General features: G+C 74.9%; 47 protein-coding genes and 3 pseudogenes (2 of these 50 only partly in view). 33 read left to right on the forward strand and 17 right to left on the reverse strand.

The window, feature by feature from the left end; translation table 11 throughout:
* A protein-coding gene (locus ACZ6EM_RS22810; protein WP_465773107.1) for an immunity 49 family protein crosses the window boundary here: on the reverse strand, positions 1–553 show its 5' portion. Its footprint begins 353 nt before the window's first position; 553 of the gene's 906 nt are visible here — the first part of the coding sequence; its start codon is at positions 551–553; its stop codon lies off the left edge, out of view.
* Between the two features lie 109 nt (positions 554–662).
* Positions 663–1,073 (reverse strand): erythromycin esterase family protein, encoded by a 411-nt coding sequence (locus tag ACZ6EM_RS22815; RefSeq protein WP_401050806.1) that lies wholly within the window; start codon positions 1,071–1,073, stop codon positions 663–665.
* A 110-nt stretch (positions 1,074–1,183) separates the two neighbouring features.
* Here ACZ6EM_RS22815 and ACZ6EM_RS22820 point away from each other — a divergent pair, with 110 nt between their 5' ends.
* From ACZ6EM_RS22820 to ACZ6EM_RS22835, 4 genes are all read left to right on the forward strand, one after another.
* Positions 1,184–2,419 carry a glycosyltransferase gene (locus tag ACZ6EM_RS22820; RefSeq protein ID WP_465773108.1) on the forward strand — a complete coding sequence of 412 codons (1,236 nt, stop codon included), beginning with the start codon at positions 1,184–1,186 and terminating at the stop codon, positions 2,417–2,419.
* A gap of 263 nt (positions 2,420–2,682) precedes the next feature.
* Entirely contained in the window at positions 2,683–3,423 is a 741-nt protein-coding gene (locus ACZ6EM_RS22825) for a DUF6461 domain-containing protein (RefSeq protein ID WP_452179209.1), read from the forward strand.
* Positions 3,424–4,044: 621 nt separating this feature from the next.
* Positions 4,045–5,634 carry an alpha/beta hydrolase gene (locus ACZ6EM_RS22830; protein ID WP_401054579.1) on the forward strand — a complete coding sequence of 530 codons (1,590 nt, stop codon included), beginning with the start codon at positions 4,045–4,047 and terminating at the stop codon, positions 5,632–5,634.
* A gap of 87 nt (positions 5,635–5,721) precedes the next feature.
* Positions 5,722–6,417, forward strand: coding sequence for a mycothiol-dependent nitroreductase Rv2466c family protein (locus ACZ6EM_RS22835; protein WP_465773109.1), 696 nt, complete (start codon positions 5,722–5,724; stop codon positions 6,415–6,417).
* Between the two features lie 108 nt (positions 6,418–6,525).
* Here ACZ6EM_RS22835 and ACZ6EM_RS22840 read toward each other — a convergent pair whose 3' ends face one another.
* Entirely contained in the window at positions 6,526–7,119 is a 594-nt protein-coding gene (locus tag ACZ6EM_RS22840) for a DUF1707 SHOCT-like domain-containing protein (RefSeq protein ID WP_401054575.1), read from the reverse strand.
* Positions 7,120–7,624: 505 nt separating this feature from the next.
* On the opposite strand from ACZ6EM_RS22840, the gene ftsH reads away from it, so the two are divergent.
* From ftsH to ACZ6EM_RS22860, 4 genes are all read left to right on the forward strand, one after another.
* Entirely contained in the window at positions 7,625–9,829 is a 2,205-nt protein-coding gene (ftsH, locus tag ACZ6EM_RS22845) for an ATP-dependent zinc metalloprotease FtsH (protein ID WP_465773110.1), read from the forward strand.
* Positions 9,830–9,894: 65 nt separating this feature from the next.
* Positions 9,895–10,734, forward strand: a complete 840-nt coding sequence (gene nadE, locus ACZ6EM_RS22850) for an ammonia-dependent NAD(+) synthetase (RefSeq protein WP_380540573.1) — start codon at positions 9,895–9,897, stop codon at positions 10,732–10,734.
* The gene (locus tag ACZ6EM_RS22855) at positions 10,731–11,711 is read left to right on the forward strand and encodes an ADP-ribosylglycohydrolase family protein (RefSeq protein ID WP_452179213.1); all 981 of its coding nucleotides are present in this window, start codon (positions 10,731–10,733) and stop codon (positions 11,709–11,711) included. Before nadE ends, ACZ6EM_RS22855 begins: the two co-directional genes overlap by 4 nt.
* A 253-nt stretch (positions 11,712–11,964) precedes the next feature.
* Positions 11,965–12,732, forward strand: a complete 768-nt coding sequence (locus ACZ6EM_RS22860; RefSeq protein ID WP_465773111.1) for an SDR family NAD(P)-dependent oxidoreductase — start codon at positions 11,965–11,967, stop codon at positions 12,730–12,732.
* Positions 12,733–12,756: 24 nt separating this feature from the next.
* Here ACZ6EM_RS22860 and ACZ6EM_RS22865 read toward each other — a convergent pair whose 3' ends face one another.
* Entirely contained in the window at positions 12,757–13,461 is a 705-nt protein-coding gene (locus ACZ6EM_RS22865) for a hypothetical protein (protein WP_452179222.1), read from the reverse strand.
* Positions 13,462–13,816: 355 nt separating this feature from the next.
* Between ACZ6EM_RS22865 and ACZ6EM_RS22870 the strand changes: the two genes are divergently transcribed.
* Positions 13,817–14,947, forward strand: a complete 1,131-nt coding sequence (locus ACZ6EM_RS22870; protein WP_465773112.1) for a YncE family protein — start codon at positions 13,817–13,819, stop codon at positions 14,945–14,947.
* Between the two features lie 127 nt (positions 14,948–15,074).
* Here the strand turns inward: ACZ6EM_RS22870 and ACZ6EM_RS22875 are convergent, their stop codons facing one another.
* Positions 15,075–15,512 (reverse strand): DUF5997 family protein, encoded by a 438-nt coding sequence (locus ACZ6EM_RS22875; RefSeq protein WP_401055053.1) that lies wholly within the window; start codon positions 15,510–15,512, stop codon positions 15,075–15,077.
* A gap of 58 nt (positions 15,513–15,570) precedes the next feature.
* On the opposite strand from ACZ6EM_RS22875, the gene ACZ6EM_RS22880 reads away from it, so the two are divergent.
* Together ACZ6EM_RS22880 and ACZ6EM_RS22885 are read left to right on the forward strand one after the other, a co-directional pair.
* The gene (locus tag ACZ6EM_RS22880) at positions 15,571–16,398 is read left to right on the forward strand and encodes a LysR family substrate-binding domain-containing protein (RefSeq protein WP_465773113.1); all 828 of its coding nucleotides are present in this window, start codon (positions 15,571–15,573) and stop codon (positions 16,396–16,398) included.
* Positions 16,399–16,452: 54 nt separating this feature from the next.
* Positions 16,453–17,034, forward strand: coding sequence for a DUF421 domain-containing protein (locus tag ACZ6EM_RS22885; protein ID WP_465773114.1), 582 nt, complete (start codon positions 16,453–16,455; stop codon positions 17,032–17,034).
* A 104-nt stretch (positions 17,035–17,138) separates the two neighbouring features.
* Here the strand turns inward: ACZ6EM_RS22885 and ACZ6EM_RS22890 are convergent, their stop codons facing one another.
* A complete protein-coding gene (locus tag ACZ6EM_RS22890; RefSeq protein WP_380540550.1) occupies positions 17,139–17,864 on the reverse strand; it encodes a rhomboid-like protein in 726 nt (241 codons plus the stop codon).
* A 140-nt stretch (positions 17,865–18,004) separates the two neighbouring features.
* Positions 18,005–19,354 carry a cytochrome P450 gene (locus ACZ6EM_RS22895; RefSeq protein WP_465773115.1) on the reverse strand — a complete coding sequence of 450 codons (1,350 nt, stop codon included), beginning with the start codon at positions 19,352–19,354 and terminating at the stop codon, positions 18,005–18,007.
* A gap of 308 nt (positions 19,355–19,662) precedes the next feature.
* Between ACZ6EM_RS22895 and ACZ6EM_RS22900 the strand changes: the two genes are divergently transcribed.
* On the forward strand, positions 19,663–21,066 hold the full coding sequence (locus ACZ6EM_RS22900) for an amidase (RefSeq protein ID WP_401046927.1): 1,404 nt from the start codon (positions 19,663–19,665) through the stop codon (positions 21,064–21,066).
* Positions 21,067–21,157: 91 nt separating this feature from the next.
* On the opposite strand, the gene ACZ6EM_RS22905 is transcribed toward ACZ6EM_RS22900, so the two are convergent.
* Entirely contained in the window at positions 21,158–23,113 is a 1,956-nt protein-coding gene (locus ACZ6EM_RS22905; RefSeq protein ID WP_465773116.1) for an FUSC family protein, read from the reverse strand.
* 432 nt (positions 23,114–23,545) lie between these two features.
* Between ACZ6EM_RS22905 and ACZ6EM_RS22910 the strand changes: the two genes are divergently transcribed.
* From ACZ6EM_RS22910 to ACZ6EM_RS22930, 5 genes are all read left to right on the forward strand, one after another.
* On the forward strand, positions 23,546–24,640 hold the full coding sequence (locus tag ACZ6EM_RS22910) for a phytanoyl-CoA dioxygenase family protein (protein WP_465773117.1): 1,095 nt from the start codon (positions 23,546–23,548) through the stop codon (positions 24,638–24,640).
* Positions 24,622–25,935, forward strand: a complete 1,314-nt coding sequence (locus tag ACZ6EM_RS22915; RefSeq protein WP_465773118.1) for a DUF6271 family protein — start codon at positions 24,622–24,624, stop codon at positions 25,933–25,935. Before ACZ6EM_RS22910 ends, ACZ6EM_RS22915 begins: the two co-directional genes overlap by 19 nt.
* A 180-nt stretch (positions 25,936–26,115) precedes the next feature.
* The gene (locus ACZ6EM_RS22920; protein ID WP_387688293.1) at positions 26,116–27,285 is read left to right on the forward strand and encodes a type III PLP-dependent enzyme; all 1,170 of its coding nucleotides are present in this window, start codon (positions 26,116–26,118) and stop codon (positions 27,283–27,285) included.
* Positions 27,282–27,854, forward strand: coding sequence for a GNAT family N-acetyltransferase (locus ACZ6EM_RS22925; protein ID WP_401046939.1), 573 nt, complete (start codon positions 27,282–27,284; stop codon positions 27,852–27,854). Before ACZ6EM_RS22920 ends, ACZ6EM_RS22925 begins: the two co-directional genes overlap by 4 nt.
* A gap of 5 nt (positions 27,855–27,859) precedes the next feature.
* On the forward strand, positions 27,860–29,065 hold the full coding sequence (locus ACZ6EM_RS22930; RefSeq protein ID WP_465773119.1) for an MFS transporter: 1,206 nt from the start codon (positions 27,860–27,862) through the stop codon (positions 29,063–29,065).
* 76 nt (positions 29,066–29,141) lie between these two features.
* Here the strand turns inward: ACZ6EM_RS22930 and ACZ6EM_RS22935 are convergent, their stop codons facing one another.
* Both ACZ6EM_RS22935 and ACZ6EM_RS22940 read right to left on the reverse strand, forming a co-directional pair.
* Entirely contained in the window at positions 29,142–29,534 is a 393-nt protein-coding gene (locus ACZ6EM_RS22935) for a MerR family transcriptional regulator (protein ID WP_401056141.1), read from the reverse strand.
* 16 nt (positions 29,535–29,550) lie between these two features.
* Positions 29,551–30,570 carry a zinc-binding dehydrogenase gene (locus ACZ6EM_RS22940; RefSeq protein ID WP_452180369.1) on the reverse strand — a complete coding sequence of 340 codons (1,020 nt, stop codon included), beginning with the start codon at positions 30,568–30,570 and terminating at the stop codon, positions 29,551–29,553.
* Between the two features lie 253 nt (positions 30,571–30,823).
* On the opposite strand from ACZ6EM_RS22940, the gene ACZ6EM_RS22945 reads away from it, so the two are divergent.
* On the forward strand, positions 30,824–31,564 hold the full coding sequence (locus ACZ6EM_RS22945) for a PIG-L deacetylase family protein (protein WP_401053614.1): 741 nt from the start codon (positions 30,824–30,826) through the stop codon (positions 31,562–31,564).
* Positions 31,565–31,848: 284 nt separating this feature from the next.
* Here the strand turns inward: ACZ6EM_RS22945 and ACZ6EM_RS22950 are convergent.
* The 3 genes and pseudogenes from ACZ6EM_RS22950 to ACZ6EM_RS22960 form a co-directional block, all read right to left on the reverse strand.
* Positions 31,849–32,286 (reverse strand): annotated as a pseudogene (locus tag ACZ6EM_RS22950) (DedA family protein); the annotation flags it as partial.
* A 44-nt stretch (positions 32,287–32,330) separates the two neighbouring features.
* Positions 32,331–32,525, reverse strand: a complete 195-nt coding sequence (locus tag ACZ6EM_RS22955) for a DUF1918 domain-containing protein (protein ID WP_359898515.1) — start codon at positions 32,523–32,525, stop codon at positions 32,331–32,333.
* Positions 32,526–32,652: 127 nt separating this feature from the next.
* Positions 32,653–33,315, reverse strand: a complete 663-nt coding sequence (locus ACZ6EM_RS22960; protein WP_359898516.1) for a TetR/AcrR family transcriptional regulator — start codon at positions 33,313–33,315, stop codon at positions 32,653–32,655.
* A gap of 375 nt (positions 33,316–33,690) precedes the next feature.
* Here ACZ6EM_RS22960 and ACZ6EM_RS22965 point away from each other — a divergent pair, with 375 nt between their 5' ends.
* From ACZ6EM_RS22965 to ACZ6EM_RS22995, 7 genes are read left to right on the forward strand one after another with little or no spacing between them, the layout of a single operon-like run.
* Complete coding sequence (locus tag ACZ6EM_RS22965; RefSeq protein ID WP_380540512.1) at positions 33,691–34,518, forward strand: phytanoyl-CoA dioxygenase family protein; 828 nt, start codon at positions 33,691–33,693, stop codon at positions 34,516–34,518.
* Positions 34,519–34,529: 11 nt separating this feature from the next.
* Complete coding sequence (locus tag ACZ6EM_RS22970) at positions 34,530–35,099, forward strand: DUF6309 family protein (protein ID WP_452180371.1); 570 nt, start codon at positions 34,530–34,532, stop codon at positions 35,097–35,099.
* Positions 35,096–39,595 carry an AMP-binding protein gene (locus tag ACZ6EM_RS22975; protein WP_452180372.1) on the forward strand — a complete coding sequence of 1,500 codons (4,500 nt, stop codon included), beginning with the start codon at positions 35,096–35,098 and terminating at the stop codon, positions 39,593–39,595. The genes ACZ6EM_RS22970 and ACZ6EM_RS22975 overlap by 4 nt, the downstream gene beginning before the upstream one ends.
* Before the next feature lie 11 nt (positions 39,596–39,606).
* Positions 39,607–40,881 carry an aspartate aminotransferase family protein gene (locus tag ACZ6EM_RS22980; protein ID WP_401048947.1) on the forward strand — a complete coding sequence of 425 codons (1,275 nt, stop codon included), beginning with the start codon at positions 39,607–39,609 and terminating at the stop codon, positions 40,879–40,881.
* A 12-nt stretch (positions 40,882–40,893) separates the two neighbouring features.
* Positions 40,894–41,757, forward strand: coding sequence for a TauD/TfdA family dioxygenase (locus ACZ6EM_RS22985; protein ID WP_380540503.1), 864 nt, complete (start codon positions 40,894–40,896; stop codon positions 41,755–41,757).
* On the forward strand, positions 41,754–42,539 hold the full coding sequence (locus ACZ6EM_RS22990) for an SDR family oxidoreductase (RefSeq protein ID WP_401048945.1): 786 nt from the start codon (positions 41,754–41,756) through the stop codon (positions 42,537–42,539). Before ACZ6EM_RS22985 ends, ACZ6EM_RS22990 begins: the two co-directional genes overlap by 4 nt.
* A 3-nt stretch (positions 42,540–42,542) precedes the next feature.
* Positions 42,543–43,316, forward strand: a complete 774-nt coding sequence (locus ACZ6EM_RS22995; RefSeq protein ID WP_465773120.1) for a class I SAM-dependent methyltransferase — start codon at positions 42,543–42,545, stop codon at positions 43,314–43,316.
* An 88-nt stretch (positions 43,317–43,404) separates the two neighbouring features.
* Here ACZ6EM_RS22995 and ACZ6EM_RS23000 read toward each other — a convergent pair whose 3' ends face one another.
* Positions 43,405–44,091, reverse strand: coding sequence for a Tat pathway signal sequence domain protein (locus tag ACZ6EM_RS23000; RefSeq protein WP_380630408.1), 687 nt, complete (start codon positions 44,089–44,091; stop codon positions 43,405–43,407).
* A 271-nt stretch (positions 44,092–44,362) separates the two neighbouring features.
* On the opposite strand from ACZ6EM_RS23000, the gene ACZ6EM_RS23005 reads away from it, so the two are divergent.
* Both ACZ6EM_RS23005 and ACZ6EM_RS23010 read left to right on the forward strand, forming a co-directional pair.
* On the forward strand, positions 44,363–45,166 hold the full coding sequence (locus tag ACZ6EM_RS23005; RefSeq protein WP_359898524.1) for a class I SAM-dependent methyltransferase: 804 nt from the start codon (positions 44,363–44,365) through the stop codon (positions 45,164–45,166).
* Positions 45,167–45,439: 273 nt separating this feature from the next.
* Positions 45,440–46,312: an NAD-dependent protein deacetylase gene (locus ACZ6EM_RS23010; protein ID WP_465773121.1), complete on the forward strand. Its 873-nt coding sequence runs from the start codon at positions 45,440–45,442 to the stop codon at positions 46,310–46,312.
* 124 nt (positions 46,313–46,436) lie between these two features.
* Here ACZ6EM_RS23010 and ACZ6EM_RS23015 read toward each other — a convergent pair whose 3' ends face one another.
* Both ACZ6EM_RS23015 and ACZ6EM_RS23020 read right to left on the reverse strand, forming a co-directional pair.
* A complete protein-coding gene (locus ACZ6EM_RS23015) occupies positions 46,437–47,093 on the reverse strand; it encodes a hypothetical protein (RefSeq protein WP_465773122.1) in 657 nt (218 codons plus the stop codon).
* Positions 47,094–47,396: 303 nt separating this feature from the next.
* Positions 47,397–47,921, reverse strand: a pseudogene (locus ACZ6EM_RS23020) (redoxin domain-containing protein); the annotation flags it as partial.
* Between the two features lie 112 nt (positions 47,922–48,033).
* Between ACZ6EM_RS23020 and ACZ6EM_RS23025 the strand changes: the two are divergent.
* The 3 genes and pseudogenes from ACZ6EM_RS23025 to ACZ6EM_RS23035 form a co-directional block, all read left to right on the forward strand.
* Positions 48,034–49,311 (forward strand): MFS transporter, encoded by a 1,278-nt coding sequence (locus ACZ6EM_RS23025; protein ID WP_401050862.1) that lies wholly within the window; start codon positions 48,034–48,036, stop codon positions 49,309–49,311.
* 149 nt (positions 49,312–49,460) lie between these two features.
* Positions 49,461–49,913, forward strand: a complete 453-nt coding sequence (locus ACZ6EM_RS23030) for a very short patch repair endonuclease (protein ID WP_452180375.1) — start codon at positions 49,461–49,463, stop codon at positions 49,911–49,913.
* 7 nt (positions 49,914–49,920) lie between these two features.
* Positions 49,921–50,040: pseudogene (locus tag ACZ6EM_RS23035) on the forward strand (thioredoxin domain-containing protein); the annotation flags it as partial.
* A gap of 79 nt (positions 50,041–50,119) precedes the next feature.
* Here the strand turns inward: ACZ6EM_RS23035 and ACZ6EM_RS23040 are convergent.
* Positions 50,120–53,092, reverse strand: a complete 2,973-nt coding sequence (locus tag ACZ6EM_RS23040; RefSeq protein WP_465773123.1) for a helix-turn-helix transcriptional regulator — start codon at positions 53,090–53,092, stop codon at positions 50,120–50,122.
* 299 nt (positions 53,093–53,391) lie between these two features.
* On the opposite strand from ACZ6EM_RS23040, the gene ACZ6EM_RS23045 reads away from it, so the two are divergent.
* The 3 genes from ACZ6EM_RS23045 to ccrA form a co-directional block, all read left to right on the forward strand.
* Complete coding sequence (locus tag ACZ6EM_RS23045; protein WP_452180405.1) at positions 53,392–54,543, forward strand: transposase domain-containing protein; 1,152 nt, start codon at positions 53,392–53,394, stop codon at positions 54,541–54,543.
* Between the two features lie 710 nt (positions 54,544–55,253).
* Complete coding sequence (locus tag ACZ6EM_RS23050; RefSeq protein WP_452180406.1) at positions 55,254–55,991, forward strand: thioesterase II family protein; 738 nt, start codon at positions 55,254–55,256, stop codon at positions 55,989–55,991.
* Between the two features lie 164 nt (positions 55,992–56,155).
* Positions 56,156–56,376, forward strand: the 5' end (the start) of a protein-coding gene (gene ccrA / locus ACZ6EM_RS23055; RefSeq protein WP_359898534.1) for a crotonyl-CoA carboxylase/reductase. The gene runs 1,033 nt beyond the window's last position; the window shows 221 of its 1,254 coding nt (coding positions 1–221); the start codon lies at positions 56,156–56,158; its stop codon lies off the right edge, out of view.

The raw sequence follows: 56,376 nt of genomic DNA on the forward strand, positions 1-56,376 counted from the left end.
TCTCCACGACGAAGAGGTACGAGCCGAGGGCCGTCATCCCGGCCAGGTCCGCGGGCTCGGAGACGGACGTCAGGTCCGAGTGGGGCAGGCCGTCGCGGACCGCGGGCGCGTAGTCCTCGACGAGCAGCGGGCCGAGCATGCGGTCGCGGTGCGGCAGCAGACCGCCGATCAGGCACATCGCGAAGGCCTCCACCCAGGTCGCGGCCGTGGGCGCGAAGTCCACGACCGCACCGAAGCGGACGTCCTCGCTGTCCAGCGTCCTGCCGATGTACGGGAAGGGGACGTCGAAGTCGCCCCGGGGGAAGCAGCCGAGCTGGAGCACGCCGAGGGCGCACTCGGCCGCCGTCCACACGGCCGCGCGGGCGTCGGCTCCGGTGAGGCCCCCGTCCTCCAGGGAGAGGGCGGCGACGTGGTCGAGCAGCTCCTCGCCCATCGCGCGGACCGACCCGATGGTCACCTCGTCCTCAAGGTCGTACCAATGGCCGAGCGCCCGGCCGCGGACATCCCCCAGGGCGTCGCGGATCCGCTGCTGGACCACGGTGTGACGCGTCACTTCCCGCACGTGCTGGTGCCTCCCCGTCGGTGGTGCGGTCCGTCGTCCCGCGTACCCGTGCTGACGGAGAGGCACGCTAGCAGCGACCACTGACGCCAGGAGCCGGCGCTCAGAGGAGGCGGGCCGCGCCGGTCTCGTGGAGGTGGACCAGGGCGTCGTAGGCCGGGCCGATCGCCAGGCGCGGCAGCGGGTCGCTGCGGAACTCCGTCCCGGCGTCGTAGGTCGGGCGGGCGGTGTCCAGCCAGGAGCGGGTGGCCGGCGGGGCGGAGCGCAGGTCGACGTCGTAGTCGCGGGGGCGCACCCGGTCGAGGACGTACTCGTTCATTCCGGCGGTGGCCGGGGGAACGGTGACCTTCTTCCAGTCGGGGGCGAACGGGGAGTCCTTGGTGAGGAACGAGCCGCGGCCGAAGGTGAGACCGATGGCGACGTAGCCCGTGCCGAGGGCGTCGCGCAGGTACTCGCCCTGGGTCCTGGGGTAGAGCTCGGGGTCGCTGCTCCGGTAACGGCAGGGAGAGTGGATCCCCCTGCCACTATCAAGCTACAGCGTGACCCGGGGCTTGCGGCAAGGCCCCCGTTGTGGCGCAGAATCCCGACCGTAAGGCCATGACCTGCGGAAACGGGAGTCGTGAAATGCGCGTGTTGATGACGACATGGGGATCGCGCGGGGATGTCGAGCCGCTGGCGGGGCTGGCGGCGGCGCTGCGGGGGCTCGGCGCGGAGGTGCGGGTGTGCGCGCCGCCGGACGAGGAGTTCGCGGCCCTGCTGGCGAGGGTCGGGGTGCCGCTGGTGCCGCTCGGCCCGTCGGTGCGCTCGATCGTCGCCGGTCCTGAGCTGCCGACGGCGGAGGACGCGTTCCGGCTGGCCCGCGAGCTGGTCGCCGCGAGGTTCGAGACGCTGACCGCGGCGGCCGAGGGCTGCGACGTGCTGCTGGCGACCGGCCTGATGCCGGCGGGGGCGCGGGACGTCGCGGAGAAGCTCGGCCTCCACTACGTGCTGGCCTGCTTCCACATCTTCGGACTGCCCTCGCGGCACTTCCGTCCCGGCCGGCGGCCGGGCACGCCGTCCCCGCAGGACGAGACCGACTACCGGAAGCTCTGGGAGCAGGACGCCCAGCGGGTCAACGGGCTGTACCGGGAGGCGCTCAACGACCACCGGGCGGCCATCGGTCTGCCGCCGGTGCAGAACGTCCGCGACCACGTCTTCACCGAGCGGCCGTGGCTGGCGGCGGATCCGACCCTGTGCCCGTCGGAGGGCATGACGGAACTCGACGTGGTGCCGACCGGGGCGTGGATCTTCCCCGACGACCGCCCGCTCCCGGCCGACCTGGAGGCGTTCCTGGACGCCGGTGAACCACCCGTGTACGTCGGCTTCGGCAGCATGGCCGCGCATGCCCCGGAGGGCATCGCGCGGGTGGCCGTCGAAGCGAGCCGTGCGCACGGCCGCCGGGTGCTGCTCGCCCGGGGTTGGGCCAGGCTCACCCCGATCGACGACCGCGAGGACTGTCACGTCGTCGGCGAGGTGAACCAGCAGGCCCTGTTCCGCAGGGTGGCCGCCGTCGTCCACCACGGCGGCGCCGGCACCACGACGACCGCGGCCGTGGCGGGCGTGCCGCAGGTGGTCGTCCCCCGGATCGCCGACCAGCCGTACTGGGCCGCCCGGGTCGCCGAGTTGGGCATCGGCGCGGCCCACCTCGACCGGACGCCGACCGTAGACTCGCTCTCCGCCGCGCTCGGTACGGCCCTGGTGCCCGGGACCCGGGCGCGGGCGGGGGCCGTGGCCGGCGGCATCCGTACCGACGGGGCAACGGTGGCCGCGAGGCTGCTGTTCGAAGCCGTGGGCCGGAAGGTGCCCGCCGGGTCCGGGTGAGTGTCCGGGGAGCCGGGCCGCGCAGGTGCCGGGTGAACGGCGGTGCGGGCCGGGTGAACGGTGGCGCCCGGTGAACGGCGGTGCGGGCCGGGTGGGTTCGATTCCGGATCGGCCTCCTTCCGATCGAACAGGGGTGGTTGTCGGCCCGCGCACGGCCGGTTCCGGCATTGATCCGGCGACCGGCGGCCGGGTGTCGGCAGGGTCGGTTAGGGTGCCCACTTGCGCGCCCGGTCACCGCAGGCCATGCGCGAGGGGAGGGCGGCATGACCGACGGCACGCACGGGGGAGTGGGACAGGACGGGGACGGCATCCAATGGCTCGCCGAGATCGGCCGGCCGGCCACGGGTCGACCGTCAACGGGACGCCGGTCAACCGGCCGACCGTCAACGGCCGGACCCGACCCGGACGGTGAGGTCGGCGGCGTCGTCTTCGCCCGGGGGATCACGCCCCAGGAGCTCGCCCGCCGGATGGGCGCCGACCCGGCCACCGCGACCGAGCCGATCAGCGACACCGAGATCCGGGACCTGGACATCGAGGTCTACCGCCCCGGTGACGACGGCGACGGTGTGATCCGGGTCGGCGAGTGCGCCGGCTGGTCGTTCGCGATCGAGTACGGCGACTCCACGGGCGGCGAACTGCTCATCGAGATAGCGCGCGACGGCGTCGAGGTGGTGCACTTCCGCCCGATGCCGGAGCAGCGGCCGGCCCTGCTCGACTACGCCCGGGACGGCGCCGTGCTGTGCGGCTTCGGCCTGGGCGAGGAACGCTGGCGCTGGGGCCAGGAGCCGGACCTGCTGGTGCCGGACCTGGTCGCCGCCGGAGTCCTGGAGGCCGACGGCGTGACCCCTCGCGACCCCGGGCGCGAGCCCGAAGGGGCCGCCCTCCGCCGCGCCCTCGGTGCCGTCGAGCGGCGCTTCGGGCTGAGCCTGCCCCGGGCCGCCCTCGGCGGGCTGCGCCTGCCGGCGTACGCGGTGCGGGGAACCCCGGGCATGGCGCTGCGCTGAGGGGCTGCTGCGCCGGCGACCCGCGGCACCGATGGCCCGCGAAGCGTTGACGCAGGCGCGGAGGAGGGCCCGGCAGACGAAGGGCAGGGCGAACGGCGGACGCGGGAGCGGCGGGAACGGCAGCGACAGGAACGGCAGACGCGGGAGGGACAGGAACGAGAGCGGCAGGCGCGGAAGCGACGGGAACAGGGTGGTCACGGCAGGGTTCCTTTCCGGGCCCCACCGGCGGGGCCCCGATGGCCGTCATCCTTGCGCGCCGGCTGCTCGTCGCACATGTGCCGATCGGGAGGTTCCCGAGGCGCAATTCCTGCCCTGGCCCTGCCGATCGGCAGGGCCAGGGCAGGACGGGGGCCGGGGGAGACGCGCCCCCACCGTCGTCGCGAGCCTCCGCAGCCGGGCCGTGGGCCCCGTCCTTCACCCGGTGGGCCGGTGGAATCCGGTTCGGCGCACGCCCCCGTCCAGGGGGTTCCACCAGGCATCCGCGGGATCCGGCCCCTAGGGTCTGTGGTGCGTCGACGAACCGAGCGCCGGGCGTACGCCGTCCCGCCGAGCGCCGGGGCGTCCGGCCGGCCCGAGGCCGCGTGCCGGGTGCCCGGCCGACCCGAGAGGTGGACCCACCCCATGCACACCGTCGTCCGCGGCGCCGGAGCGTTCGGCCTGGCCGCCCTGCTGCTCACCGCCGCCACCGGCTGCCAGGGCGACGGCTCCTCCGCCGCCGAGCCCGCGCCCACCTCCGCGGCCGGCGGCGCGGGGACGGGGACCGGCGCCGCCACCGGAGCGGCCGCCCAACAGCTGGACTGGCACGCCTGCTCCGCCCCCATCAGCGCCCAGGGCAGCGGCACCGCGCCCGCCGCCGAGGACTGGCAGTGCGCCACCCTCAAGGCCCCGCTGGACCACGGCACACCGGACGGTACGACGATCGACCTCGCACTGATCCGCAGCCGGGCCAAGGATGAGGAGCACCGGATCGGCTCGCTGCTGTTCAACTTCGGTGGCCCCGGCGCCTCCGGCGTGGCCACCCTGCCCGCCCTCGCCGCGAGCTACAGCTCCCTCAACTCCCGCTACGACCTGGTGAGTTTCGACCCGCGCGGAGTCGGCGCCAGCGCCGGGGTGACATGCCTGGACGACCGGGCGATGGACGCCGCCACCGCCGCCGACAGCACCCCCGAGACCCCCGAAGCGGTGAAGGCCCTGGACGCCGACAACGCGGGCTTCGCCGCCGCCTGCGAGCACAACTCCGGCGCGGTGCTGCCGTACGTGGACACCGAGAGCGCGGCGCGCGACCTGGACCTGATGCGGCAGGTTCTGGGCGACCAGAAGCTCTCCTACTTCGGCTTCAGCTACGGCACCCAGCTCGGCGGCGTCTACGCGCACCTGTTCCCGCAGCAGGTCGGACGGATGGTGCTGGACTCGGTGGTCGACCCGACCAAGGACCCGCAGCAGTCCGCGCTCGGCCAGGCCCAGGGCTTCCAGCTCGCCCTCGGCGACTTCATGAAGGCCTGCGCCGCCCAGGCCGGGACCGCCTGCCCGACCGGTGCGGGCGGCGACGACGGCACCGCGAAGGTCGAGGCACTGGTGCAGAAGCTGGCGCAGTCGCCGCTGCCCACCAAACAGGGGCGGCAGCTCACCGAGAGCCTGGCCGTCACCGGCATCGTGGGCGCCCTGTACAGCCAGGAGACCTGGCCCGCGCTGGCCGCCGGGCTCACCGAGGCGATGGAGCTGGGGACCGGCGACACGCTGCTCCAGCTCGCGGACGGGCTGAACGGGCGCGACGCGCAGGGGCACTACAACAACCTGAACGCCGCGAACCGGGCGATCAACTGCGTGGACGCCCGGCAGCGCTACTCCGACCAGGACGTGCAGCAGCAGCTGCCGCAGTTCCGCGCCGCCTCCCCGGTGTTCGGGTCCTTCACCGCCTGGGGCCTGACCGCCTGCACCGGCTGGCCCGTCCCGGGCAGGGCCGCCCACCCGGAGGTCTCCGCGCCGGGCGCCGCCCCGGTCCTGGTGGTCGGCACCACCGGCGACCCGGCGACCCCGGTGGAGGGCGCCCGCACGATGGCGCAGCAGCTCGGCGCGGGCGTCGGCGTCACCGTCACCCTGCAGGGCGAGGGGCACGGCGGCTACAACACCGGCAACCCGTGCCTGAAGCAGACCGTGGACGCCTACCTCCTGGACGGCACGGTGCCGGCGGACGGGACGACGTGCGGCTGAGCGGCCGGGCGGTGGGAAAGTGGCCCACTGCGGCAGCTGTCGATTGGCTCTGGAGAGTGGGCCACTCGGTCCACTAGCCTCTCCGGTGTGACGAACGATGTGACGAACGATATGACGACCGGCGCGCCCGCCCAGCACCTCGACCAGCACCTCGACAACGGCCACCGGGCCGACAGCGACACCGTCAAGGTCGACTTCTACTTCGACCCCGTCTGCCCCTTCGCCTGGATAACCTCCCGGTGGATCCTGGAGGTCGATCGGCAGCGCGAACTCGACCTGAACTTCCGGGTGATGAGCCTGTCCGTCCTCAACGAGGGCCGCACCGACCTGCCCGAGCGCTACCAGCGCCTGATGACCACCGGCTGGGGCCCCGTGCGGGTCTGCATCGCCGCCGCCGAACAGCACGGCCCGCAGGTGCTGCGCGAGCTGTACACCGAGCTCGGCACCCGACTGCACGACCAGGACCGCGAGGCCGACGACGCCGTCATCCGCGAGGCGCTCGTGGCAGCGGGGCTGCCGGAGGAGCTGGCCGAGGCGGCGAACAGCACCGCGTACGACGAGGCCCTGCGCAAGAGCCACCACGAGGGCATGGACCCGGTCGGCGAGGAGGTCGGCACGCCGACCATCCACGTGGACGGCGTCGCCTTCTTCGGCCCGGTGCTGAGCGCCATCCCGCGCGGCGAGGACGCCGTACGGGTCTTCGAGGGCGTGCGGCTGCTGGCCGGGTACCCGAAGTTCTTCGAGCTCAAGCGGACCCGGACGGGCGGACTCGACTTCTCCTGAGCCACCCCGGCGGAGGCCGCGCCGTGCCCGCACCGAGCCCGCGCCGAGCCCGCGCCGTGCCCGCACCGAGCCCCACGGAGGACTGCCGCGGGCCCGGCCTCCGGCCCGTCAGCCCCGGCGGCGCTGCTTGATCCTGATCGGCCCCGACCGGGGGTGGCCGATCACGGTCAGCACCGGGGCGCCCGGCTCCGCCTGCTCGGCGGCCTTGTTGACGATGTTTCCGGTGTTGGTGCTCGACGGGTCGATGCGTACGCCCCAGCCGCGCGGGACGATCAGCCGGATGTGGCCCATGCCGGTCGACGCCTCGACCGTGATCTCCTGGTGGGGGCACACGGCCTCGGTGAAGTCGACCGTGAGCAGCGAGATCTTGGTCTCCGCGACGATCCGGCGGGGCACGGACCAGCGGCCGCTCTGCACCATGTTGTTCATCCGGGGCCGGAGCGTGAGGACCTCCTCCGCCGCGGACGCGTCCCGGGCCTCCACCCGGCCGCCGAGGTCGGCCACCAGGATGTCGAGTTCGCCGTACGTCCGCGCGGCGTAGGTGCGGTCGAGCCGCTCCTCCAATTCCCCGAGGTCGATGCGGCCGTCACCGGCGGCGACCCGCAACTGCTCGGCCACCGCCTCCCGGTCGCTGTCCCCGGCCCGGGGTTCCACGGCGGCCTCGGGCGTCTTGTGCAGGGCTGGCAGTTCCTCGTTGACCATGCGGCTACTCTAGGTCACGAATCGTCCTGGTGGGCGGCTCGATCGCCAACTCCGCACGGCCCGAGGATCCTTGAGCGCGCCCGGAGGAGCGGCCGAAGAAGCGGCCGGCGGGGGACGGCCGGAGGGGGCGGCCGAGGACGCGGGTCGAAGGGCCGTCGAGGACGCGGCCGCCTCGGCCGGAGCGGCCGGGCGAAGGCTTCGCCGGGTGCGGTGGAAGCGCCCGGCAGGCTTCCGCGAACCCGTTCGCGACGGCCCGCCCCCACGTGCCGGACCGGCCTTCGGCGTGCCCGAGTCCGCCTTCCGTGCCCGATGCCGTGCCCGACGCCGAGCCCGACGCCCGAGCCCGACGCCCGAGCCCGATCCGGCGCTGCGGGCCGTGGCGCCGAGCGGGTCGTTCTCCCCCGAGTGGACCGTTGCCACCCCCTTCGGGCTCCCGTCCGGGCCCGGACCGTCCGACCATGGAGGGGCGGAGGCTGTTCGGCCCCCCGAGAGGCGGTGAGCGTGGATGATCGTACGAATCCGGCTGCGCGCTGTCCGTCACTCCGCGACTCCACCTGGTCCCGGTTCCAGCCCCGGCCCGGACCCCGGCGCCGACCGCGGCTCCGACCCGGGCCCCGGTTCCGACCAGGGCCCCGGCGCCGACCGGGGCTCCGACCCGGGCCCGCGCCCGAGGCAGAGCTGGGGCCAGCCGCGAGGCCCGAGCCCCGGCCAGGGCCGGAACCAAGGACCCGGTCAGGGGCCCGGCCAGGGCCGCAACCAGGGCCCCGGCGGTCCGGCCAAAGCTCCGCCTCCGCCGTCGTGGCGCCGCTGGCTGCTGCCCGTCGCGGTGCTGGTCACGCTGCTCCTGCTGGTGCTCTTCTCCAGTTCCGGCAAGCCCGGCACGCGCTACGGCTACTCCGACTTCGTGAGCCGGGTGGACTCCGGCCAGGTGCAGACCGTGAACGTCAGTGACACCGGCGGGGTGAGCGGCACGCTCAAGGACGGCACCCACTTCACCAGCCAGATCCCCACCGCCCTGGACACCTCCCAGCTCAGCGGCGCGCTCGCCGACCACCACGTGACGGTCACCGGCAGCCGGAGCAGCAGTGGCTCGATCTGGTCGACCCTGCTGCTGTTCCTGCCGCTGCTGATCTTCGGTGCGCTCTTCCTCTGGTCCGGCCGGATGGCCGCCCGCTCGCTGGGCGGCGGTCTGAGCGCCATCGGGCGGTCCCGGGCCAAGATCATCGAGGCCGAGCGGCCGGACACCGGGTTCGCCGACGTGGCCGGGTACGAGGGGGTGAAGCAGGAGGTCAGCGAGGTGGTCGACTTCCTGCGCAGCCCGGAGCGGTACGCCGCCGCCGGGGCCAAGGGACCACGTGGGGTGATCATGGTCGGGCCGCCGGGCACCGGCAAGACCCTGCTCGCCCGGGCGGTCGCCGGCGAGGCCTCGGTGCCCTTCCTCTCGGTGACCGGCTCCGGCTTCGTGGAGATGTTCGTCGGCGTCGGCGCCTCCCGGGTCCGCGACCTCTTCGACGAGGCCCGCAAACGCGCACCGTCGATCATCTTCATCGACGAGATCGACGCCGTCGGCGGCCGGCGCGCGGGCGGCACCCGGTTCGGCGGCAACGACGAGCGCGAGCAGACCCTGAACCAGCTGCTCGCCGAGATGGACGGCTTCGACCAGAGCACCGGCATCGTCGTCATCGCCGCCACCAACCGCCCGGACGCCCTCGACCCGGCCCTGCTGCGCCCCGGCCGCTTCGACCGGCAGGTCACCGTCCCGCTGCCCAACCAGGCCGAGCGGGCCGCCATCCTCGCCGTGCACTCCCGCGGCAAGACCCTGTCCCCGGACGTCGACCTCGGACGGCTCGCCCGCGGCACCCCCGGCTTCTCCGGCGCCGACCTCGCCAACCTGGTCAACGAGGCCGCCATCAACGCCGTGCGCGCCGACCGGGCCACCCTCACCGCCGACGACCTCGACACCGCCCGCGACCGGGTGCTGCTCGGCCGCCGGGAGTCCTCCAACGCGCTGCTGCCCGAGGAGCGGCACGCCGTCGCGGTGCACGAGTCCGGGCACGCGCTGATGGCCGCGCTGTGCGAGCGCGCCGACCCGGTCGCCAAGGTGACCATCCTCCCGGCCGGCGTCGCCCTCGGCGCCACCGAGCAGCTGCCCGAGGCCGAGCGGCACCTGTACAGCGAGGGCTACCTGACCGACCTGCTCACCGTCCAGCTCGGCGGCCGCGCGGCGGAACTGGTGGTCTTCGGCGAAGGCTCCACGGGCGCCGCCAACGACCTCGCCAACGCCACCTCGGTCGCCACCCGGATGGTCCGGGAATTCGGCCTCTCCCCGGAGCTCGGGCCGGTCGGCTACTCCAGCGGCACCCCGCACTACCTCGGCGACAACCCCGAGGACCTGCTGCGCCGCCCGTACTCCGAGCAGACCCAGCGCGCCGTGGACGAGGCGGTGGCCGGCCTGCTGCGCCAGGCCGAGCGGCGGGCCCTCGGCCTGCTCACCGAGCACCGGCACCACCTGGACGAGCTGGCGGCGCTGCTGGTGGCCCAGGAGACGGTGGACGGCGCGGTGGTGCTCGACATCCTGACGCACCCGGCGCCGGGCCCCGAGCGGCCGGTCTCGCTGCGGAAGCCGGACGGGCCGGCGGACGTGGACGGGCCCACGAACGCGGACGGCCCGGGGGAGCCCGCCGGCCCGGGGGGAACCCCCCGCCCGTGACGGCCGCATCGTCGGTGGTCGTATCCTCGTGACCGCGCCACCCACCACCGTCCCGAGGAGTCGGAATGACCGAGCCCCTGCCCGCCGACGTCCAGCGGGAGATCGCCCGTGCCCTCGGGGTCGCGCCCGTGCCGGACCCCGCGACGGAGGCCGAGCGCCGGGTGGAGTTCCTGGCCGACCAGGTGCGGACCAGCGGCGCGCGGAGCCTGGTGCTGGGCATCAGCGGCGGTGTCGACTCCACCACCGCCGGACGGCTCTGCCAGCTCGCCGTCGAGCGGCTGCGGGCCGAGGGCCGCCAGGTGACCTTCACCGCGATGCGGCTGCCGTACGGTGTCCAGGCGGACGAGGCGGACGCCCAGCTCGCGCTCGGCTTCATCCGCGCCGACGAGGTGCTGACCGTCGACGTCAAGCCCGCCACCGACGGCGCGCTCGCCGCTCTGAAGGCCGCCGGCCTGACCTACACCGACCACGGCCACGAGGACTTCGTCGGCGGCAACGTCAAGGCCCGCCAGCGGATGGTGGTCCAGTACGCGGCGGCGGGCGCCAAGGGCGGGCTGGTCGTCGGCACCGACCACGCGGCCGAGGCCGCCGTCGGCTTCTTCACCAAGTTCGGCGACGGCGCGGCCGACGTGATGCCGCTGTCCGGCCTGACCAAGCGGCAGGTGCGGGCGATCGCCGAGGCGCTGGGCGCACCGGCCGAGCTGGTCAAGAAGGTCCCGACCGCGGACCTGGAGAACCTCGCCCCCGGCCGCCCCGACGAGGACGCCCTCGGGGTCGGCTACGACGAACTGGACGACTTCCTGGAGGGCCTGCCGGTCAGCGAGGACGTCTTCCGCACCGTCCTGGGCCACTACCGCCGCACCGAGCACAAGCGCAACCTGCCGGTCGTCCCGCCCGTGGCATGACCGGCCCCGACGGGCGCGCCGCCGGGGCCGTCCTCGGAGCCGCCGTCGGCGACGCCCTCGGCGCCCCCTACGAGTTCGGCCCGGCCGGCGCCTTCTCCGCCCGCTTCCCGGACACCCCCGGTGACCTGGTGGCGGGCGGCGGCTGGGGGCTCGGCGCGGCCACCGACGACACCCAGATGGCCGTCCTGGTCGCCGAGTCCCTGATCGAGCGGGGAAGCCTGGACCTCCCGGACGTCTTCGACCGGTTCCGCCGCTGGGCCGCCGCCGACCCCTCGGACATCGGCATCCAGACGGAAGCCGTCCTGACCAGCGGCCTGCCCTGGGACCTCGCCGCCGCCGTCCACTTCAACACCACGCTGCGCGCCGCCGGCAACGGTGCCCTGATGCGCGCCTCGACCTCCGCCGTCGCGTTCGCCCACGCCGGACGGCGGGCCACCATGGACGCGGCCCGGCGCATCGCGGCGCTGACCCACGGGGACGGGGCCGCCTGGGAGGGCTCGGCGATCTTCCACGAGCTCGTCCGGCTCGCGCTGCACGGCGCCGACCCGCTGGCCGAGCTCCCCGCCGTCCTCGCCCACGTCGACCCCGGCCACCGGGAGCGCTACGCCACCGTCCTCGCCCCCGACTGGCACCCGGAGCGCGCCACCGAGGCCAACGGCGCGGTATGGCCCTGCCTCGGCTCGGCGGTCTGGGCGCTGCGCACCACCGAGGGCTTCGAGCAGGCGCTGCGCGCCGCGATCGACCTCGGCGGGGACACCGACACCGTGGCCGCCGTCACCGGCGGCCTGGCCGGTGCCAGGTACGGCCTGGCGGCGATCCCGGAGCGCTGGACCGGGCCGCTGCACGTCGAGCTGCCCGGGTTCGGCGGGCGGGTGCTCCGCGCGCCCGAACTGCTCGACCTGGCACGGAGGTTGACGGCCTGGGAGGCCGGTGGCGCGGATCGGGGCAACGGGGGTTCCCGCCGGCACGACCAGTAACGCGGTGCCCAGGGGCGGCGGCATCGGCAGGGCGGGCGTTCGAGGGGTTGAGGGGCCTTCGGGAACGGACCTCAGGGGAGGAGCGAGCCGATCGGGGCCCCGGCGCCAGGGGATGAGCGACGAGCGTCCCCGGCCACGGTGCCGGGGTGCGGCGTGGGGGCCAAGGGGCGGGGCTGCCACGATGGGGGCGTGCGGCCCGATCCGGGGTCGGCGCGACCGGCGTGCGGCCGGTTGACGAGCGGGGGACGAAGTGATGACGGTGGATCGGCTCGCAGTGGTGTCCGGTGGCGGTACCGGGATAGGCCGGGCGATCGCGGCGCGGTTGGCCGGGGGCGGGCACCGGGTGGTGATCCTGGGCCGCAGGCCGGCCGTGCTGGAGCAGGCCCGGGAGGAGATCGAGCGGACCGCCGGTCCGGGGCGGGTCGTGCCGGTCGCGGCCGATCTGACCGACCCGGCGGCGGTCGAGGCGGCGGCGGCCCGGATCACCGGACTCGGGCCGGTGGACGTGCTGGTGAACAACGCGGGCGCGATCGTCACCCCGCCGGCCGACGGCAGTCTGGGCGCGCTGGCCGCTTCCTGGCGGCGGGACCTGGACGGCAACCTGCTCACCGCCGTGCTGCTGACCACCGCGCTCCAGGACGGGCTGCGCCGTCCCGGCGGCCGGCTGGTGGTGGTCAGTTCGGCCGCGGCCCAGCGCGGTGGCGCGGGCCCGCACTCGGCGGGCTCGTACGCCGCCGCCAAGGCCGCGCTGCACGGCTGGGCGTTCGGTCTGGCCCGGCAGTTGGGGCCGGACGGGATCACGGTGAACGTGCTCGCGCCCGGTTACATCGAGGACACCGAGATCTTCGGGGCCGGCTGGAGCGAGGAGTTCCACGCCCGGAAGGTCGCGGACACCCTGGTCGGTCGGGCGGGCACCCCGGCCGATGTGGCCGAGGCGGTCGCCTACCTCGCCTCCCCGGCCGCCGGGTACCTGACCGGTCAGGTGATCGGACTCAACGGCGGTGCGGTGCTGGGACGTTGAGTCCGAGCCTCGGGGAGCGGCCGGTCAGTCCCCGTCGGCGTCGGGCTCGGAGGCCGGGCTGGATGCGGCGCGGAGGGCGAGCTTGGCCTCGGCGGTCGTCCAGTCGGTGGCGATCGCCTGCTGGGCGGCGGCCAGGGTGACCTGGCCCTTGCAGATCGCGGTGTGGAGGTGGGTCTCCACCGAGTCCTTGGGGTTGTTCGGGCCCTTGCCGGGGACGTGGCCGGGGGAGGGCGGCTGGACCCACAGGTTGCGCGGGTCGTTGGGGTCGCCGCCGAGTTGGAGGCTGATCAGGTGGTCGTACTCGGCGTCGCCCATCGGGCCGTCGTAGCCGTAGGACTTGGCGTTCTCGGCCTTCTCCTTGCCCGTGATGTTCGACGGCGGGCGGATGGTCGAGGTGTAGCCGCCCTGCTTGCAGATGGTGTCCTTGAGGTTGCCCTGGTTCACCGCCGGGCTGATCGCGCCCGGGGTGCAGGAGGCGTCGGGCAGCGGCTGCTTGTCCGCGGTGTAGCGGTAGTGGCAGCTGCCCGGCGCGGGCTGCGGCTGGACGTCGTAACTCGCCTTCGGGCCGGGGCCGGTGACGATCGCGGCGGCCAGGGGCGGGGCGGCCGCCGCGGCATCACCCGCAGCGGCCGGGGCGGAGGCGGAGGCGGACCTGGCCCCCTTGGCGGCGTGGTCGCCGCCGGGCGAGCAGCCTGCGGCTGCGGCGGCGAGCAGGACGGCCGCGGCCATGGCCGGGGCGCGGCGGGCGGGAGCCGGCACGGGGTTCCTCCCTCGGGGGTGGGCGTGGGCGGCGGCCGCCGGACGGGCCGGTGCCGCGCCAGCGGACCCTACCGTGTCCGCGGGGCCGTTGGGGTGACGCCACGTGCGGCGCGGGAAGCCTTCGCAGGGCGTGCGGAACCGTTTCCGCGGCGGAGGTGGATCCGGCCGCCGCCGATGGCCGGTTCCGGTTCTGTCGATGCCGTGAAGGGGCTGTGTCCGGACGGAGCCGGGCAGAGTGCGACCGAACCGCTTCGCCGTCCGCGGGCCGTGTCGTAGCCTGACGCGGACGCGGCAGGGCCGCGATCCGACCGGCGGGAGGGGAAGCATGAACAGGCTTGTGCGCAAAGCACGTTGGCTTGGAGCGGTGGCGGCGGCAGGGGCGCTGCTGCTGACCGGGACGGAGACCGCGGCCGCGGCGCCCGAGGGCCCGCCGGTCAGCGCGGCCCGGGCCGTCCCGACGGCGGACACCCTGGCGTTCGGCGGCACGGCCGAGTCGTTCGCCGTCGTCCCGGACGGCAGCCGCGTCTACGCGGTGGTCGGCCACGCCGTCGACCCCGGCCACTCGGCCCGGGTCGTCCGCAGCATCGACACCCGTACCGGGGCGAGCACCGACCTGCTCACCGTCACCGGCTTCGACAGCGTCGGCCGTCCGACCGTCAGCCCGGACGGCAGCCGGGTCTACGTGACCGTCGACTGGGACCTGCTGACCTTCGACGCCGCGACCGGACAGCAGCTCGCCCGGGTCGCCACGCCCGACCAGCCCCGCCCCGGGGCCATGACCAAGGGCGCGCTGAACGGGGTGACCGTCAGCCCGGACGGAACCCGGGTGTACCTGTCCCAGTACGGCCCCTGGGGCGTGCGCCTGGGCAGCCGGGCCGGCCGCGTCCTCGCCTACGACCCCGCCACCCGGACCTTCACCGGCGGCGTGACCCTCACCGGCTACACCGTCGGCCGGGTGGTGCTCGGCCCCGACGCCACCGACGCCTGGGTCGGCACCGCGGACAACCTCTACCACCTGGACGTCGAGGGCGCCGCCCCGGAGGTCATCGATCCGGTGGCGGACTTCGGCTCCGCCGAGGAGATCGTGCTCGCCGCCGACGGCCGCACCGTCTACGCGAGCGGCTACCGCGACTACGGCACCGTCACCGCCGACATCCTGGACCCGGAGACGAACACCTTCCGGTCCGCCTTCGGCCTCGGGGCCTTCGCCGACGGCCCCCAGCTGCTCGGGACGAGCCCGGACTCCGGCCGGGTCCACGTGTTCACCGGCGCGAGGACCCCGCAGGCCGCACTGCTGTCGTACGACCCCGCGACCGGCGCGGCCGTTCCCGGCGAGACCGTCACCGGCTTCGGCCTGGACTCCGTCGTCCAGGTCCAGCTCGGCGCGGACGGCCGCACCCTCTACCTGGCCGGGCTCAAGGGCGGGGACTCCGTCCTGCGGACCGTCCGCTTCTAGGGACCCGCCGAGCGGCGCCCGACGAGAACGGGCCCGACGAGAACGGGCCCGACGAGAACGGGCCCGACGAGAACGGGCCCGGCAGCCGGCGCCGGAGCGCCGCCGTGCCGGGCCCGGGGAGGGCGGGTCAGCGGGCCTGGGCGGCCTTCGCCTCCTTGGCGGCGGCCGCGGCGGCCGCGGCGGCCTCCTTCTCGTGCTTCTCCTTGATCCGGGCGGTCTCCTTGCGGAGGTCCACCTGGTTGGCGCGCTCGTGCTGGAGCCAGAGCGGGTTCTCGGCCCGGAGGGCCTCGATCTGCTCGGTGGTCAGCGCCTCGGTCACGCCGCCCCGGGCCAGGCCGGAGATCGAGATGCCGAGCCGGGCGGCGACCACCGGGCGGGGGTGCGGGCCGTTCTTGCGCAGGTCCTGGAGCCACTGCGGCGGCTCGGCCTGCAGCGCGTTCAGCTCCTCGCGGGAGACCACGCCCTCCTGGAAGTCGGTCGGCGCGGCGTCGAGGTAGATCCCCAGCTTCTTGGCCGCCGTGGCCGGCTTCATGGTCTGGCTGGTCTTCTGCTTGAGCGATGTCATGGTGACAAGGGTAAGGGAGTGCGCGGGCGCTCCCGGTCACGGTCGGTAGCCTTGCCCTGTGACAGACATGCAGGTGAACCCGACCTTCCGGCTCGTGTACGTCCCGGGCGTGACCCCCGGCAAATGGGTCCGGGTCTGGGAGGAGCGGCTCCCGGACGTGCCGCTGGACCTCCTCGCGGTCGCGTCCGGCGAAGCCGAGCGGACCCTCCGCGAGGGCGGCGCGGACGCCGGGCTGGTCCGGCTGCCGGTCGACAAGGACGTGCTGAGCGCGATCCCGCTCTACACCGAGACCACCGTCGTGGTCTTCCCCAAGGACCACTGGCTCGCCGCCGCCGAGGAGGCCTCGGTGGCGGACCTGGCCGATGAGGTGGTCTTCCACCCGCTCGACGACACCCTGGGCCTCACCGCCGACACCCTGCCGGGGCGCCCCGCCGTAGCCCGTCCGGACAGCACCGCGGACGCGGTCGAGCTGGTCGCGGCGAACGTCGGCGTGCTCCTGGTGCCGCAGTCCCTGGCCCGGCTGCACCACCGCCGGGACCTCACCTTCCGGCCGGTGGCGGACGTGCCGCAGTCCCAGGTGGCGCTGTCCTGGCCGCAGGAGCGGACGACGGACCTGGTGGAGGAGTTCATCGGGATCGTCCGCGGCCGCACGGTCAACAGCTCGCGCGGCCGCGGGGCCGGGCAGGCGGCTCCGGAGGCGCAGCCGAAGAAGGCGGCGGCGGGCCGGGGCAAGCCGCAGCCGCAGCGGGCCGGCGGGCAGAAGAGCGGTGCGCAGAAGGCGGGCGGCCAGAAGTCCGGCGGGCAGCGGGCCGGGGCGCCGAAGGCCGGGGGAGCCAAGGCCGGCGGGCGGGGCGCGGCGGCCCGGCGCGGCAGGCCCAAGCGGTGACCGTGGCGTAGCGTCTGCCCCGTTCGCAGCGGTCGAGGCGGGAGGAGCGGGGCAGTGTGGCACGACCTGATGGCCGTCCAGATTCCGGTCGTGGAGAAGGTCCTCCGCACGATCGCCGTCTACGTGCTGATCCTGGTGCTGTTCCGGCTCGCCGGGAAGCGCGGGCTGGCGGGGCTGAACACCTTCGACATCGTGGTGGTCTTCCTGCTCTCCAACGTGGTGCAGAACGCCATCATCGGCAATGACAACAGCCTGCTCGGCGGCGCGATCGGGGCGGTGACCCTGATCGCGGTGAACGCCGCCGTCACCCGCTGGCTCGCGCGCGACCCGAGGGCCGCCCGGATCCTGGAGGGCCGGCCCACCACCGTGGTGAAGGACGGCAAGCTGGTCGCCGGCGCGCTGCACAGCCTGGCGCTGCGCCCGTCCGAGCTGGAGCACGCCATCCGGATCCAGAACGGCGACAAGGTCGGCGACGTCGCCCGGGCCCGGCTGGAGCCGGACGGACAGCTGCTGGTCTCCCTCAAGGCGGGCGAGCAGAGCGCCACCCGGAGCGACGTCGAGGACCTGCGGCGCCGGCTGGAGGAGATCGAGCGGCTGCTCACCGCCATCGCCGCCGACCGGCGCCCGCCCGGCTGACCGCCGCCCGGGCCTCCGGCCCCCGCCCCGACAGGCCCCGGAACCGACAGGCCCTGGAACCGACAGGCCCTGGAACCGGGAGGCCCTGGAGAGCCGGGGGCCGGTCACGGGTGGACGTCGGCCGGCCGCTCGGCCCCGGCACGCCGGCGGCGCGAGGCGCCGAGGGCCACGGCGGCGGCCAGGGCGAAGCCGAGGGCGGCGGCGAGGAGGTGCCCGACGGTGGTGAAGCCCGGGAGGGGGCCGGGCCAGTCGCCGCCGGAGAGCGGCCAGGCGACGACGAAGGCGGCCCAGGGCAGCCGGGCCCAACGGGGCACGGCGAGGGTGGCGAGGGCGAGGACGGTCTGGGCGCCGTAGCTGATGCCGTAGTCCGAGGCCCCGCGGACGCTCTCCGGGTACCAGCCGTGGCGCAGGGCGAGCAGGATCACCGCGGCGGTGATCAGGGTGGCGCCGATGTGCCCGCCGAGGAACACGGCGGCGGCGCGCAGGCCGCCGAAGCGGCGCTCGGTCCAGGCGAGGCAGCAGCAGACGCCGAGGCCCAGGGTGATCAGGGTGCTGCCGAAGCCGGTGGAGAGGATCTCGGTGAGGGTGCCGTCGAAGAGCAGCGCGCTGCCGAGCAGGGCACCGACCGGGTGGTCGTGCAGGTTGTCGAGGTTGGTGCTGATGTGGTCGCGCAGCGCGTCCGCGCGGTCCGCGGCGAGCAGGTTCTCGACCCAGACGTGCCCGAGCAGGAGCAGGACGACGTAGCCGAAGGTCAGTGGCGAGCGGCGCGGGTACGTCCGGGCGGCGCGCAGCAGCCCGGTCAGGAGCCCCGAGGGGGTTCGAGCGTTCATGGTCTGGTGGCGTCCCGGTCGAGCGGAGTGGTTCCGGCCGGCGCCCGTGCGGCCGGCCACGCCGGGACAGTACCGAAGCCGGGTCGGGATCCGGTCGGCGGACCCGGCGCGGACGGCGTCGGAGCCCGGTCGCCGTCCGGTCAGCGGACCCGGCGGGTGAGTGTCGCGGTGAAGGGCCGGGGCGTGAGGGAGGAGCCGCGGGTGGGGCGGACGGGCCGGCCGGGGGTGGGGGCGATGGTCCAGCGGGCGGCGATGGTGGCGATGGCGAGGACGGCCTCGGTGGTGCCGAAGACGTCGCCGATGCAGCGACGGGCGCCGAGGCCGAAGGGCGCGTAGGTGCCGGGTGCGGGGCGGGCGGTGGTGAGCCAGCGGTCGGGGTCGAAGCGGTCGGGGCGGGGGAAGAGGTCGGCCCGGCGGTGCAGCAGGTAGGGGCTGTAGAGCAGGGTGGCGCCGGCCGGGACGCGGTGGCCGCCGAGCTCGGTGTCGGCGGTGGCGGTGCGGCTGAGGATCCAGGGCGGCGGGTAGAGCCGCAGGGTCTCGCTGACGATCCGGGCGGTGAGCGGCAGGGCGGGCAGGTCCTCGTGGCGGGCGGGCCGGCCGTCCAGGACGGTGTCGAGTTCGGCGTGCAGCCGCATCCGGACGGCCGGGTTGGCGGCGAGCAGCGTCCAGGCCCAGGAGAGGGTGGCGGCGGTGGTCTCCGTGCCGGCCAGCAGGAAGGTGACCACCTGCTCGTGGACCTCGGCGTCGGTCAGGCCCCGGCCGTCCTCGTCCGTGGCGTCGAGCAGCGTGGAGAGCAGGTCGTGCCGGTCGGTGCCGGTGGCGCGGTGGTCGGCGATCAGCCGCCGGGTGATCTCCCGCAGGTCCTGCCGGGCGCGGCGGAAGCGGCGGTTGCCGGGGGTGGGGAGGCGGTCGGCGCCGGGCAGCGGCAGCATCACCCGACGGCCGACGCCGCGGGTGACGGCGTCCATGGACCGGCGCACCGGCAGGGTGCCGGCCCGCTCGTGCGCGGCGAACAGGCAGCGGGCGGTGACGGCGGTGGAGAGGCGGTGCATCGCGGTGGGGACGTCGATCACGTCGCCGTCGCGCCAGCGGGCGGTGGCGCCGCCGATCTCCTCGGCCATCAGCGCGGCGTAGCCGGGCAGCCGGTCGCGGTGGAACGCGGGCTGCAGCATGCGGCGCTGGCGCCGGTGGGCGGCGGCGGGGCAGGTCGCGAGGCCGTTGCCGAGGACCTCCCGGGCCTTGTCGAGGAGGGGCCCGCCCTTGTCGAAGGTGCGGTCGTCGGCGAGCAGCCGGCGGACCAGCTCGGGGTGGCAGACCACGTACGCGTGGAGCGGGCCGAGCCGCAGCCGGACGAGGTCGCCGTGGGCGGGCAGGCCGGCGACGAACTCGTGCGGGTGGTGGAGGAGGGCGGGGGCGTGGCCGAGCAGCGGGAGGCCGCCGGGGGCGGTGGCCGCGGTGAACCGGGTGGTCGGGAAGAAGGGGGTCGGCACGGGCGTCACCTTGGTTGGGGCGGGAGGACCGGGACGAATCGCGAACGTGATCTTTCCCGGCGGCGTGCGGCGAAACGATCGTGGACGGGCGGACGGGGTGAACGCGGGGGCGCGAGCCGAACGGTCGTGCGCCCTCGAAGATTTGAGGGAGCGTTTACCCGTCGGTGTCGACCCCGGTCGGGCGACGGCCGCCGGTCGTGCCTACACTCGAAGCCCTGCGAGATTACCGGTCAGTAGAGCCGGGCAGGTACGACCAACCGGTGCGATCGCCGGACGGTGGAACGTCCGGCAGGGAGTGGGGAGTTCGGATGACCGACGAGCGGGTCCACGCGTTCGCCGACGACGCCCTGGGCGCCCACGACGCGGTGGCGCTCGCCGCGCTGGTCCGGGCCGGCGCGGTCAACCCGAGGGAACTGGTCGGCGCGGCCGCCGACCGGGCCGCGCGGGTGGACGGCACGCTGCTGCCCGTCGCCCATGCTTCGTACGACAAACCGCGGATCAGCCGGGAGGGGATCGGCGGTCCGCTCTGGGGCGTACCGACCTACCTCAAGGACAACGTGGACCTGCGCGGCCTGCCGACCGCGATGGGCAGCGAGGCCTACCGCGCCCGCCCGGCCCGCCGCAACGCGCGCTTCACCGACCAGTTCCTCTCCACCGGCCTGGCCGTCCTCGGCAAGACCAGACTGCCCGAGTTCGGCCTCAACGCCTCCACCGAGTTCGCCACCGCCCAGCCGGTGCGCAACCCCTGGAAGCCCTCGCACTCGCCCGGCGCGTCCTCGGGCGGCGCGGCGGCCCTGGTGGCCGCCGGCGTGGTGCCGATCGCGCACGCCAACGACGGCGGCGGCTCGATCCGCATCCCAGCGGCCTGCTGCGGGCTGGTCGGGCTCAAGCCCACCCGGGGCCGACTGGTCACCAACGCCCAGAGCGGCAAACTGCCGATCGACCTGGTCACCGACGGCGTGCTGACCCGCTCGGTGCGCGACACCGCCGCCTTCTTCGCCGCCGCCGAGCGGCACCGCGGCAACCCCGGGCTGCCCCCGCTCGGCCTGGTCGAGGGGCCGGGCGATCGGCGGCTGCGGATCGGCCTGGTGGTGGACTCGCCGATCGCCAAGACCGACGGGCCGACCCGGCAGGTGGTCGAGGAGACCGCCGCCCGGCTGGAGGCGATGGGCCACCTGGTCGAGCCGACCGCACTGCCCTTCGGCGAGGAGTTCTCCCGCGACTTCGTCAGCTACTGGGGCTACATCGCCTGGGCCATCGCCGCCACCGGCCGGCTGCTGATCGACCCGAGCTTCCGGGCCGGGAAGCTGGACGGCCTGACCACCGGACTGCGCCGCCGGTTCCAGGCGGAGTTCCCGCAGACCCCCGGCGTGCTGCGGCGGCTGCGCCGGGCCGAGGGCGTGTACGCGCGGATCTTCCGCGACCACGACGTGATCCTCTCCCCGGTGCTCGCCCACACCGCCCCGCCGATCGGGTACCTGAGCCCGAACGTGGACTTCGACGAGCTGATGGACCGGCTGATGCGCTACGTCGCCTTCACCCCGGTCAACAACGTGACCGGCGGCCCGGGCATCGCGCTGCCGGCGGGCTCCGAGCCGGGCGGGCTCCCGGTCGGGGTGCACCTGTCGGCGGCGCACGGGCAGGAGCGGCTGCTGCTGGAGCTGGCCTTCGCGCTGGAGGCGGACCGGCCCTGGCGCCGGATCCAGGACTGAACCCGGCGGGGCGGGGCGCACCCGGCGGACCCGGGACCGAACCCGCGGGTCGGGGACCGAACGCCGAGGGTCCGGGACCGGCCGCGCGCGCTCAGGGCGCGGGGGTTCGGGGCATCGGCGCGACCACCGACCGGGCGGCGCGCACCTCGTGGTGGAGCCGGGCCAGCGCGCAGTCCGGTGCCAGCGCGTCCGGCTCCGCCCCCGGCGGCGGCCCGCCGGTGCGCAGCGCCTCGGCGAGGCCGGTCAGCTCCCGGGTGACGGTGGCGACCTCGGCGGCGGTCGGCACCGGAGCGCCGTGCTCGATCCGCACCCGGGTGGCGGTGGTGGTGTCCACGATCCGCTCGACCGCGATCACCACCGGCCAATAGGCCTCCGCCCGGGCGCCGACCGGCGGCGGCTCGGTGAGCGCCCGCTGGAACTCGCTGCGCACGGTGGACAGGTCCCGGTAGAGGCGGCGCCGGTAGCGGGCGCGGGCCGGTTCGTCCCGTCCGGGCGCGGTGGCGAGGGCCAGCGACACGTACGAGGCGGTGTCCTGGACGGCGTCGGCGAGCCGGTCGCCGATCCGGGTGTGCCAGGAGTCCGGCCACAGCAGGTAGCCGACCAGCAGCGCGATGCCGCAGCCGATCAGCGAGTCGTAGAGCCGGGGCGGCACCAGGTGGAAGCCCTGGTGGTTGAGCAGGTCGGAGAGCAGCAGGATCACCGGGGTGATGGCCGCGGTCTGGAAGGCGTACCCCTTGGCGGACAGGGCCGGGATCAGGGCCGCCAGTGCCGCCATCACCGGGACGTCCCACCAGCCGTGCGGCACCTCGGCCAGGACCGGGACGGCGATCAGCAGCCCGGCGGCGGTGCCGAGCGCGCGCAGCACCGCGCGGGAGAACACCGAGCCGAAGTCGGGCTTCATCACGAAGGTCACGGTCAGCGTCACCCAGTACGAGCGGGGCACCGCGATCACCGAGACCAGCACCTGTGCCAGCCCGATGCACAGTGCCAGCCGCAGCCCGTACCGCCAGGACGCGCCGGACAGCAGCAGTGCCCTGGTCGCCCGCCGGGCCCTGACCTCGATCCCGGCGGGGCGGCCCAGCCGGTCGCCGGTGGCGTACGGGTCGGGTGCGGCCTCGTGCACGACGACGGCGGCGTGCCCGATCGCCTGGACCAGCGCGCGGGTGGACGGGCCGGCCGGGACCGGCAGGCCGAGCGGCGGGGGCGGGCCGGTGCGGTTCTGCTCGACGGCGTCGGCCAGCGCGCGCACGGCGGCCGGGTAGCCGGCGGCCAGCGGGCCGAACTCGGGCGGGCGCAGCTGGGCCGCGGAGGCCGCCTCGACCACCGGGATCACCGCGTTGAGCTGGGCGAGCAGCCGCACCAGGGTGGGTGAGCGGCCGTGCCGGCGGGCCCGGCGGGCGAGCAGCAGGTCGTAGGACTGGTTGAGCGACCGGGTGAGTTCGCGGCGGCGTCCGTCGTACTCCGGAGTGCCGGCGGCCTCCAACAGGTCGGCGACCGCCCGGTAGGTGCCGGCCACCACCGCCCGTTCGGGGACGCCCACGCGCAGTGGCCAGGCGAGCAGGGTCAGGGCGAGCACCACCAGGCCGCCGAGCAGCAGCAGGGCGGGCGGCAGCCACCAGGGGGAGGGCAGTGGCAGCCCGGCCCCGACGACCGCGTTGAGCAGCAGGAGCAGTCCGGAGACGGAGGCGACGGCGCCGATCGAGGAGATCATGCCGGAGACCAGCGCGACGACGGTCACCGTCGCGACGGCCGTCCAGCCGGCGCCGAAGACCAGGGTGCCGAGCAGCATCCCCAGGGCGCCGAACAGCTGGGGCGCGGCGATGTTGTAGACCCGCATCCGGTACGCGTCGGCGGTGTCCCCGATGACTCCGGACAGCGCGCCCATCGACACCAGCGCTCCGTAGGCGGGCCGTCCGGTGGCGGTGCCCACCGCGAGCGGGGCGGCGAGGGCGACGGACGCGCGGGCGACCGCGGCCCAGGGGACGGGCGCGGCCCGGGGCCGCAGACCCTCGGTCAGCCACGGGGGAGCCGTCAGCGCGGGTGCCATGAGCCCAACGTACGGCCGGCCCGACCGGTTCACCGTGCGCGCGAATATGTCAATTCCAGAAACATACCCGCTCTTATGTCAGTCTCCGAAACATAAAGCGAACCCCGAGAGGCGTCGTGAGCTGCGTTGATTTCCCAATCGGTAACCCGCAGGAAAGGGTTGACACCATTAGTTGGTCTAGTCCAACGTATGGGGAGCGCGGTTCGGCAAAGGCTGATGCGGGGTGAGGTGCCTTGCCGGGCGGGAGAGTTGGCCCCCTGACGTGGCGCTGTTCCGCGCCCGTGGGCCGAGGCGAGAAGGACCGTATACGGACGGCCCTCCGGGTCGGACTCGAATTCCTGTTGCGGCCGGTGGCCGGCCGTCGACTCGCCGTGCCCGCATCGAGCCCGCGAGGAAGCGCTGCGTCGACTACGAACCATGGAGTGACTGCCCATGCCGAGCCCTGCCGAACACCCCGACGGACCCGACGGGGAATACCTGTACCGGGCCGCCTCGCAGCGCCCCTACTTCAGTGCCGACACCGAGAGCTACCTCGCCCCGACCGCGCTGCGCGAGATCCGCAAGAAGCACCCGCTGCGGGTGCTCTCGGAGGAGGACCACGCGTTCTGGCGGACCTACGGCTACGTGGTGGTGAAGCAGGCGATCCCGGCCGGGGCCGCGCGCCGACTGCTCGACTTCGCCTGGGAGTTCCAGGGCCTGTCGCCGGACCGCCCCGAGGACTGGTACCGCGAGCGCGAGTACCGCGACGAACTCGACCGGCACCTGCACGTCTACGGCTTCGTCGAGGCCTACCACCACCAGCTCATCTGGGACAGCCGCCAGTCGCAGCGCGTCTACGACGCCTTCGTGGACGTGTGGGACTGCGAGGAGCTCTGGGTCACCCTCGACCGGCTCAACCTCAACCCGCCGAACGTCCGCAACCGCGACCGCGCGCTGATCGAGCCCACCGACCGCGGCTTCGACATCGAGCTGCACTGGGACGTCGACACCACCCGGGACATGCTGCCGCAGCGCGTCCAGGGCATCATCGCGCTCAACGACACCGCCCCCGACCACGGCGGCTTCCAGTGCGACCCGGAGCTGTTCCGCCGCTTCGACGAGTGGCGGGCCGCCCAGCCGGCCGACCGCGACCCGATCCGCCCGGACGTCGACCGCGCCGAGTTCCCGGTCGTACGGCCCGAGTTGGAGGCCGGTGACCTGCTGATCTGGAACGGCCTGCTCGCCCACGGGGTGGCGCCCAACACCTCCGCGGGCGGTGTGCGCGCGGTGCAGTACCTGTCGATGATGCCCGCGCTGGAGGAGTCCGAGAAGCTGCGCCGCTCCCGGGTGGAGTCCTGGCGCACGCTCGGCACGCCGGACTGGAACCGCACGCTGGTCGGCGACGCCGACCGGCCCGAGGCGCAGCGCTACGGAACCGCCGAACTCAACGAGCTGGGGGAGAAGTTGCTCGGCCTGCGGTCATGGAGCGGCAAGCCGTTCGACGAATGCGGGGACACGGGGGAGCGGGAATGCGCGACGTCTGCCTGACTCTGCCCACCAACCGCGCGTGCGCGGACACCGTCACCGCGATCGGCGCCGAAGCCGCCCACGCCGTACGGCGGTTCGGCGTCCGGGTGCACCTGCTGGTGCTGGACTCCGCCGAGCCCGCGGACCGTGCCCGGCACGCCGGGGCCCTCGCCGGCCTGCCGGCCGTCGACGGCGTGGTCGTCCACCACCTGGACGAGGACGCCCAGCGGGCCTTCCTGCGCGAGGTGATCGACCGCTCCGGCGCGGCCGACCCGGACCGGCTGCTGCGCCTGATGCTGCCCGACGCCGTCTCCTACGGCGCCTGCACCAACCGGGCGTTCCTGCTGGCCGCCGCCCTCGGCTGCGCGTCGGTGCACCGCCGGGACTCCGACAGCCGCTACCAACTGCTCGACGGCGAACCGGTGTTCCCGATCGAACACGAGCTGGCCACGCTCGGGCTGAAGGCCGCCGACGCGGCCGCCATCGTCACCGAGAACACCCTCGACGCGGCGCACGCGGACAAGCCGGTCGCACTGGTCGGCGCCTCCTTCGTCGGTGAACTCTCCGTCGACGTCGGCGAGATCCGTGAACTCGACCCCGAGGTCCACCACGACGTGGTCGCGCTCTGGGCACCCACCGGCGCGAGCGAGGAGGAGAAGCGCGAACTCGTCGCCGAGTCCTTCACCGGAGGCGGCACCGAGCCCTTCACCGCCGACCGCGCGGTGCTCGACCTGCCCGACATCTGGCACATCGACATGTGCAACATCGGCCTCCACCACGAGGTGTACGAACGGGTGCCGCTGCCGCCCGCCACCGACACCATCGGCAGCGACTACTTCCTGCACCACCTGGTGCGCGACGCGACCCTGCCGGGCGTCACCCACAACCGCCACATCGTCAACTACCACACCCCGGAACGGCGCACCGGCCCCGGCTTCACCGCCTACCAGCTGCGCTACGCCAAGTTCCTGCTCTCCATGCTCTACCTCTACCCGGTCTACTCCGAGATGGAGGCGGCCGGCGGTGCCCTGCTGGACGAACAGCACCGCGTCCGCCCCGAACCGATCGCCGAATCCGCCCGTCGCAGCGCCGCGACGGACCGCGCGGAGAATCACCGCAGGCTCGCCGAACTCGACCGCTGCTACCGACGCCTCGGCGGAAAGTACGCCGAGTTCGCGGACCACCTGGCGCCCCTGCGGGCACGCCTGCTCGACGAGGCGCAGACGGACATCGAGGACTTCGCAGCGCTGATCGACGCGTGGGGCCCGCTGGTGCGGGCGAGCAGGGCCACCCCCGTCGACCGGCGGCCACGCTAGCCGGACGGGGAACTCCACGTGATACGCCAGACCACCAGCCATGCCACCGGCCACGCCACCAGCCTTGCCACCGGCCGCGCCGGCGGCCACAGCGCCGCCCACCCGCCCGCCCACCGCGCCCCGGCCGTCTCCGCGGTGCACACCGAGACGCGCCGCGCCGACGAGCACGACCGCACCGCGCTGCGCGCCGCACTCGCCGCCGCCACCGACGACCGGATCATCTACGACCTCGACGGCATCGGCCGCCAGTACGCCGCGCTCTGCGCCGAACTGCCCGGCGTGGCCGTCCGCTTCGCGATGAAGGCCTGCCCGGTGGACGAGGTGCTGGACCACCTCGCCGCCCTCGGCTCGGGCTTCGACGCGGCGAGCCCGCAGGAGATCGCCCAGGCGCTGCGCACCGGCGTGCCGCCCGAACTGATCCACTACGGCAACACCGTCAAGTCCGACCGCAACATCGCCGAGGCCCACCGGCTGGGCGTGCGGGACTTCGCCACCGACAGCCTGGAGGACGTCGCGGCGATCGCCGAACACGCCCCCGGCGCACGGGTGTTCTGCCGCATCGCGACCACCGGCGAGGGCGCGCTGTGGGGCCTGAGCCACAAGTTCGGCTGCTCGCCCGAGGACGCCGTGCGGGTGCTCGACGCCGCCCGCACCGCCGGGCTCGTGCCGTCCGGACTGTCGGTGCACGTCGGCTCCCAGCAGATGACCGCCGAGGCCTGGAGCGCCGCCGTCGAGTCGCTGGCCGCCGTACTGGAGGCGCTCAACTGGCGCGGCATCACCCCGACCCGGATCAACCTCGGCGGCGGCCTGCCCGCCCTCGGCGTCCTCGACCGCGGCGGACGCCCGCTCGACCCGCCGCTGGACAAGATGTTCGCGGTGATCCGCGAGGGCATGGAGCGGCTGAGCGCCGTCAACGCCGCGCCGCTGGAGTTCCTGCTGGAGCCCGGGCGGCACCTGGTCGCCGACCACGGCGCGATCCGCGCCCACGTCTCCCGGCTCACCTCCCGCCACCGCCCCGACGGCACCCGGGAGGACTGGCTCTACCTCAGCTGCGGCAAGTTCAACGGCCTGTACGAGATGGACCAGCTCCAGTACCGGCTGGAGTTCCCCACCCACCCGGGCGGGCAGTTCGTCAACGCCGTGGTGGCCGGCCCGACCTGCGACAGCGACGACGCGTACGCCCAGGAGGGCGGCCTGGTGCGCGTCCCGCGCGCGATCGGCTCCGGCGAACCGGTCTGGATCCACTCCTGCGGCGCGTACGCCACCGCCTACGCCACCCAGGGGTTCAACGGCTTCGCGCCGCTGCCGTACAGCTGCATCGGCGGGCGCCGCGACGGAGGAGAGAGATGAGCGAGTACCACATCCGGCTGCTCCGGGAGGAGGACTGGGACGAGGTGGTCGCGCTGGAAGAACGCGCCTACGCCGCCAGCGGCCTGTCCGAGGGCCGCGAGGCGCTGCGCTCCCGGCACCGGGCCTCGCCGGACACCTGCTTCGTGCTGGAGCACCCGGGCGGCCTCGGCGGCTACCTGCTCGCCCTGCCGTACCCGCTGTTCCGCTGCCCGGACCTCGGCCGCGGCGAGGACGGGGCCGATGCGGGCGAGCGGCCGACCAACATGCACGCCCACGACCTGGTGATCTCCGAGGACCTGCGCGGCCGGGGCCTGTCCCTGCGGCTGCTGCGGCACCTGGAGCACACCGCCCGGACGGCCGGCTACCGGAGCGCCTCGCTGGTCGCCGTCCGCGGTTCGCACGTGCTGTGGACTCCGCTGGGCTACCGCGCCCGGCCCGAGATCGACCTGCCCGAGAGCTACGGCACCCGGGCGGTCTACATGGCGATGCCGCTGGACGCCGTCCCGGTCCGGCCGCTGCCGCACTCCACCGCGATCCGCGGGCCGTACTCCAGAGCCGAAGTGGGCTGATACCGATGTCCCCCGTTCGCGACGACTTCCGCCGGTCCCAAGTGGCCATCGGCGCCCTGTTCTTCGTCCTCGGATTCCAGTACGCGACCTGGGTCTCCCGGGTGCCCGCGCTCAAGGCCCGGCTCGATCTGGGCGAGGCCCAGATCGGCCTGCTGCTGATGACCTGCGGAATCGGCGCGGCGGTGTCCTTCCCCCTGGTCGCGGTGCTGACCCGGCGGCTCGGCTCCCGCCTGCTCTCGGTGCTGTCCGCGCTCGCCCTCGGCGTGATCCTGCTCGCCCTGTCGGTGGTGCCGAACTACCCCGTGACGCTGCTGGTGCTGTTCTTCGACGGCGTCGCGGTCGGCTGCCTGAACGTCGCGATGAACGCCCAGGGCGCCGCGCTGGAGGCCCGCTTCGAGCGGGCCACGATGTCCCGGCTGCACGCCACCTTCAGCGCCGGTTCGCTGCTCGCCGCCCTGCTGGCCTCGGGCGTCACCTCCGTCACCGGCACCCTGGCGGTGCACTTCGGGGTGGCCGCCGCGCTGCTCGCGGTGCTGGTCGTGGCGGCCCGGCCGGGGCTGCTGGCGGACCGGCCGGCCGAAGCCGCCGAACCGGAGGAGAGGAAGCGGCGCCGCGGCTTCGTGCTGCCGACCGTCGCGACCCTCTGGATGGGCCTGGCGATGGTCTTCGGCACCGTCACCGAGGGCGCCATGAACGACTGGTCGGCGCTCTACCTCAAGGACCACGTGCACGCCGGCGCCGGGCTCGCCCCGATGGGCATCGCGGTGGTCTCGGTGATGATGGTCTGCGCCCGGATCTTCGCGGACGGCTGGCGCACCCGCTTCGGCGACGGCCGGATCGTGCGCACCGGCAGCCTGCTGGCCGGCCTCGGACTCGCCCTGGCCCTGGCGGTCGGCGGCGTGGTCCCGACCCTGCTCGGCTTCGCCTGCGTCGGCCTCGGCGTGGCCGCGGTGACCCCGTGCGTCTACGTCGCCGCCGCCCGGCAGGGCGCCGACGCCCTCTCGCTGGTCGCCGCCATGGGCACCACCGGCCTGCTGGCCGGCCCCGCCGTGATCGGTTTCATCGCCGGTGCCACCAGCCTGCTCTGGGGCATGGCCGCCGTCGCCGCCTCGGCGGCCGTCGTCTCCCTCTGCGCCACCCGGATCCGCTGGCCCGGCCAGGGCACCTCCGCCGCCCCCGCCGACCCTCTGCTCGCCGCCGACCCGAGCTGACCCCTCCCGCACGCCCGCCCGGGACCTCGCGCACCCCCGTCGCGAGGTCCCGGGCGGGTTCCGGTCCCGGGCCCGGTCAGCGCCCGGCCGCGACGTCCGCACCGCCGGTGGCGACGTGGTGGGCGAGCCGGGCGCGCAGCGCGGTGAGGCGGGCGATCTCCGCGTCCAGGGTGGCCAGCCTGGCGCTCACGACGGGGGCGAAGGTGTCGGGGCCGGGGGACTCGGAGCAGCGGACCGGCGGGTCCTGGGCGAGCAGGTCGAGGCGGTGGGCGCGGCTGGCCAGGTCGTCCACCGTCAGCCCCACGGCGAGGAGTCGGCGGATCACCCGGACCCGGGCGACCTCGGCCGGTCCGTACTCGCGCTGTCCGGAGGCGGAGCGGGCGGGCGGGGGGAGGAGGCCGCGCTGTTCGTAGAAGCGCAGTGCCCTGGGTGTGGTGCCCGCCGCTGCCGCCGCGTCCCCGATCCGCATGCCCGCTCCCTGGTCGTCAGAGTTCCACGACGGTCGTCCCGAAGGTGTCCCCGGTGAACAGTCCGGTCAACGCCGCGGCGGCCCGGGAGATGCCCGCCACCGAGGTCCGGGGGAAGGTGATCTCTCCGGCGCGCAGCCAGCCGGCCAGGCGCTCCCGCCACTCGGCCTCCAGGTCCGGGTGGTCGAGCACGGTGAAACCGCGCAGGGTCAGGCCGAGGGTGACGGCCCGGAAGCCGTCGATCACCACCGGGCCGTCGCCGCCCGGACGCTCCGGAGCGAGCTGGCCGGCCAGCGAGCCGACCAGGGCGAACCGGGCGCCGCGCCGGGCCGCGTCCACGGCGGCGGTGAGCTGCTCGCCGCCGACCAGGTCCAGTACGACGTCGACGCCGTCCGGCGCGGCCCCGGCCAGCTGCTCGGCGAACGGCCGCCCGCCGGGCACCAGCACCGCGTCGTAGCCGAGTTCGTCGGTCAGCCGCTTCGCCTTGGCGGGCGAGCGGGTGGTGCCGACCACCCGGGCGGCGCCGAGCAGCCGGGCGACCTGCCCGGCCACCGTGCCGACCGCGCCGGCCGCACCGGTCACCAGCACCACGTCGCCCGGGCGCACCCCGGCGGAGCGGGTCAGCCCGCCGTAGCCGGCCGAGGCGGCGGAGACCAGGGCGAGCGGGTCCGGGAAGTCCGACGGGACGGGGGTGAACTGCGCGGCCTGCGCGAGCGCGTGGTCCCGCCAGCCGTGCAGATGGGTGACCAGGTCGCCCGGGCGCAGCGGCCCGTCCTGCGGTGCGGCCAGCACCTCACCGAGGGCCGGTCCGAACAGCGCGTCCCCCACGGCGATGTGCGGCATCGGCAGGCCGGAGCCCGCGCCGCCGATCAGCGTGCGCAGGCCGGGGAAGACCAGGAAGGCCCGGTTGCGGACGAGCACGTCCCCGGGGCCCGGCGCCGCCAGCGGCTCCTCCGTGACGGTGAAGTCCCCGGGGGCCGGCAGCCCGGCCGGAGCGGCGGTCAGCCGGACGACGCGGGCGGTGGTGGGCAGGGCCATGGTGGCGCTCCTCGGAGCAGGAGGGGGCGGCGGGCCGGTGCCGCCGCGGGACGCCCGGACGCTAACCCCTGACGCCTGCGTCAGGGGCAAGCCGACCGGGGGCGGCGGTGTCTGACGGGGCGGCGGTGTCTGACGGGGCGTGGGTGTCTGACGGGGCGTGGGGGAAGCGGGTCTTCTAGAGTCGCGGGTGGTACGGGCGTGCGACTGTGGTGCGTCCGTACGACCGCGAGCCGCACCGAGAGGAACGAGCAGCATGACCGAGCAGGCCCCCGAGCCCTTCGAGCCCGTCGACGAGGACTGGCGGACCGCGCTGGCGATCGTCGCCCACCCCGACGACATGGAGTACGGCGGGGCCGCGGCCGTCGCCCGCTGGACCTCGCAGGGCAAGAAGGTCGTCTATGCGATGGTCACCAGCGGCGAGGCGGGCATCGACTCGCTGGACCCGGCCGAGTGCGGCCCGCTGCGCGAGGCCGAGCAGATCGCCTCGGCGCGCGTGGTCGGCGTCGACACCGTCGAGTTCCTCGGACACCCGGACGGGGTCGTGGAGTACGGGCTGCCGCTGCGCCGGGACATCGCCCGGGTGGTGCGCAGGCACCGGCCGGACATCGTGATCACCAGCAACTTCCGGGACACCTACGGCGGGCAGTTCCTCAACCAGGCGGACCACATCGCGGTCGGCCGGGCCACTCTGGACGGGGTCCGGGACGCCGGGAACCGCTGGGTGTTCCGCGAGCTGCTGGCCGAGGGCCACGAGCCGTGGAACGGCGTGCGGCAGATCTGGGCGGTGGCCTCGCCGGAGGCCGGGCACGCGGTGGACACCACCGCGCACTTCGACCGGGGCGTCGCCTCGCTGGAGGAGCACAAGGCGTACCTGGCCGGGCTGGGCGGGGCGATGGCGGAGCCGCGGGAGTTCCTGGAGGGCTTCGGCCGGGGCGCGGGCAGCCGGCTGGGGACGCGCTTCGCGGTGCCGTTCGAGGTGTTCCCGCTGCGCTGACCCGCGGCTACTCGGGCCCGGTGCCGGTGCCGGTGTCGGTGTCGGTGTCGGTGCCTGCTCCTTCCTGTGCCCGTGCCCGTGCCGGCGCCCGTGCGGCGCCGGCGCCGGTGGCGCAGCACCTGCCGGAGCAGGACGGCGGCGACCAGTACGCCCAGCCCGACCGCGAACCAGACCTGGTAGTGCAGCGCCGTGCGGTACACCGCGCCGATGTTGGCCCCGGCGAGGTAGCCGAAGGTGCCCCAGACCGCCGTCCACAGCACCGCGCCCAGCAGGTTGAACGGCAGGAACCGGCGCCAGGGCATCTCCGTGGTCCCGGCGATGATCCCGTTGTACTGGCGCAGCCCGTCCACGAAGCGGGCGACCGTGACCACCTTGCCGCCGTGCCGGGCGAAGAAGTCCTCGGCGCGGTCCATCCGGGCCGGGGTGAGCAGCACGTAGCGGCCCCAGCGGTGGACGAAGGCGCGCCCGCCGGTGCGGCCGATCAGGTACCCGAGGCTGTTGCCGAGGGCGGCGGCGCCGGCCGCGACCAGCAGGACGGCGGCGAAGTCGAGGTGCCCGGCGCCGGCGTACACGGAGGCCAGCACCAGCACGGTCTGCCCGGGCACCGGGATCCCGCAGTTGTCGAGCAGCACGAGCAGCGCCACCGCGAGGTACCCGTAGTGGTCCAGCAGTGGCGCGAGCCCGGCGAGTGCCCCGGGCAGCGGGGTCGTGGGAGCGGACACCGCTCCTCACCACCTCGCGCGGGGCGGGGTGACGGGGGTGTCGGTCAGAGGTTCGCCTCGCGACGCTCGATGTTGCAGTCGGGGCCCGGGTAGATCAGACCTTCGTGGCCGTCCTCGAACCGGACCATGTACGGCGGCTGTCCGTCGGTGCCGCGCACCTCGACGATCTCGCCCTTCTGGTCCACCATGCCCACCGACCTGCTGTGGATGTGGAGCTGGTCACCTACCGCTGCCTGCATGGTCTGCTCCCTCGGGTCGTGTGCCCGGCCGCCTCCACGGCCGTTCCCGCTATCCACTGTGCTGCGGGTGCGGCGGGCGCGCAACGCCTCGGGCGGACGGGGCGCGCGCGGGGCGCGGGGTTCGGCGTCAGCGGGCGGAGGACTGTTGCGCGAGGTAGCCGCGGACCAGCCGCTTGCACTCGGCGATCAGCGCCGGATCGCCGTCGGGCGCCTCCCGGAAGGCCAGCTTGAGCACCGCGTCGGCGGCCTCCAGGGCCACCCGCAGGGCCAGCGTGGTGGCCGACGGGTCGCCCGCCCGGAACAGTTCGCCGCCGAGCGCCTGGAGCCGCAGCGCGACGGCGGTGTTGTTGTCCACGCCCGCGTCCAGCAGGTGCAGGTCGTCCTGGACGCCGGTGGGGACGGCCGGGCCCGCCAGGCCGAAGTCCAGCTGGCCGAAGCCCGGCACCGCGCGCTTCATCGCCACGAACTCCTCCACGGCCAGGTCGGTGAAGAGGGCGGGGCCGACCGGTGCGGCGGCGGCCAGCCGGGCGTCCAGGCGCTGGAGGTAGTGGTCGAGGTTGCGGGTGGCGAGCGCGGCCAGCAGGTCCTCCTTGCCGGCGAAGAACTGGTAGAGGGTGCCGATCGGCACCTGGGCGCGCTGGGCGACCTCCTTGGTGGTGAGCGCGGTCGCCCCGACCTCGTCCAGCAGCCCGGCGCAGGCGTCCAGGATGCGGCCGTACCGCTCCAGGCTGCGCTGCTGGACCGGGCGGCGCCTGACCGGTCCGGGGGCGGGGTGACTCCTGTCGCTCATGACCTCACTGTGCCGCATCCGCCGTGACGGCGGCGAATCACCGGGGCGCGAACGGCCCGGAGTTCCCCGTGGGGCGGGAGCCGACTGGTGGCCGGAGCTGAACGGCACGGTGGCGGGAAGGTGTCCACGAGCTGGTATAGGCCTTGTCGTGGACGCGATGACAGGTTCATACTCCTGGGGCGGACTACTTTGCGTGATCAACTCATGCCTCTTCGTGGTGATCGCGATTCAGCTGTGGCGGCCGAGACGCCTGTGACGGACGCACCGCCGCCACCCGAGGTCTGGACGACACCGTGTGCCTCCACTGCCCGCGCCACGTCCTGTGGCGTCACGACCCTGTGTGTGCCCGCCCGACGGAAGGAGGGGATCGGTTCGGTGACGCTGCACTCCGGAGGGCGTGAGGCCCTCGACACCGAGCACCGCCGCCAGTTCCTGGAGTCCGGATACCTGGTCCTGCCCGGCCTGCTGCCGGAAGCGCTGCGCGAACGGCTCGCCCCCGAGGTCGACCGGTGGGTGGACGAGGGCCTGCGGGCCCGGTCGATCGCCGCGTGCGCCGACCCCTTACGCCACGGACCGCCCCCGCTGCTGGAACTGGAACTGCCCGCCCACGGCGAACTCCTCACCCACCCACCGCTGCTGCGCACCCTGACCCGCCTGCTCGGGCCGGACTTCGTCTTCCACCACCTGCACAGCGACCGCCAGGACCCGGGGATCCCGGGCAAGGCCTGGCACCACGACTGCGAGCCCAACGACCGCTCCGACCCGTCGCTGCTGATGGTCCACGCGCTGCACTACCTCGGCGGACTGGACGAGCGGGTCGGCAGCCTGGCCGTGCTGCCCGGCTCGCACCTGCGCACCGTCGGCAAGTCCGCCTTCGCCCACCACGGCACCGCGGAACTGCCCGGCGAGGTGGTCCTCGACCGGCTGCCGCCCGGCTCGACGGTGCTGCTCAACTCGGCGCTGTTCCACACCCGCAGACCGGCGCCCGAAGGGCCGGGCCACCCCCGGTACTTCGTCGACGCCTCCTACTGCCAGGTGGGGGCGCGCTGGCGCCCGGTGAAGCCCTATTGGCGGCAGATGCTCGCCCGGGCCCGCGAACTGGACCTGGCCGACGGCCAGTGGCCCGAGCTGTTCGCCGAGCGGCACTTCACCGAGTACACCGCCGGCGAACACGCCCGCACCGAGTACACCGGAACCGTCTGAGGAGCACTGCCGTGGAGATCGTCACCGCCGTCGCCTTCCCCGAGGTCCACGACGCCTACCTGCGGGACCACCCGGTGGAGCGGGCCCACGAGGCGAACAGCAACATGTACGGCGAGGAGAACCTCGAACGTGCCGACCGCATCCCCGGCGGCTGGTGGCGGATCCGGCTCTCCCGGGCGGACGTCCTGGGCGTCGTGCTGCCCTGGCACCTCAGTGAGGGCGGGGAGCTCGAAACGGTGCCGCGCTCCGGGCTGACGGTGGCCGAGGCGGCCGAGCGGGTCCGCGCCGGCGGAGCCGCCTGGGCCGTCGCCAACCCGGTCTGCGCGGCCAAGCTGCGGCTGCTGCGGTGGGCACCGTTCACGCTCGTCTTCCTCAGCACCGCGCCGGTCGACCACTCCGACTACGGGGACCTCGCGGTCCGGTCCGGTCTGATCCACCTCGACGGCCTGCACCGCATGCTGGCTTGGGAGTTGGCCGGACGGCTGCCCGAGCGGGCGCTGCTCGACGGGTACCTGGTGGGCGACCCGGGGGTGGTCGCCGGGCCGGCCCGGGCGGGCCGGACGGGGGGCGAGTCGGCGTGACCCCCGCGACGCAGCACCTCCGCTCCGCGTCCTGCGGCCACGCGGCCGACCCCGTCCGCGGTGCCCGCTCGCTGCCCGAACTGCTCGCGCACCTCGCCCGGGCCCACCCCGACCGGCCCGCCCTGGGCGACGGGGTCCGCAGCCTCGACTACCGCACGGTCGACGCCGCGGCCGGCCGGATCGCCGCCCGGCTGGCCGCCGCCGGCACCGGCCGGGGCGACCGGGTCGCCCTGGTCGGGCCCCGGGACGCCCGGATGCTGGTGCTGCTGTACGGGGTGCTGCGCTCGGGCGCGGTGGCCGTGCTGGCCGATCCGGACTGGTCGGCGGCCGACCTGGCCCGGCGGCTGGCGTCCGTGCGGGTGGCCCGGGTGCTGGCCACCGAGGGCGGGCTCGGCGGGGAGGTGGTGGACGTCGGGGCCGGGCGGACGCCGGGCGTCGAGCGCGCGGAGGCGCTGAGCGTCGAGGACGCCGAGGCGCCGGGCACCGGGACCGGGCAGGCGCCGGGCACCGGTGTCGGGGTCGCGCCGGCCGTCGAGGCGCTGCCGGGGCCGCGGTCGGCGACCGTCGAGGTACGGGGTGAGGACCTCGCCTACCTCTCCTTCACCTCCGGGTCGAGCGGCGAGCCCAAGGCGGTGGCCGTCACCCACGCCAACGCCGTGCACTACGCCCGGGCGCTGGCCGGGCGGCTCGGCCTCACCGAGGCCGACGCCCCGTGCGCCGCGCACGTCACCACCCTGGCCGCCGACCTCGGCCACACCGCCTGGCTGCTCGCCCTGGCCACCGGCGGCTCGGTGCACCTCGTGCCGGACCGCGAGGTGCGCGACCCGGAGGCCTTCTGGGCCTCGCTGCGGCGGGCCCGGGTGGACGTGCTGAAGACCACCCCCTCGCACCTGACCGCCCTGCTGGAGGGCCGTCCGGCCGACTCCCCGCCGCTGCACACCGTGCTGCTCGGTGGCGAGCCGCTGCCCCGCGCGCTGGCCGCCGCCCTGCTCGACCGGGGCACCACCGCGCGGCTGGCCAACCACTACGGCCCGACCGAGACCACCGTCGGCGCCACCTGCCTGCTCGTCACCTCCGCCGGCCAACTGCCCGCCGAGGAACCGACCGTACCGATCGGCACCGGGATCGGCGAGGTGCTGCTGACCGTGGTGGACGGCGCCGGCCGGGCGGTACCGGACGGCACGGTCGGCGAACTGCTCATCGGGGGCCGGGGCGTGACCGCCGGCTACTACGGCCGGCCGGCCGAGACCGCGCGCGGCTTCGTCCGGCACGATGGCCAACTCGTCTACCGCACCGGGGACCTGTGCCGCCGGCGGGCGGACGGCGACCTGGTCTTCCTGGGCCGGGTGGACCGCCAGGTGAAGGTCCGCGGCTACCGGGTGGACCTCGCCGAGGTCGAGCGGGCGATGGACGGACACCCCGGCGTCGCCCGCTCGGCGGCGCTGCTGCGGGAGACCGCACTCGGCAACCAACTGATCGGCGTCGTCCGGCTGTTGGGAGGTGTCGGCGGCTCGGAGGGGCCGAAGGGGACAGCAGGGCCCACGGAGGCAGCGGAGTCGGCGGAGTCGGCGGGATCGGCGGGGGAGGAGACGCTGGAGGACCTGCGCGCGCACCTGCGGGACCGGCTGCCCGGCTACTCCGTGCCGCAGCCGATCCTGGTGCTGCCGCAGTTCCCGGTCGGGCCGAACGGCAAGCTCGACCGGCAGCGGCTGGCCGAGCTGGCGGCCGAACTGGTCGAGGCCCGGGCGGAGTCCAGCGGCACCGCCGGGAGCGGCCCGGCCGGGGAGATCGCCCGGTTCTGGGCGGGCGCCCTCGGCCTGCCCGCGGTCGGGCCGCGCGCCGACGTGCTCGCCCTCGGCGGGGACTCCATCCTCGCCATGCGCACCATCGCCTTCCTGCGGCGCTCCGGCCTGCGGGTCGCCTACGAGGACTTCTACCGGCACCCGACGGCCGAGGGCCTGGCGGCGGTCGCCGTCCCGGCCGCGCCGTCCGTCCCCGCCCCGCGCGGTGACGCCGGCGGCTACCGACTCGCCCCGGCACAGCGCTGGTTGTACCGGCAGCGGTCGCTGCGGGAGCCGCGGCACTGGAACCAGTCCGTGCTGCTGCGCTGCCGCACCGCCGTCGACCCGGAGGCGCTCTCGGCGGCCGTCGCGGCCGTCCTGGAGCGGCACCCGGCGCTGCGCCGCCCGGTCACCCCCGACGGCTGCGGCGAGCTCCGGGAGGTGGCCGGCCTCGACCCGGTCTCCTGTTCCCGGATCCCGCGCGCGGCCGGGGAGATCGCCGACACCGTCGCCGGGGTCTGCACCGAACTCCACCGCAGCCTCGACCCGGCGGCCGGCCGGCTGCTGCGCGCCCACCTGTTCACCGGTCCGCCCGGCACCGACGACCGGCTCGCGCTGATCGCGCACCACCTGGTGGTCGACGGGCTGTCCTGGCGGATCCTGCTGGACGACCTGGCGCACGCGTACCGGGCGGTGCTCGACCGGAAGCCGGCCGATCTGCCGCCGACGGCGGACTTCTACGCCTGGGCGGCGGCCGCGTCTCCCGCCGTCGAGCCGGTCGCGGGGGAGGCCGGGGAGCCTGCGGTCGGGGAGGTCGCGGCCGGGGAGCCCGCCGTCGGGGAGGTTCCGGTCGGGGAGCCCGTCGTCGGAGAGGTCGCCGTCGGAGAGGTCCAGGAGCCCGGGGCGCTCAGCTGGGCGCTCGACCCGGCGGCCACCGCCCGGCTGATCGCCCGGCACGGCGCCGGGTCCGGGCTGGAGGCCGTGCTGCTGGCCGCCTTCGCCGGGGCCGTCACCGGCGACAGCGGCCGTCCCCGGCTCGCGGTGGAGGTCGAGACCCACGGCCGGGACATGGTCGGCGACGAGGGCGAATTCCTGGACACCGTCGGCTGGTTCACCGCCGTCAAGCACGTCGCTCTGGACGCCGGGGCCACCCCGGACACCGTGGCGCGGCGGCTGCGCGAGGCACTCGTCCGGCCGATGGACGCGCCCGGCGGGCGGCCCGCCGTCGGCTTCAACTTCCTCGGCACCTTCCGGCTGCCCGAGGAACCCGCGCTGGACTGGACGGTCGCCGCCGAACAGGCCGGGACGGCCCGCTGTACCGGGGGCGACCCGCTGTACGAACTGCGCCTCACCGCACGGGTGGTGGAGCAGCGGCTGGTCGCCGACCTGGTGTACGGGCGGCCCGGCCTGCCGCACTCCGCCGCCGAGCGGATCACCGGGCGGTTCGCCCGGGCGGTGGCGGCCGAGGCGCGGGCCCCGGAGGCCGCACCGGTCGTCCGGGCGCCGCTGTCCACCTCCGGCCAGCTGCTGCACCCCGGCGTCGCCCCGGCGGCCCGGGCGAGGGTGGGCGAACCCGCCCGGGTGCTGCTCACCGGCGCGACCGGTTACCTCGGGCGGCACCTGCTGGAGGCCTTCCTCCGACGCGGGGCCGAGGTCACCTGCCTGGTGCGGGCCGCGGACGACGCCGAGGCGCTGAAGCGGCTCGGTGCCGGGGCGGCCGGCCCCGTCCGCGCGCTCGCCGGGGACATCGACCGGGACGGCCTCGGTCTCTCCCCGGCCGGGCTGGAACTCGCCCGGGGCGCCCACCTGGTGGTGCACGCGGCGGCGGACGTCCGGCTGGTGGCCTCGCCCGACGAGCTGGAGCGCACCAACCACACGGCGGTGCGGCGGCTGCTCGACTGGCTCGGGGAGAACGCGCCGGACGCCCGGCTCCACCACGTCTCCACGCTCGCCGTCTCCGGTGGCGTCGACGGCCCGCCGCGCCGCTTCAGCGAGGCGGACCTGGAGATCGGCCAGTACTTCCGCACCCCGTACGAGCGGACCAAGTACCGGGCCGAGCAGGCCGTCCGGGCCTGGGCCGCCCGCGGGCACACCGCCCACCTGCACCGCAGCGGCCACATCGCGGCGCACAGCCGGACCGGCGCGTTCCAGGCCAACGCCGGCGACAACCGGATCTACCAGCTGATCCGCGGCTACCTGCTGGCCGGCGCCGCGCCGAGCCGGCCGGACACCGCCTTCGCGTTCTCGTACGTGGACACGGTGGCCGCCGGGATCGCCGCGATCGCCCTCGACCCGTACGCCGCGCCCGGCGCGTACCACGTGGAGACGCCGCACGCCGTCCCGCACGACGAGCTGGTGCGGTGGCTGGCCGGGCACGGCCACCCCGTGCGGCTCACCGACGAGGAGGGCTTCGCGGCCGCCCTGGCCCGGGCCGAGCGCCGCCACCCGACGGCCGCCCGGGTGGCCGCCGCGTGGGCGGCGCAGGAGGAACGCCGGGTGCTGGTGGACAGCGCGTACACCACCGCGGTGCTCGACCGGCTGGGCGTGCGCTTCGCCGCGCCGACCCCGCAGTGGTGGTCGGCCGCGCTCACCTGGGCCGCCGAGGCCGGCTACCTGCCGGGCGTCGGCCCGATCCCACCCACCCGTGACGACATCCGCGACGAACGTCGCGACCGACGTCGTGACGACATCCGTGAAGGCAGGACCAACCCGTGAAGGCAGGCCCCGTGTCCCAGCTCTCCCCGGTGCTCAAGCAGGCCACCCCGGTCGTCGCCGTACGCGGCGAAGGACTCCACCTCTACGACGCCGCCGGCCGCGGCTACCTCGACTTCACCTCCGGAGTGGGGGTGACCAGCACCGGCCACTGTCACCCGAAGGTGGTCGAGGCCGTCCGGGAGCAGGCCGGCCGACTGATCCACGGGCAGTACACCACCGTGCTGCACGACCAGCTCCTCACGCTCACCGAGCGGCTCGGCGAGGTGCTGCCGCCCGGCCTGGACTCGCTGTTCTACGCCACCGCCGGCACCGAGGCGGTGGAGGCCGCGCTGCGGCTCGCCCGGCACGCCACCGGACGGCAGAACGTGATCGTCTTCGAGGGCTCCTTCCACGGCCGGACCATGGGCGCGGCCTCGCTGACGACGGCCGGCACCCGGTTCCGGGCCGGTATCGGCCCGCTGATGCCCGGGGTCGCGGTGGCGCCCTTCCCGGCCGCGTTCCGGCTGGGCCTGTCCGAGGACGAGGCGGTCGCGCACGCCCTGCGCGGACTGGACGAGGTGCTCGCCACCGTCTCCGCGCCCGCCGAGACGGCCGCCGTGTTCGTCGAGCCGGTGCTCGGCGAGGGCGGCTACGTCCCGGCCCCGCCCGGCTTCCTGGCCGGGCTGCGCGAGCGGGCCGACCGGCACGGCATCCTGCTGGTGGTGGACGAGGTGCAGACCGGCTTCGGCCGTACCGGCCGGTTCTGGGCCCACGAGCACGAGAGCGCCCACCCGGACGGGGCCGGCGTCCGTCCCGACGTCCTGATCACCGCCAAGGGGCTGGCCAGCGGCTTCCCGCTGTCCGCGATCGCCGCGTCCACCGAGCTGATGGGGCGCGCCTGGCCGGGCTCGCAGGGCGGCACCTACGGCGGCAACCCGGTGGCCTGCGCCGCCGCGCTGGCGACCCTGGACGTGCTGCGCGAGGAGCGGCTGGTCGAGAACGCGGCCGAGCAGGGCGTCCGGCTGCTGGCCGGGCTGCGGGCGGTGGCAGCCGGGACGCCCGGGATCGCCGACGTCCGCGGGCTCGGGTTGATGGCCGCCAGCGAGTTCTGCCGTCCCGACGGCACGCCGGACCCGGAGGCGGCCCGGCGCGCCCAGCAGGCCGCGGCCGAGCACGGGCTGCTGCTGTTGCTGTGCGGGATCCACCTCAACGTGGTCCGGATGATCCCCGCGCTGGTCGTCACGGCCGAACAGATCGACGAGGGCCTGGAGTTGTGGGCGAAGGCCGTTGCGGCCGGCGGCCGGTAGGGAGGAGAGGACATGGATGCGGTGACCGAAATCGGCTGGAGCAGCCTGGAGTTGGACGCCCGGCGGGAGCTCTGGTCGCTCCCGCTGGGGGAGCAGGAGCGGCGGCTGCTCTGGGCCGACGCGCGGGCCGGGCGGTGGGACGCGGCCGGGGAGGTGCGGGCCCGGCTGCGGGAGTTCGTCCGGAACGCCGCCGACTCGGTCGGCATCACCCATGTGAGCGGCCTGGTGGACCCGGCCCGCCCGGAGCAGGAGATCACCGAGGTGCTCTCCTTCCTGCTGCGGGACTTCGGCCGGATCGTCCCGCAGAACGGGCGCGGCGACCTCACCTCGGTGCTGCACGACCAGGACGGTGACGGCAACACCGAACTCGGCTTCCACTGCGACACCTGCGACCTGCTGGTCCTGCTGTGCCTGCGGCCCGCCTTCGACGGCGGCGGGCTGACCAAGCTGGCGAGCGCCCGGCACGTGCACGACCTGATCCAGCGGGAGCGGCCCGACGCGCTGGCCACGCTCCGCGAGGAGTGGACCTTCGAGCGCAGCGGCCGGGCCGGCCCGCAGGTGGTGGTCACCCCCATCCTGTACGACCGCAAGGACGGGACGGTCGGCTGCTACTACCAGACCCGCACCGTCCGTTCCTCGCCCGACCGCGGCGGGCCGGAACTGACGGACCATCAGTGGGAGGCGCTCGGCGTGCTGGACGAGGTGCTCTACCGGCCGGAGATCGCCTTCGGGCTGCCGATGGCCGCCGGGGACCTGCTGATCATCCGCAACAGCCGGGTGCTGCACGGGCGTTCGCCGTTCGTCGACGAGCCCGGGCCGTACTCCCGGCGGATGCTGCGGGTCTGGGTGAACGAGGGGGAGGAGTGGGCGCCGTGACCACCGGAGGAGATCCCGGTGCGGTGACCGCACCGCACGGACGGGTGGCGATCGTCACCGGCGGGGGCAGCGGGCTGGGCCGGGCCTCGGCTCTGGCCCTGCTGGCGGCCGGCTGGACCGTGGTCGTCGCCGGGCGCCGCAAGGACGCGCTGGAGGGGACCGCGGCCCTGGCCGGTCCGGCCGCCGACCGGGTGCTGCCCGTCCCGACCGACATCCGCAGCCCGGAGGAGGTGGCCCGGCTCTTCGACACCGTCCTCGACCGGTACGGCCGGCTGGACCTGCTGTTCAACAACGCGGGTGCCGCCGCCCCGCGCCGGCCGATCGCCGAGACCCCGTTCGAGGACTGGAACCGGGTGCTGGACACCATCGTCACCGGCGGATTCCTCTGCGCCCGCGAGGCCTTCCGGGTGATGAGCACCCAGTCCCCGCAGGGCGGACGGATCATCAACAACGGCGCGCCCTCGGCCTACGTGCCGCGTCCCAACTCGATCGCGTACACCGCCGCCAAGCACGCCGTCCTCGGTCTCACCAAGGTGCTCGCCCTGGACGGCCGGCCGTACGGCATCTCCTGCGGGCAGATCGACGTCGGCAACGTCACCCCGGTGGACGGCGGCCCGCAGCCGGCCGCGATGCAGGCCGACCGGACCATGGCCGTCGAGGCGACCATCCCGGTGGACCGCTTCACCGAGGCGCTGGTGCTGATGGCCTCGCAGCCGCCGGACACCACCATCCAGTCCCTGGTGGTGCTGCCGACCACCATGCCGTTCGTCGGACGGGGTTGAGCCGTGCTGGTCAGCGCACGCTCCTTCGCGGAGTACCGGGCGATGTTCGCGCTGGGGGAGCGGGACCTGGAGCAGCGCATCCTGGACTGCCCGGCCGGCGCGGCGAGCTTCGTCGCCGAGGCCGGGCGGCGCGGTGTCGACGCCGTCGCCGTCGACCTCCAGTACGCCGAACACCGCGAGGAGCTGGGCCTGCTGGTGGAGCGGGAGACCGCGTTCAAACGCGAGCTGCTGGTGAAGGAGACCGAGGGCTGGGACCGGTCCTGGTACGCCGACGCGGACGACATGATCCGCCAGTGGACCGCCAACGCCCGCACCTTCCGCGCCGACATCGCCGCCCGCCCCGAGCGCTACGTGGCCGGCTCGCTGCCCGAACTCCCCTTCGCCGACGACTCCTTCGACCTGGTGCTCAGCTCGCACCTGCTGTTCTCCTACGGCAACCGGCTGGACGAGGACTTCCACCGGGCGGCCCTGCTGGAACTCGCCCGGGTGGCGCGCCGGGAGGTCCGGATCTTCCCGCTCGTGGTGTACGACACGGGAGTCCGCTACCAGGGGCTGGACCGGCTGCGCGGGGAACTGGCCGAACTCGGCGTCCCGAGCCGGGTGGAGCAGGTGTCCTACGAGTACCGGCCCGGGGGGAACGAGTTGCTGGTGCTCTCCACCGCCGCCCACCGGCCGTCGGCCCGGACCGCACCGGGCGCGGCGGGCGCACCGGACGCACCGGGCGCGGCGGAGGCCGTGGACCCGGTGCGGTGGCGGCACCGGGAGCCGGGGACCTGAGCGGCCGGCCGGTCGCGGGCCGGACGACGGGAACCGGGGTGGGCGCGGCGGGTGTTGCCGCGCCCACCCCGGTGGTCCTGCGGGGCGGTCAGTTGACGAAGACGGCCGGGCCGCCCGCCTGGCTGGTGTCGGCCACCGGGCCGTACGTCGCGGAGAAGTAGCCGTCGGCCGGGCAGAGCGTCGAGCCGCCGCTCTTGGCGAAGTGCTCGGTGCGGAACGCCAGGCTGTGCGCGGCGTTGTCGGCGTTGCCGGTGAAGGCGCCGCTCAGCTGGTAGGAACAGGTGATGGTGCCGAACCAGGTGTCCAGGACGGCGGTGGCCTGGATCGTGCCGGCGGACCCGCCGGTGAGGGTGACCGGCAGGCCGGGCGCGTCGGAGACGGTGACGCCGTACGGCAGGTTGCCGACCGTCAGGCTGCGCACCGAGGTGACCCCGGTGACGTTGGCGGTGCACGAGCCGAAGGTCAGCCCGGTCAGCGAGGCGGTCGCGCTGCCCGGCGCCGCCGGGTTGCCCAGCACCGAGGCCGAGAGCTGCGACGTGGCGCAGGTGACGCCGGTGGTGCTGGTCGCGGTCGAGTAGAAGGTGGCCTTGGTGCCGGTGGCGAGCGGCGCGGCGAGCGCGTCGCCCACGGCGACGGCGGTACCGCCCGCGCTCCCGGTGGTGAGCACCGGACCGGCGGCGAGGGGCTGCGGCGACGCGGAGGCGGGGGCGGCGGCCAGAGCGCCGGCCGCGCAGACGGCGGCGGCGGTGACGGCGAGGTGACGGCTGAAGCGCATGGGAAAACCTCTTCCTCGGTGAGGGGCGAGAAGACGTCCTCTCGCGGCTCCCGAGCGGTGGGGACCGGGGAGCGCGCGGCGTTTCCGGTTTCCCTACGGTCCAGCCGTGACCGTGCGCCGTCAAGGCGATGGGACAAACTTGCTGACTTTTCGTCAATAAACCCCAACTCGCCGTCTCTGGGGGCTGGTTGACCGCCGTCTCGCCGACCCGACCCCGCGGCCCCGAGGGGCCGGAGCACCCGGCGGCCCCGCCGCCTGCGAGAATTCCGGCATGGCTGAGCACGACAGCGACCACGGCTACCTCCTGGACAACCGCCAGTCGGAGGCGGGAATCCGCTTCCGCGCCCTCGCCGAGCTGTTCGACCCGGTGACCTTCCGGCACGTCGACGCCCTCGGAATCGGCCCCGGCATGCGCTGCTGGGAGGTCGGCGCGGGCGGCCCCTCGGTGCCGCTCGGTCTCGCCGAACGCGTCGGCCCGACCGGCACGGTGGTCGCCACCGACATCGACGTCTCCTGGACCGCCCCCGCCGCCGGCGGCGTGATCGAGGTGCTGCGCCACGACGTGGCCGCCGACCCGCCGCCGCCCGGCGGCTTCGACCTGGTGCACGCCCGGCTGGTCCTGGTGCACGTCGCCGACCGCGCCGAGGCCCTGCGCCGGATGGTCCAGGCGCTGCGCCCCGGCGGCCGGCTGCTCCTGGAGGACGCCGACCCGGCCCTCCAGCCGCTGCTTTGCCCGGACGAGTCCGGGCCCGACGAGCGCCTCGCCAACCGGCTGCGGTCGGGCTTCCGCACCCTGATGGCCGGGCGCGGCGCCGACCTCGCGTACGGGCGGACGCTGCCCCGGGCGCTGCGCGAGGCCGGCCTCGTCGACGTCCGGGCCGACGCCTACTTCCCGATCACCTCGCCGGCCTGCGCGGTCCTGGAGGACGCGACGGTCCGGCAGATCCGCGGGCTGCTGGTGCGGGAAGGGCTCGCGACGGACGAGGAGATCGACCGTCACCTGGCCAACGTCGCCGGCGGCCGGCTCGACCTGGCCACCGCCCCGATGATCTCCGCCTGGGCGCGCCGGCCGTGAACCGCCGCCCGGGAGCGGATCGCCCGCCGGGCCGCCGGGACGCCCGGCCGTGCCGTCCACGCGGACGGCGAACTGCTGCGCCGCATCGCGCGCGGCGAGCGGCCGATCGAGTCCTGGACGCCGATCGCGCTGGACGCCCCCTGCCTGGCCGTGGACACCACCCGGGGCTGGAACCCGCCCCTGGAGCGGATCGCGGCCTTCGCCACCGGCGCCGCCGAGGATCCCTCCGGCCGGGCGGGGAACCGGGGCCGTCGTCGGTCTAACCTCGACGGTATGGACGCGTTCGAACACCCGGGCGGACGGGCCGCCGTGCCACCGGGGGAGGGGCTGGAAGCCCTGGTAGGGCTGCTGGAGCGGCGTGGCACGGTGCTGCTCAGCGGGGCGGGCCTGTCCACCGAGTCCGGGATCCCCGACTACCGCGGCGCCACCGGCCGCCGCCGCAGCGGCACCCCGATGACGTACCAGGAATTCACCGGCAGCGCCGACGCCCGGCGCCGCTACTGGGCCCGCAGCCACAGCGGCTGGCCCGCGATCGTCGCCGGTGCCCGGCCCAACGCCGGACACCACGCGGTGGAACGGCTGCGCCGGGCCGGGCACGTCGCGGCGGTCATCACCCAGAACGTGGACGGTCTCCACCACGCGGCCGGCACCCGGGAGGCCGTCGAGCTGCACGGCGGACTCCGCCGGGTGGTCTGTCTCGACTGTCGCCGCACCAGCACCCGGGCCGAGCTGGACCGGCGGCTGGAGGAGCTCAACCACGGCTTCCGGCCGACCGGGGCGGAGCTGCGGCCCGACGGCGACGCGCAGCTGCCGCAGCCCGTGGTGGACGGCTTCCGGGTCGCCGCCTGCACGGACTGCGGCGGAGTGCTCAAGCCCGACGTGGTCTTCTTCGGCGAGAACGTCCCGCTGCCCCGGGTCGAGCACTGCTTCGAACTGGTCGACGCGGCCCGTTCGCTGGTGGTCCTCGGCTCCTCGCTGGCGGTCCTGTCCGGGCTGCGCTTCGTGCGCCGCGCCGCCCGGTCGCGGCTGCCGGTCGCGATCGTCAACCAGGGGCCGACGCGCGGCGACGAACTCGCCGCGCTCCGGCTCGACCTGCCGCTGGGGCCGGCCATGACGGAGGTCGCCCGGCTGCTCGACGCGGCCTGACGGGCCTGTTCGGGCAGTGGGCGGCCCGATCGGTGCCCTGAGCGGCCTGTTCGCGGCCTTGGTGGGCCCGGCCCGGCGCGCTGAGCCGGGCCGGGCCGGGCCGGGCCCACCAGGGCAGGCGCGCTCAGCCGGCCGGCAGAGCGGGCCGGCCCGGCACCCACAGCGGCACCCGGCCGCCGCGCGGCATGGAACGCGCCGCGTCCTGCTCCAGCCACCCGCCGACCCGTTCCGGATCGCCCTCGCACAGCTCCACCAGCGCGGCCGCGGCGATCCGGGTGCAGCACAGCACCAGCGCCAGGGTGTCCTGGCGGCGGTGCCGCTCCCGGACGTACGCCTCGCCGCGCTCCTCGATCCGGCGGGCGTGGCACGGCCCGTCCTCGGCGGTCAGCGCCTGCACGCCGTGCCACACCAGGGTCAGCGCACAGGGCTCGGCCGGGTGCGAGGCGCCCTCGCGCTGCGCCTGTTCACGAGCCTCCGCCGAGCGCTGCCCCAGCCATTCCAGCGCCGCCGGCCCGTCCTCCCGGCAGGAGCGCAGCACCAGCTCCGCGGCCCGGGCCACCAGGGCCCGCAGGAGTGCCGGCGAGGGCACCCGCAGTCCGGACGCGGGTCCGTCGCCGAACGCCAGCCAGGCATCGGCGAACGAGGCCGCCCGCAGTCCGCCCATCCAGGCCGGTTCCCCGGCCTCCGTACTCAGCCAGTCCTGTGCCCCCAGCCGCACCAGCCCCACGGCCGTCAGGCGCGCCGCGTCCCCGTCCAGCTCCCGCAGCCATCCACTCCGCACCAGTACACACCCCCGTCAGCGGTTCATCCCCGTGAGGCCTCATCCCACCACACCAGGACGGGAACGAACTAGACAGGGGCACGTCACAATCTGGAAGCGAGCCCTCCGGGTGGTCCTCCGGTGGAGGCGGCTGGGAGCCGGCCGGGGCAGGGCCGGGGCGACCGGCCGGGGCGCCGTGGTGCGGCCGTGGCGCGTTTGGCCCCCCGGGGTGTGGGCGTCGGCTGAGTTGGGCAGGGGCACGTCAGGACCCGGGCGGCTGTGCGGACGCCCGGTGCGTCGGGGCGGGCCGGTGGCGGCCTGCCATCACTGTGGTGCGAGCCCGTCGATCAGGGCGAGGGCGTCCTCGACCGATCCCGCCGGGTCGATCACCGGACAGAGGACCCCGCGGACAGTGCGGGTGGCGTCCAGTACGAGGGTGAGCCGCCAGAGCCGGTCGACGCCCGCCGCCCGGAAGGTGGGCAGGCGCAGCGCGGCGGTCGGCCGGACTTCGCCGTCGGAGAGCAGCGGGAAGGGGAGGCGGGCGTGCTCGGCGAACGCGGACAGCTGGTCCGGGCGTTGGGTGCTGACGCCGTGGGCCCGGGCGTCGCGGGCGGTGAACTCGGCCGTGCGGTCGCGGTAGGTGCCGGACTCCAGGGTGCAGCCGGCCGCGCCGGGGATCTCCCCCCACCCGGGCGGGTGGTCCGGGCCGCCGGAGGCGTGGGCGCCGGGGTGGCAGTAGAGCACCGTCCAGGTGGCGCCGGGCGCCACGGGGTCGGTCGACTCGCCTGTGGCGGCGGGGAGTTCCAGCTCGGGCAGCCGGTGGCCGGTCAGGCCGTGCACACGGCGGGCCGCTTCTCCAGCACCCCGGCGGCGACCAACGCCTTGAGGCGCTCGGTGAGGACGCGGCGGCTGACGCCCAGTCCGGTGCAGTGGACAGGTTGCGACAGAAGGGGTGGGCCCGATGGTGGATGTGACGACGCGGACAGCGGTCGCGGCGGACCGGGGAGCGGAGCACGAGGCGCGACGCCGGACTTCGGCAGGAGTGTTCTGGCGCTACTGGACGGGATCGCTGGTCAGCCGGCTCGGGGACCAGGTGACCAGTGTCGCCCTGCCGTTGATCGCCGTGCTCACCCTGCACGCGACGGCCTGGCAGGTCGGCCTGATCACCGGCGCCGGGTACCTGGCGTGGCTGCTGGTCGGACTGCCGGCCGGCGTCCTGGTCCACCGGCTCCCGCTGCGCGGCACCCAGGTGGTGATGGACCTGGTGCGCGGGCTGGCCGTGGCCTCGGTTCCGGTGGCGGCCGCGCTGGGCGGCCTCGGCCTGCCGCACCTGGTGGCGGTCGCGCTGCTGGTCGGGCTGGCGAGCGTGGTCTTCGACGTCGGCAACTCCACCTTCCTGCCCTCCATCGTCCCCAGGGAGGAGCTGACCGCCCGCAACAGCCTGCTCTCCGGCAGCAGCGCCGCGACCGAGCTGGCCGGCCCCTCGCTCGGCGGGGTGCTGGTCCAACTCGTCGGCGGCGCGGCCGCGATGGTGCTGGACGCGGTCAGCTACCTGGTCTCGGCGGCCCTGCTGCGCAGCCTGCCGCGCGCGGAACGGTCCGCCGTCGCCCGCCCGGCCGGCGCGGGGATGCGGGAACAGATCCGCGAGGGCTGGCACTTCGTCACCCGGCACCCGGTGATCGGGCCGTGCGCCGCCGACGCCACCGCGGTCAACTTCGTCGCCGGCGGGCTGATGACGCTCACCCCGGTGTTCCTGGTCGACACCCTCGACGCGCCGGCCGCCGCCGTCGGCGCCCTGATGGCCACCGGCGGTCTGGGCAGCCTGATCGGCGCCGCCCTCACACCCCGGGTGGTCTCCCGGATCGGCAGCGGCGGCGCCCTGCGGAGGGCGGCGCTGATCGCCGCGCTCTTCACCTTCCTGCTCCCGGCGGCCGGCTCCGGCTGGGCGGCGCTCGTGTTCGCCGTCGGCAACGCGGGCTTCTCGGCGGGAGTGGTGGTCACCAGCATCGTCACCCGCACCCACCGGCAGACCCACACCCCGCCGGAGCTGCTCCCCAGGGTGATGGCCACCGTCCGGTTCGTCTCCTGGGGCGCCATCCCGGTCGGCGCGGTCCTGGCCGGTGCCGCCTCCACGGCCTGGGGCCCGCGCACGGCGCTGCTCCTGCTGGCGGTGTGCAGCCTGGCCGGCCCGGCGATCCTGCTGGCCGGTTCGATCCGCCGGGTGCGCGACCTCGCCTGACGCCGGTCGCCCGCCGCCGCCCCGGGCGCCGTTCGGTCGAACGGCAAGGCCCGGGGGAGCGGCGAGCGGGGAAGCCGAGGGGCAGCGGCGGGCGACCGGCCTCTCCCGGGCCTCGCACGACTGTCGGACGGGTGGACGAGAATGGCAATATGTCGCCGGTACCGTCCACACCCGCCGTCTCCGCCCGCATGAGCCGACAGGCATCGCGGGACACCGCCCAGGAACTGGCCGTCCGCCGTCTGCTCCATGCCGGTGGGTACCGCTACCGTGTCCAGCGGCCGGTGCCGGGCATGCCTCGCCGTACGGTGGACATCCTCTTCCCGGGGCCGAAGGTGGCGGTCTTCCTCGACGGCTGTTTCTGGCACGGGTGCCCGCAGCACGCCACGCACCCCAAGAGCAACGCCGAATGGTGGCGGACCAAGCTGGGCCGCAACATCGAGCGCGACACCGAGACGACGGAGCATCTGCGGGACGAGGGCTGGACGGTGCTCCGCTTCTGGGAGCACGAGAAACCCGAGGACGTCGCGCTGCGGGTCGCCGAGACGGTGGACCACGAACGGAAGCGCCCCGCCGGGGCCGCCCCGTCCCGGCGGGGGATCTGACGGGTCGGCAGCGGTCGTACGGGCGGCCAACGACGGCAACGAGACCGTGCCGACCGTCGTCGTGGACGGCCGGCCGCACACCAACCCCGACCCCGCGTGGGTGCGCGGACAGCTGTCCGCCACCTGAGTGGCGGCAGCGCCGCCGCACCCCGTCGACGCGGAGGGCGGTGCCACCGATCCGCTCGGTGGCACCGCCCTGGCCGGTGTCAGCCGACGGCGACTCCGTCGGCGCCCAGGCCGGCCGCGTTGCCGACGGCCTTCAGCGCATCCGCCGAGGAGGCGGCGCGGCACGCCATCTCCACGGCGTGGAAGCCGACTTCGGGTCCGACCCGGTCGGCGGGGCCGCCGGGTGCGTCGCGGAAGACGGCGACCTCGCCCGGGAGCAGCTCCGAGCGGAGCAGGCTCGCCAGGCCGGCCCGGCCGCTCAGGCTCAGCTTGCGGTAGATGCGCGTCAGGTGCTGTTCCACTGTGCTGACGGTGATCCAGAGCTTGTCGCTGATCTCCCGGTTGCTGTCGCCCTCGGCCGCCAGTTTCGCCACCCGGAGCTCGGCCCGGCTGAGGCCGGTGAGCAGCGAGCCCACCGCCCCGCCCGGGGTGGTCGCCGGGGGCGGTCCCAGCGGGAGCGCCGGCTCGTCGTCCTCGCGCGGGCCGTCCTCGGCGGGGCGGCGGTCGCCGCAGTCCCCGAGCCCGGCGTCGGTGTGCGGGTCCGCGCGCGGTTCCTCGTCGGGCCCGAACCCGTCGCCGACGGACCGCCCGTGTTCCACGGCCGGGGCGAATCCGGCCCGGATCCGCTGGGTCCCCGCCTCCGTCCGGGCCGGTTCGAGCCGGTCGCCGGGCGTCCGCAGGCGGTCGACGGCCTCCTGCAGCAGGGCGGGCTTCTCCCGGCCCCCGTCGTGGTCGGCCAGGATCCGGAGCAGGGCGCCGCGGGTGCGGTCGTCCAGGGACGGTTCCTGCAGCTGGCTGGCCGCCAGGTCCCGGGCGGTGACCGGGTCACCGGCCTGGAAGGTGGCCTCGACCAGGCTGGCGGTCAGCGGGATCAGGGCGGGGATGTCCAGTTGCCAGACCCTGAGCCGACGGGCGCAGGTCCGGAGGTCGTCGAGCGCCTCCGTGGTCCGACCGGCCGCCAGGGCGAGCCGGCCGCGGGCGTGCAGGTAGCGGATGCCCATCACGGTCTCGAACATGGCGCTCGGGACCTCCCGGCCGGCCTCCTTGGCGGCGTCGTCCGTCCGGCCCAGTGCGAGGTGGGCCTGGATGAGCACCGACAGCGGATAGCCGATCGACACCCCCCAGTTCTCCTCGCCCGCCAACGACAGGGCGTCCGAGGCGAGTTCGGCGGCGGCCTCGGGATCCCCGTCGCGCAGGCACACGTCGGCCCGGGCCGCCTTGAGCTGGGCCAGCCAGGTGGTCGCACCCCGACGGGTGGCGTGGCCGATCAGCTCGTCGCACCAGAGCAGGGCCCGGCCGGGCTGGTCCCCGTCGGCGAGGGCGAGGATCGCCGTGGTGATCGCTTCCAGCGGCATCCCGTCCACCCGGCAGGAGGACAGGACGCGTTCGGCGAGCGAGGCGCTCTCCGCGTCGCCGCCCCGGGCCCAGACCCGGGAGAAGACCCCGATCGCCTCCGCGGCCGCGGGCAGGCAGGTGCCCCCGCCCCCGGTGCCGCAGAGCTCGTCGAGGTTCCAGGACCGGGTGAAGGACGGGCCGAAGAACCAGTGGAAGACGTGCAGGAGTTCGACGCCGTCCTCGTGCCCGAGGGTGAGGTGCGTGCGCTTCGCCTCCGCGAGGACGGTGGACACGGTGGTGAGGTCTCCCCGCCACAGCAGCGCCCGGATCAGTGCGACGACGTCCTTGCCGGTGAGCTTGCCCTCCACCAGGGCCTCGCGCAGCGCGCTGGTGTGCGGGGCGACCGCGCTGGGGTTGGTCTGCCAGGTGGAGTGGACGTATGTGCGCAGGGTGGCCAGGTGCTGGTCGTCGTTGGCCGCGGCCAGCGCCAGGTTGAGGTAGAGGTGTGCGGTCGAGGTCTTCCCCTCGGCCAGCTCCTGCTCCGCGGCGTCGGTGAGGATCGGTACGGTCCAGTCGCCGTCGGCCTCGCCCGCGGCGACGATCTGGGCGGCGATGACCGTGGTGGCCATGCCCAGGTCGCGCCGGAGCTTCGTCGCCCGGGTGTACAGCGTGGTCTGCTCGGTGCGCGAGAGCGAGGCGAGGACGGCGGCCGCGACGTTCGGGTGACGGAACTCGTCGCCGGCGGTCAGGCCGGCGTTGGTGAGGATCTCCAACGCGTGCCCGACGCACCGCTGGTCGAGGTCGAGCAGCCGGCCGAGCAGCGCCGGGGAGGCGTGCTCGCGCAGGACGGCCATGCCGCTGGCGACCGCGAGGATCTGCGGTTCCCAGCGGTAGAGGCAGGCCAGGACGGCCATTTCGAAGGACCGGCCGACGCGCGGCAGGTCGTCGGGCCGGGCCCGGTCGTGGGTGGCGTCGAGGTGGTTGTCCTCGATCAGGGCGTGGACCAGGATCGGGTTGCCCCCGCTCAGCCGGTGGACGGCCGGGGCGAGTCGCGGCGCGATCGCGTGGTCCGGGGTCCGCTCCAGGATGGTACGGACGGTGTCCTCGGACATCGGCTTGAGCTGGACCCTGCTGTGCGGCGCGCGGGTCACCTCGGCGCGGAACAGCGGCAGCGTGGGCTGCGGCCGGTCCCACTCGTTGAGCACCATGAGCATGCGCTGGGGGCGCATGCGGCGCTGGAGGTAGAGCAGCGCCTGGAGCGAGGCGGTGTCCGCGAAGTGCACGTCGTCGATGCCGACCACCACGGACCGGCCCTCGCAGGCGCCCAGGAGGACGTTGCAGAGCCGACGGATGGTCTCGTTCTCGACGGCCTGCGGCCGTTCGAACCGATGGTCGGGGCCCAGGTGGTCGCCGAACGCCTCCGCGACCAGGGCGGATATTTCCGCGGCGAGTTCGTTCGGCAGTTCGGCGCAGCGCAGCAACTGCTCGATGACCCCCATGGGGAGATCCCGTTCCGCCCGCGAACCGGTCGCCTGGAGGACCAGTGCTCCTTCTTTTGCCGCCAGCGCCGAGAAATCGTGCAGAAGTTGGGTCTTACCACTTCCCAGGGTTCCGCTGACGAGGACCACCCGACCGTTCCCGCAGGACAGTCCCTCGAACAGGTCCAGTAAATACTCCAACGCTTCATGCTGTTCGGCTCGAATCAGCAAGAATGCCTCCGAGTTGTTGTGTAAAAGCCTTGCATCCACCGCAACGGAAAGGCTGACTCCCCCGTTTTGCCTTGAGCCTCCATGACGTTGCGTGATCACTCAGATGCACGGTGTACACAGCGCGAGGGGAACGCCGGCGGGACCGAGAGCCCGGGTTTGCATCTACTTTCACCCTAGGCGAACTTCAACGGCGAACGCTAGGGACTCCGTTCAGCACCACACCAGTGACTTAAGCATCGTGCGTGTAGCGTGGTTTCAGGAGGTGTCGGATGTCGCGACCAGGGCAGTTCGGCCCGGAACCGGGCGGGGGACTGCCCGACCGCATCGCGGTCGGGCTGCTGACCGGGTCGTTCCCGCCGGAGCTGGTGGAGCGGGTGGTGGCCCGGTGCGGGCGGGAGGGGCAACGGAACCGCCTGCTGACGCCGAAGGTGACGGTCTACCTGGTCCTGGCGATGTGTCTGTTCCCGGGCCACGGCTACCAGGAGGTCGCCCGCAAGCTCGTCCGGGGACTGGCCTGGGCGGGGCGCTGCACAGCGCCGGGGCAGGTGCCCAGTACGGCGGCGATCTCGCGGGCCCGGGTGAAGCTGGGGGCGGAGCCGTTCAGGGAGCTGTTCGCCGAGGTCGTCCGGTCGGCGGCGGTCGAGGAGGCCGGGCAGGCCGGGCAGGTCGGGCAGGCCGGGCAGGTCGGGGGCGTCCGGTACCGGGGGCGGCGCCTGGTCGCCGTCGAGGGTGCGGCGATCGAGGTGCCGGACAGTGCCGAGAACGTGGCGTACTTCGGACCGCCGGAGCCCGGGGGCGGGTACCCGCGGGTGCGGCTGGCGGCCCTGGTCGAGTGCGGCACCGGCGCGGTCGCCGCGGCGGCCACCGGCCCGTCGGCGGCCGCCGTGCCGAACCTGGCCCGGGGCCTCTTCGACCGCCTCGGCGGCGGGGACCTGCTGCTCGCCGACCAGGGCGGGTTCGAGGGTCCGACGGTGTGGCGGGACGCCTCCGCCGGTGGGGCGGACCTGCTGTGGCGGGTCGGCCCGGACGCGGTGCTGCCGGTGCGTCAGCTGCTGGGCGACGGCTCGTTCCTGTCCGGGTTCGCCGCCGACGGGGGCGGTCGCGGCGGTGGCGGGTCGGGCCGGTCGACGGGGTCCGCGGCGCCGGTGGTGCGAGTGGTCGAGGACCCCTCGGCGGGGGAGCCGGGCCGGCTGCTCACCACGATCCTCGACCCGGGGCGGGCCCCCGCCGCGGAGCTGGCCGCGCTGCACGGCGCGTGGAGGTCGGGGGCGAGGGCCCTGCGGGACCTGGCGGCCGATCAGCTGGCGGCCGTGCGGGTGCTGCGCTCGCGCTCGCCCGAGGGGGTCGAGCAGGAGGTCTGGGGGCACCTGCTGGTCCATCACGCCCTGCGCCGGCTGCGGGTCTCCGGCCCGGGGCGCTAAGTCACCGGTGCGGTGAAACTGAATCAGCCGTTCCACTTCTCCGTGATGGCCGAAACGTGACGGCGCATTCCGGATCGGTGCGCATATCCGATGGGACGGAGGGCCCGGGGGCATTTCGGTGGTGCCGGAACGGATCGGAGGCGTTCGTTCCGCACACGTTCTGCCTGCCAGACCCGCAGGTCCCGCCGCCGGCCCGGGGGATTCGCCGGCCGGGCGCCGGTGGCGGTTCCACCGGTGGAATCAGCGCGTCCGGTTCGATCGGTTCCGCCGGCCGGCACCCCTAAAGTTGGCCGGGCACCGCCCCCTAACCTCCCCCCCGGTCCGACGAGGCGCCCTTGCCCCGACGGCGCCGCCGACATAGGGCGTGCCCTGGCGTGACCCGATCGCCCGCGCGGCCGCCGCGCTCCAGCGGCCCGGGAAGGTCGGGAAGGTGCCGGGGCGCCGGCGGGCATCCCCTACCAGGGCAGCCGCAGGACCCCGCGCGCGTGCGCCCGCGCCGTGCGGCTAGGGGTTGTCGGGTCGGGCCGGGCCGGTCACGGTAGGAGCCGTTGAGGTCCCGACAGGACAGCGGGCGACCGGAGCCGGCCACGAACCCTCGTGCGCTCCCGCCCGCGGATCAAGGTGAGACGCGCGGTCCCGCAGGTCCGCGGGCGGCGCCTCACCGGTGTCGTGGTCCCACCACGCCGACCGCCGGAGGGATTCCAGTCACCATGGCAGCTATCGACGATCTGTGGGTGCGCCGCTACCACCCCGCGCCCGAGGCCCGGCACCGGCTGCTCTGCCTGCCGTACGCGGGCGGGTCCGCGAGCTACTTCTTCCCGGTGTCCCGCGCGCTGTCGCCGCAGGTCGACGTCCTCGCGGTGCAGTACCCCGGCCGTCAGGACCGGCGCCAGGAGCCCTGCGTGGAATCCGTGCAGGAACTGGCCGACCTGCTGGTCGACGTCGTCAAGCCGTGGGCCGACCGCCCGCTGTCGCTGTTCGGCCACAGCATGGGCGCCTCCGTGGCGTTCGAGCTGGCGCTGCGGCTGGAGGACCTCGGCATCGTGCCGCACACGGTGTGGGCCTCCGGGCGGCGCGCCCCCGGCGCCCACCGCGACGAGCGGTTCCACCAGCTCGACGACCAGGGCCTGCTCGCCGAGATCAAGCGGCTGGACGGGACCGACAACAACCTCCTCGACGACGAGGAGATGGTGCGGATGGTCCTCCCGGTGCTGCGCAGCGACTACCGGGCCGCCGAGACCTACCGCCCCACCCCCGGTGCCGGGATCACCGCGCCGGTCCTCGCCCTGGTCGGCGACGACGACCCGAAGGTCACCGTGGACGAGGCCCGGAAGTGGGCCGAGCACACCTCGGGCCCGTTCGAGCTCGAAGTCTTCCGCGGCGGCCACTTCTACCTCAACGCCCACGCCAACACCGTCGTCGACCGGATCCGCACCAGGCTCGGCTGACAACTCCGCCGTTCCTCCGCGTCATCCGTCCACGCGAAGTTCCGCCGCGTCATTCATCCACGCGAATCGACCGTGTTGAAGGGCAGCCGGTTTCGAACCGGTTCTAGAGCTGCTCTGCGAGCCGGTCCTCGGAAATCCCGAAAAACTGCCCAGAGGAGTCGTTCGTGTCCAAGTCGCTCTACGAACTCGGTGAGATTCCGCCGCTCGGCCTCGTGCCCGAGCAGATGTACGCGACCGTCATCCGGCAGGACCGCTTCGGCGAGCCCCTCAAGGCGATGCAGACCGAGGTCGTCGACGTGCCGGAGCCCGGTTACGGCGAAGTGCTGGTGTACGTCATGGCCGCCGGAATCAACTACAACAACGTCTGGGCGTCGCTCGGCGAACC

This window comes from Kitasatospora sp. NPDC041917, from assembly GCF_055589745.1.

Excerpts from the sequence above, each read along its gene's own strand:
- ACZ6EM_RS22840 (WP_401054575.1), bottom strand. The coding sequence starts at position 7,119 with ATGGTCAACGAGGAACTGCCAGCCCTGCACAAGACGCCCGAGGCCGCC.
- ACZ6EM_RS22940 (WP_452180369.1), bottom strand. The coding sequence starts at position 30,570 with ATGGCCCTGCCCACCACCGCCCGCGTCGTCCGGCTGACCGCCGCTCCG.
- ACZ6EM_RS23010 (WP_465773121.1), top strand. The coding sequence starts at position 45,440 with ATGGACGCGTTCGAACACCCGGGCGGACGGGCCGCCGTGCCACCGGGG.
- ACZ6EM_RS23045 (WP_452180405.1), top strand. The coding sequence starts at position 53,392 with ATGTCGCGACCAGGGCAGTTCGGCCCGGAACCGGGCGGGGGACTGCCC.
- ACZ6EM_RS22905 (WP_465773116.1), bottom strand. The coding sequence starts at position 23,113 with ATGGCACCCGCGCTGACGGCTCCCCCGTGGCTGACCGAGGGTCTGCGG.
- ACZ6EM_RS22830 (WP_401054579.1), top strand. The coding sequence starts at position 4,045 with ATGCACACCGTCGTCCGCGGCGCCGGAGCGTTCGGCCTGGCCGCCCTG.
- ACZ6EM_RS23005 (WP_359898524.1), top strand. The coding sequence starts at position 44,363 with ATGGCTGAGCACGACAGCGACCACGGCTACCTCCTGGACAACCGCCAG.
- ACZ6EM_RS22860 (WP_465773111.1), top strand. The coding sequence starts at position 11,965 with ATGACGGTGGATCGGCTCGCAGTGGTGTCCGGTGGCGGTACCGGGATA.
- ACZ6EM_RS22900 (WP_401046927.1), top strand. The coding sequence starts at position 19,663 with ATGACCGACGAGCGGGTCCACGCGTTCGCCGACGACGCCCTGGGCGCC.
- ACZ6EM_RS22955 (WP_359898515.1), bottom strand. The coding sequence starts at position 32,525 with ATGCAGGCAGCGGTAGGTGACCAGCTCCACATCCACAGCAGGTCGGTG.
- ACZ6EM_RS22935 (WP_401056141.1), bottom strand. The coding sequence starts at position 29,534 with ATGCGGATCGGGGACGCGGCGGCAGCGGCGGGCACCACACCCAGGGCA.
- ACZ6EM_RS22855 (WP_452179213.1), top strand. The coding sequence starts at position 10,731 with ATGACCGGCCCCGACGGGCGCGCCGCCGGGGCCGTCCTCGGAGCCGCC.
- ftsH (WP_465773110.1), top strand. The coding sequence starts at position 7,625 with ATGATCGTACGAATCCGGCTGCGCGCTGTCCGTCACTCCGCGACTCCA.
- ACZ6EM_RS22890 (WP_380540550.1), bottom strand. The coding sequence starts at position 17,864 with ATGAACGCTCGAACCCCCTCGGGGCTCCTGACCGGGCTGCTGCGCGCC.
- ACZ6EM_RS22985 (WP_380540503.1), top strand. The coding sequence starts at position 40,894 with ATGGATGCGGTGACCGAAATCGGCTGGAGCAGCCTGGAGTTGGACGCC.
- ACZ6EM_RS22875 (WP_401055053.1), bottom strand. The coding sequence starts at position 15,512 with ATGACATCGCTCAAGCAGAAGACCAGCCAGACCATGAAGCCGGCCACG.
- ACZ6EM_RS22960 (WP_359898516.1), bottom strand. The coding sequence starts at position 33,315 with ATGAGCGACAGGAGTCACCCCGCCCCCGGACCGGTCAGGCGCCGCCCG.
- ACZ6EM_RS22915 (WP_465773118.1), top strand. The coding sequence starts at position 24,622 with ATGCGCGACGTCTGCCTGACTCTGCCCACCAACCGCGCGTGCGCGGAC.
- ACZ6EM_RS23050 (WP_452180406.1), top strand. The coding sequence starts at position 55,254 with ATGGCAGCTATCGACGATCTGTGGGTGCGCCGCTACCACCCCGCGCCC.
- ACZ6EM_RS22945 (WP_401053614.1), top strand. The coding sequence starts at position 30,824 with ATGACCGAGCAGGCCCCCGAGCCCTTCGAGCCCGTCGACGAGGACTGG.
- nadE (WP_380540573.1), top strand. The coding sequence starts at position 9,895 with ATGACCGAGCCCCTGCCCGCCGACGTCCAGCGGGAGATCGCCCGTGCC.
- ACZ6EM_RS23000 (WP_380630408.1), bottom strand. The coding sequence starts at position 44,091 with ATGCGCTTCAGCCGTCACCTCGCCGTCACCGCCGCCGCCGTCTGCGCG.
- ACZ6EM_RS23025 (WP_401050862.1), top strand. The coding sequence starts at position 48,034 with ATGGTGGATGTGACGACGCGGACAGCGGTCGCGGCGGACCGGGGAGCG.
- ACZ6EM_RS22820 (WP_465773108.1), top strand. The coding sequence starts at position 1,184 with ATGCGCGTGTTGATGACGACATGGGGATCGCGCGGGGATGTCGAGCCG.
- ACZ6EM_RS22910 (WP_465773117.1), top strand. The coding sequence starts at position 23,546 with ATGCCGAGCCCTGCCGAACACCCCGACGGACCCGACGGGGAATACCTG.
- ACZ6EM_RS22825 (WP_452179209.1), top strand. The coding sequence starts at position 2,683 with ATGACCGACGGCACGCACGGGGGAGTGGGACAGGACGGGGACGGCATC.
- ACZ6EM_RS22865 (WP_452179222.1), bottom strand. The coding sequence starts at position 13,461 with ATGGCCGCGGCCGTCCTGCTCGCCGCCGCAGCCGCAGGCTGCTCGCCC.
- ACZ6EM_RS22930 (WP_465773119.1), top strand. The coding sequence starts at position 27,860 with ATGTCCCCCGTTCGCGACGACTTCCGCCGGTCCCAAGTGGCCATCGGC.
- ACZ6EM_RS22925 (WP_401046939.1), top strand. The coding sequence starts at position 27,282 with ATGAGCGAGTACCACATCCGGCTGCTCCGGGAGGAGGACTGGGACGAG.
- ACZ6EM_RS23030 (WP_452180375.1), top strand. The coding sequence starts at position 49,461 with ATGTCGCCGGTACCGTCCACACCCGCCGTCTCCGCCCGCATGAGCCGA.
- ACZ6EM_RS22870 (WP_465773112.1), top strand. The coding sequence starts at position 13,817 with ATGAACAGGCTTGTGCGCAAAGCACGTTGGCTTGGAGCGGTGGCGGCG.